This is a genomic window from Shewanella zhangzhouensis (assembly GCF_019457615.1).
GTDB lineage: Bacteria > Pseudomonadota > Gammaproteobacteria > Enterobacterales > Shewanellaceae > Shewanella > Shewanella zhangzhouensis.
In genome coordinates this window covers 3470515-3525375 of the sequence record NZ_CP080414.1, presented here as the reverse complement: position 1 = coordinate 3525375, position 54861 = coordinate 3470515, and the positions used below count along the sequence as shown (strand labels likewise).

56 protein-coding genes (2 of these 56 cut by a window edge) are annotated in these 54861 nt (G+C 55.8%); 29 read left to right on the top strand and 27 right to left on the bottom strand.

From position 1 onward, the window contains the following. Positions 1-819: the 3' portion of a D-2-hydroxyacid dehydrogenase gene (locus K0H63_RS15495; RefSeq protein WP_220065455.1), read on the top strand. It extends 135 nt beyond the left edge of the window; the window shows 819 of its 954 coding nt (coding positions 136-954); its start codon lies off the left edge, out of view; the stop codon is at positions 817-819. 27 nt (positions 820-846) lie between these two features. Here K0H63_RS15495 and K0H63_RS15490 read toward each other — a convergent pair whose 3' ends face one another. The 4 genes from K0H63_RS15490 to purT all read right to left on the bottom strand — a co-directional run bounded on the left by K0H63_RS15490 (position 847) and on the right by purT (position 4264). After that, positions 847-1659, bottom strand: coding sequence for a DUF4198 domain-containing protein (locus K0H63_RS15490; RefSeq protein WP_220065454.1), 813 nt, complete (start codon positions 1657-1659; stop codon positions 847-849). A gap of 13 nt (positions 1660-1672) precedes the next feature. Further along, entirely contained in the window at positions 1673-2170 is a 498-nt protein-coding gene (locus K0H63_RS15485; protein ID WP_220065453.1) for a DUF2271 domain-containing protein, read from the bottom strand. A 7-nt stretch (positions 2171-2177) separates the two neighbouring features. Beyond that, positions 2178-2783, bottom strand: coding sequence for a PepSY-associated TM helix domain-containing protein (locus K0H63_RS15480; protein ID WP_220065452.1), 606 nt, complete (start codon positions 2781-2783; stop codon positions 2178-2180). Positions 2784-3085: 302 nt separating this feature from the next. Then, positions 3086-4264, bottom strand: coding sequence for a formate-dependent phosphoribosylglycinamide formyltransferase (gene purT, locus K0H63_RS15475; RefSeq protein ID WP_220065451.1), 1179 nt, complete (start codon positions 4262-4264; stop codon positions 3086-3088). A gap of 198 nt (positions 4265-4462) precedes the next feature. Between purT and K0H63_RS15470 the strand changes: the two genes are divergently transcribed. The 3 genes from K0H63_RS15470 to K0H63_RS15460 all read left to right on the top strand — a co-directional run bounded on the left by K0H63_RS15470 (position 4463) and on the right by K0H63_RS15460 (position 7545). Beyond that, complete coding sequence (locus K0H63_RS15470) at positions 4463-4840, top strand: DUF3302 domain-containing protein (protein ID WP_220065450.1); 378 nt, start codon at positions 4463-4465, stop codon at positions 4838-4840. A gap of 2 nt (positions 4841-4842) precedes the next feature. Further along, positions 4843-5988 carry an HlyD family secretion protein gene (locus K0H63_RS15465; protein WP_220065449.1) on the top strand — a complete coding sequence of 382 codons (1146 nt, stop codon included), beginning with the start codon at positions 4843-4845 and terminating at the stop codon, positions 5986-5988. Positions 5989-6072: 84 nt separating this feature from the next. Continuing rightward, positions 6073-7545 carry an AAA family ATPase gene (locus K0H63_RS15460; RefSeq protein ID WP_220065448.1) on the top strand — a complete coding sequence of 491 codons (1473 nt, stop codon included), beginning with the start codon at positions 6073-6075 and terminating at the stop codon, positions 7543-7545. Between the two features lie 186 nt (positions 7546-7731). On the opposite strand, the gene K0H63_RS15455 is transcribed toward K0H63_RS15460, so the two are convergent. After that, positions 7732-8259 (bottom strand): DUF4136 domain-containing protein, encoded by a 528-nt coding sequence (locus K0H63_RS15455; RefSeq protein WP_220065447.1) that lies wholly within the window; start codon positions 8257-8259, stop codon positions 7732-7734. A 131-nt stretch (positions 8260-8390) separates the two neighbouring features. Between K0H63_RS15455 and K0H63_RS15450 the strand changes: the two genes are divergently transcribed. Continuing rightward, on the top strand, positions 8391-8711 hold the full coding sequence (locus K0H63_RS15450) for a DUF1289 domain-containing protein (protein ID WP_220065446.1): 321 nt from the start codon (positions 8391-8393) through the stop codon (positions 8709-8711). Positions 8712-8758: 47 nt separating this feature from the next. Here the strand turns inward: K0H63_RS15450 and K0H63_RS15445 are convergent, their stop codons facing one another. The 5 genes from K0H63_RS15445 to K0H63_RS15425 all read right to left on the bottom strand — a co-directional run bounded on the left by K0H63_RS15445 (position 8759) and on the right by K0H63_RS15425 (position 12976). Further along, on the bottom strand, positions 8759-10021 hold the full coding sequence (locus tag K0H63_RS15445) for a sensor histidine kinase (protein WP_220065445.1): 1263 nt from the start codon (positions 10019-10021) through the stop codon (positions 8759-8761). A gap of 3 nt (positions 10022-10024) precedes the next feature. Continuing rightward, complete coding sequence (locus K0H63_RS15440; RefSeq protein ID WP_011760908.1) at positions 10025-10735, bottom strand: winged helix-turn-helix domain-containing protein; 711 nt, start codon at positions 10733-10735, stop codon at positions 10025-10027. After that, positions 10735-11136 (bottom strand): DUF3019 domain-containing protein, encoded by a 402-nt coding sequence (locus K0H63_RS15435; protein WP_220065444.1) that lies wholly within the window; start codon positions 11134-11136, stop codon positions 10735-10737. Before K0H63_RS15435 ends, K0H63_RS15440 begins: the two co-directional genes overlap by 1 nt. Continuing rightward, entirely contained in the window at positions 11136-11996 is an 861-nt protein-coding gene (locus tag K0H63_RS15430; RefSeq protein WP_220065443.1) for a MipA/OmpV family protein, read from the bottom strand. The genes K0H63_RS15435 and K0H63_RS15430 overlap by 1 nt, the downstream gene beginning before the upstream one ends. A 143-nt stretch (positions 11997-12139) precedes the next feature. Then, on the bottom strand, positions 12140-12976 hold the full coding sequence (locus K0H63_RS15425) for a LysR family transcriptional regulator (protein WP_220065442.1): 837 nt from the start codon (positions 12974-12976) through the stop codon (positions 12140-12142). A gap of 181 nt (positions 12977-13157) precedes the next feature. Between K0H63_RS15425 and K0H63_RS15420 the strand changes: the two genes are divergently transcribed. The 3 genes from K0H63_RS15420 to K0H63_RS15410 are packed head-to-tail and all read left to right on the top strand — an operon-like array spanning position 13158 to position 17739. Further along, the gene (locus K0H63_RS15420; protein ID WP_220065441.1) at positions 13158-14333 is read left to right on the top strand and encodes an acyl-CoA dehydrogenase; all 1176 of its coding nucleotides are present in this window, start codon (positions 13158-13160) and stop codon (positions 14331-14333) included. A gap of 59 nt (positions 14334-14392) precedes the next feature. Next, the gene (locus K0H63_RS15415; RefSeq protein WP_220065440.1) at positions 14393-16684 is read left to right on the top strand and encodes a dehydrogenase E1 component subunit alpha/beta; all 2292 of its coding nucleotides are present in this window, start codon (positions 14393-14395) and stop codon (positions 16682-16684) included. Then, on the top strand, positions 16681-17739 hold the full coding sequence (locus tag K0H63_RS15410) for an ACP S-malonyltransferase (RefSeq protein WP_220065439.1): 1059 nt from the start codon (positions 16681-16683) through the stop codon (positions 17737-17739). Before K0H63_RS15415 ends, K0H63_RS15410 begins: the two co-directional genes overlap by 4 nt. 63 nt (positions 17740-17802) lie before the next feature. On the opposite strand, the gene K0H63_RS15405 is transcribed toward K0H63_RS15410, so the two are convergent. Then, positions 17803-18069 carry a hypothetical protein gene (locus K0H63_RS15405; protein ID WP_220065438.1) on the bottom strand — a complete coding sequence of 89 codons (267 nt, stop codon included), beginning with the start codon at positions 18067-18069 and terminating at the stop codon, positions 17803-17805. Positions 18070-18297: 228 nt separating this feature from the next. Between K0H63_RS15405 and K0H63_RS15400 the strand changes: the two genes are divergently transcribed. Further along, a complete protein-coding gene (locus tag K0H63_RS15400) occupies positions 18298-18834 on the top strand; it encodes a GNAT family N-acetyltransferase (RefSeq protein ID WP_011760900.1) in 537 nt (178 codons plus the stop codon). A gap of 43 nt (positions 18835-18877) precedes the next feature. Here the strand turns inward: K0H63_RS15400 and K0H63_RS15395 are convergent, their stop codons facing one another. Then, entirely contained in the window at positions 18878-19378 is a 501-nt protein-coding gene (locus K0H63_RS15395) for a YcxB family protein (protein ID WP_220065437.1), read from the bottom strand. Positions 19379-19457: 79 nt separating this feature from the next. Between K0H63_RS15395 and K0H63_RS15390 the strand changes: the two genes are divergently transcribed. Then, on the top strand, positions 19458-19880 hold the full coding sequence (locus K0H63_RS15390; RefSeq protein ID WP_220065436.1) for a TehB-like domain-containing protein: 423 nt from the start codon (positions 19458-19460) through the stop codon (positions 19878-19880). Here the strand turns inward: K0H63_RS15390 and K0H63_RS15385 are convergent. From K0H63_RS15385 to K0H63_RS15375, 3 genes are read right to left on the bottom strand one after another with little or no spacing between them, the layout of a single operon-like run. Continuing rightward, positions 19834-20262, bottom strand: coding sequence for a VOC family protein (locus tag K0H63_RS15385; RefSeq protein ID WP_220065435.1), 429 nt, complete (start codon positions 20260-20262; stop codon positions 19834-19836). The genes K0H63_RS15390 and K0H63_RS15385 overlap by 47 nt on opposite strands. Positions 20263-20302: 40 nt before the next feature. Further along, entirely contained in the window at positions 20303-20686 is a 384-nt protein-coding gene (locus K0H63_RS15380; protein ID WP_220065434.1) for a VOC family protein, read from the bottom strand. Between the two features lie 26 nt (positions 20687-20712). Beyond that, positions 20713-21297 (bottom strand): NAD(P)H-dependent oxidoreductase, encoded by a 585-nt coding sequence (locus tag K0H63_RS15375; protein ID WP_220065433.1) that lies wholly within the window; start codon positions 21295-21297, stop codon positions 20713-20715. Between the two features lie 163 nt (positions 21298-21460). Between K0H63_RS15375 and K0H63_RS15370 the strand changes: the two genes are divergently transcribed. Beyond that, a complete protein-coding gene (locus K0H63_RS15370) occupies positions 21461-22087 on the top strand; it encodes a helix-turn-helix transcriptional regulator (RefSeq protein ID WP_220065432.1) in 627 nt (208 codons plus the stop codon). A gap of 11 nt (positions 22088-22098) precedes the next feature. Then, a complete protein-coding gene (locus K0H63_RS15365) occupies positions 22099-22830 on the top strand; it encodes a pseudouridine synthase (RefSeq protein ID WP_220065431.1) in 732 nt (243 codons plus the stop codon). A gap of 81 nt (positions 22831-22911) precedes the next feature. Here the strand turns inward: K0H63_RS15365 and K0H63_RS15360 are convergent, their stop codons facing one another. Continuing rightward, complete coding sequence (locus K0H63_RS15360) at positions 22912-23418, bottom strand: hotdog fold domain-containing protein (protein WP_434086732.1); 507 nt, start codon at positions 23416-23418, stop codon at positions 22912-22914. Between the two features lie 291 nt (positions 23419-23709). On the opposite strand from K0H63_RS15360, the gene K0H63_RS15355 reads away from it, so the two are divergent. From K0H63_RS15355 to K0H63_RS15345, 3 genes are all read left to right on the top strand, one after another. Then, on the top strand, positions 23710-24597 hold the full coding sequence (locus K0H63_RS15355) for a polyprenyl-phosphate transporter (protein ID WP_434086771.1): 888 nt from the start codon (positions 23710-23712) through the stop codon (positions 24595-24597). Positions 24598-24949: 352 nt separating this feature from the next. Next, positions 24950-25840, top strand: a complete 891-nt coding sequence (locus K0H63_RS15350) for a CPBP family intramembrane glutamic endopeptidase (protein WP_220065429.1) — start codon at positions 24950-24952, stop codon at positions 25838-25840. Positions 25841-25964: 124 nt separating this feature from the next. After that, positions 25965-26258 (top strand): YciI family protein, encoded by a 294-nt coding sequence (locus tag K0H63_RS15345; RefSeq protein WP_408733354.1) that lies wholly within the window; start codon positions 25965-25967, stop codon positions 26256-26258. Positions 26259-26359: 101 nt separating this feature from the next. Here the strand turns inward: K0H63_RS15345 and K0H63_RS15340 are convergent, their stop codons facing one another. From K0H63_RS15340 to yjjX, 6 genes are all read right to left on the bottom strand, one after another. Next, positions 26360-27499, bottom strand: a complete 1140-nt coding sequence (locus tag K0H63_RS15340) for a membrane dipeptidase (RefSeq protein WP_220065428.1) — start codon at positions 27497-27499, stop codon at positions 26360-26362. After that, the gene (locus K0H63_RS15335) at positions 27496-27954 is read right to left on the bottom strand and encodes a SufE family protein (RefSeq protein ID WP_220065427.1); all 459 of its coding nucleotides are present in this window, start codon (positions 27952-27954) and stop codon (positions 27496-27498) included. Before K0H63_RS15335 ends, K0H63_RS15340 begins: the two co-directional genes overlap by 4 nt. A 17-nt stretch (positions 27955-27971) precedes the next feature. Then, positions 27972-29201, bottom strand: a complete 1230-nt coding sequence (locus K0H63_RS15330) for an aminotransferase class V-fold PLP-dependent enzyme (RefSeq protein ID WP_220065426.1) — start codon at positions 29199-29201, stop codon at positions 27972-27974. A 158-nt stretch (positions 29202-29359) separates the two neighbouring features. Continuing rightward, positions 29360-30397 (bottom strand): NADP(H)-dependent aldo-keto reductase, encoded by a 1038-nt coding sequence (locus K0H63_RS15325; protein ID WP_220065425.1) that lies wholly within the window; start codon positions 30395-30397, stop codon positions 29360-29362. A gap of 105 nt (positions 30398-30502) precedes the next feature. After that, positions 30503-31441: a bifunctional helix-turn-helix transcriptional regulator/GNAT family N-acetyltransferase gene (locus K0H63_RS15320; protein WP_220065424.1), complete on the bottom strand. Its 939-nt coding sequence runs from the start codon at positions 31439-31441 to the stop codon at positions 30503-30505. A 74-nt stretch (positions 31442-31515) separates the two neighbouring features. Beyond that, positions 31516-32058 (bottom strand): inosine/xanthosine triphosphatase, encoded by a 543-nt coding sequence (gene yjjX / locus K0H63_RS15315; protein ID WP_258405593.1) that lies wholly within the window; start codon positions 32056-32058, stop codon positions 31516-31518. Between the two features lie 217 nt (positions 32059-32275). Between yjjX and K0H63_RS15310 the strand changes: the two genes are divergently transcribed. From K0H63_RS15310 to K0H63_RS15300, 3 genes are all read left to right on the top strand, one after another. Next, on the top strand, positions 32276-34876 hold the full coding sequence (locus K0H63_RS15310; protein WP_220065422.1) for an acylase: 2601 nt from the start codon (positions 32276-32278) through the stop codon (positions 34874-34876). Between the two features lie 413 nt (positions 34877-35289). After that, on the top strand, positions 35290-36531 hold the full coding sequence (locus tag K0H63_RS15305) for a serine/threonine transporter (RefSeq protein ID WP_220067922.1): 1242 nt from the start codon (positions 35290-35292) through the stop codon (positions 36529-36531). Between the two features lie 49 nt (positions 36532-36580). Further along, a complete protein-coding gene (locus tag K0H63_RS15300) occupies positions 36581-37945 on the top strand; it encodes an L-serine ammonia-lyase (RefSeq protein ID WP_220067921.1) in 1365 nt (454 codons plus the stop codon). A 50-nt stretch (positions 37946-37995) separates the two neighbouring features. On the opposite strand, the gene K0H63_RS15295 is transcribed toward K0H63_RS15300, so the two are convergent. Next, on the bottom strand, positions 37996-38448 hold the full coding sequence (locus K0H63_RS15295) for a GNAT family N-acetyltransferase (protein WP_220065421.1): 453 nt from the start codon (positions 38446-38448) through the stop codon (positions 37996-37998). Positions 38449-38725: 277 nt separating this feature from the next. Between K0H63_RS15295 and K0H63_RS15290 the strand changes: the two genes are divergently transcribed. Both K0H63_RS15290 and K0H63_RS15285 read left to right on the top strand, forming a co-directional pair. After that, positions 38726-39031, top strand: coding sequence for a hypothetical protein (locus K0H63_RS15290; protein ID WP_220065420.1), 306 nt, complete (start codon positions 38726-38728; stop codon positions 39029-39031). A 134-nt stretch (positions 39032-39165) separates the two neighbouring features. Next, entirely contained in the window at positions 39166-40458 is a 1293-nt protein-coding gene (locus tag K0H63_RS15285) for a dicarboxylate/amino acid:cation symporter (protein ID WP_220065419.1), read from the top strand. 133 nt (positions 40459-40591) lie between these two features. Here the strand turns inward: K0H63_RS15285 and K0H63_RS15280 are convergent, their stop codons facing one another. After that, positions 40592-41002, bottom strand: a complete 411-nt coding sequence (locus K0H63_RS15280; protein ID WP_220065418.1) for an META domain-containing protein — start codon at positions 41000-41002, stop codon at positions 40592-40594. A gap of 86 nt (positions 41003-41088) precedes the next feature. Here K0H63_RS15280 and K0H63_RS15275 point away from each other — a divergent pair, with 86 nt between their 5' ends. Next, positions 41089-41289 carry a hypothetical protein gene (locus K0H63_RS15275; RefSeq protein WP_258405401.1) on the top strand — a complete coding sequence of 67 codons (201 nt, stop codon included), beginning with the start codon at positions 41089-41091 and terminating at the stop codon, positions 41287-41289. A gap of 32 nt (positions 41290-41321) precedes the next feature. On the opposite strand, the gene K0H63_RS15270 is transcribed toward K0H63_RS15275, so the two are convergent. Then, positions 41322-42236, bottom strand: a complete 915-nt coding sequence (locus K0H63_RS15270; RefSeq protein ID WP_220065416.1) for a GGDEF domain-containing protein — start codon at positions 42234-42236, stop codon at positions 41322-41324. 84 nt (positions 42237-42320) lie between these two features. After that, the gene (locus K0H63_RS15265; RefSeq protein ID WP_220067920.1) at positions 42321-43298 is read right to left on the bottom strand and encodes a nucleotidyl cyclase domain-containing protein; all 978 of its coding nucleotides are present in this window, start codon (positions 43296-43298) and stop codon (positions 42321-42323) included. A 141-nt stretch (positions 43299-43439) separates the two neighbouring features. Between K0H63_RS15265 and K0H63_RS15260 the strand changes: the two genes are divergently transcribed. From K0H63_RS15260 to K0H63_RS15250, 3 genes are all read left to right on the top strand, one after another. Beyond that, the gene (locus K0H63_RS15260) at positions 43440-43991 is read left to right on the top strand and encodes a GNAT family N-acetyltransferase (RefSeq protein ID WP_220065415.1); all 552 of its coding nucleotides are present in this window, start codon (positions 43440-43442) and stop codon (positions 43989-43991) included. Between the two features lie 79 nt (positions 43992-44070). Beyond that, positions 44071-46107 (top strand): EAL domain-containing protein, encoded by a 2037-nt coding sequence (locus K0H63_RS15255; protein WP_220065414.1) that lies wholly within the window; start codon positions 44071-44073, stop codon positions 46105-46107. A gap of 4 nt (positions 46108-46111) precedes the next feature. Continuing rightward, the gene (locus K0H63_RS15250; RefSeq protein WP_220065413.1) at positions 46112-46429 is read left to right on the top strand and encodes a hypothetical protein; all 318 of its coding nucleotides are present in this window, start codon (positions 46112-46114) and stop codon (positions 46427-46429) included. Positions 46430-46568: 139 nt separating this feature from the next. On the opposite strand, the gene metK is transcribed toward K0H63_RS15250, so the two are convergent. Continuing rightward, positions 46569-47720: a methionine adenosyltransferase gene (gene metK / locus K0H63_RS15245; RefSeq protein ID WP_203324716.1), complete on the bottom strand. Its 1152-nt coding sequence runs from the start codon at positions 47718-47720 to the stop codon at positions 46569-46571. 380 nt (positions 47721-48100) lie between these two features. Here metK and tkt point away from each other — a divergent pair, with 380 nt between their 5' ends. From tkt to K0H63_RS15220, 5 genes are all read left to right on the top strand, one after another. Next, complete coding sequence (tkt, locus tag K0H63_RS15240) at positions 48101-50092, top strand: transketolase (RefSeq protein ID WP_220065412.1); 1992 nt, start codon at positions 48101-48103, stop codon at positions 50090-50092. Between the two features lie 120 nt (positions 50093-50212). Beyond that, the gene (gene epd, locus K0H63_RS15235; RefSeq protein ID WP_220065411.1) at positions 50213-51229 is read left to right on the top strand and encodes an erythrose-4-phosphate dehydrogenase; all 1017 of its coding nucleotides are present in this window, start codon (positions 50213-50215) and stop codon (positions 51227-51229) included. An 81-nt stretch (positions 51230-51310) separates the two neighbouring features. Next, the gene (locus K0H63_RS15230; RefSeq protein WP_220065410.1) at positions 51311-52492 is read left to right on the top strand and encodes a phosphoglycerate kinase; all 1182 of its coding nucleotides are present in this window, start codon (positions 51311-51313) and stop codon (positions 52490-52492) included. A gap of 131 nt (positions 52493-52623) precedes the next feature. Further along, the gene (gene fba / locus K0H63_RS15225; RefSeq protein WP_220065409.1) at positions 52624-53691 is read left to right on the top strand and encodes a class II fructose-bisphosphate aldolase; all 1068 of its coding nucleotides are present in this window, start codon (positions 52624-52626) and stop codon (positions 53689-53691) included. A gap of 139 nt (positions 53692-53830) precedes the next feature. Beyond that, positions 53831-54861, top strand: the 5' portion of a protein-coding gene (locus K0H63_RS15220; RefSeq protein ID WP_220065408.1) for a protein adenylyltransferase SelO. Its footprint extends 463 nt past the window's final position; the window shows 1031 of its 1494 coding nt (coding positions 1-1031); the start codon lies at positions 53831-53833; the stop codon falls past the right edge of the window.

The window sequence follows — 54861 nt, the reverse complement described above, 5'->3', positions numbered from 1 at the left end:
GCCCGCTTTGTGCTGACCAATAAAACCGTGCTCGATGCTGCCACGCTCGAGGCCTTACCGGCGCTGGAATACATAGGGGTGCTGGCAACGGGTACCAATGTGGTGGACGTAGCGGCCGCTAAACGCCTTGGGATAGCGGTCACCAATGTGCCCGGTTATGGTCCGGACGCGGTAGCACAAATGGGCTTTGCCCATGTGCTGCATCACATGTCCCGGGTGAGTGCCCACCATGATGCGGTTATCCAGGGGCAATGGAGCGGCCAGGCCGACTTTTGTTTTACTCTGGGGCAGCTGGAGTCATTGTCCGGCAAGACCCTGGGTCTGGTGGGCTTTGGTGACATAGCACGGCAAATGGCGCGAATTGGTATGGCCTTTGGTATGAAGTTACTGGTGCATAGTCGCAGTAAACCCCTGGATTTACCTGAGGGAGCGCAGTTTGTTGCACTGGACACCCTGTTTGCCGAATCCGATGTGTTATCGCTCCATTGCCCGCTGACCGACGACACCCGGGACATGGTCAATCGCAAAAGCCTGGCACTGATGAAACAGGGTGCCCTGCTTATCAATACCGCCCGTGGCGGCCTGGTGGATGAAGCTGCACTGGCGGAAGCGCTCAACGTCGGGCGCGTCAGGGCTGGGGTCGATGTGCTCTCTACCGAGCCGCCGTCGCCAGATAACCCGCTGCTCCATGCCGCCAATATCAGCATCACTCCCCATAATGCCTGGGCTACCGTTAAGGCGAGGCAGAGGCTGCTGGATATTGCGATTGAAAACCTCAGGGCATTCAGCCGTGGTGAAAACGTAAACCGGGTCGATTGACCCGGTTTTTTATGTCTGCTGAGGCTGTTACTGCAGGGACGCTTCGAAGGTTAAAAAGATTTCGCTCACCGTCTTATCGGCAAGGCGGGTGTCTTTCATGGCTTCTTCGTACTCAGCGTGCAGCAAAAAGCGACCCGCCTTGGCGGGAGTAAACTGCACCAGACCATCTTTGTCGCTGACCAGGCTCATTTCTTCAATCTGATTGCGATAGCGGGTGCCATCGGCGACCACATTCACCTTCACACCTTGCGCCGGGTTTCCGTTAAACAGCAACTTGAGGCTCAAAGGCTCGCCTTCCACAAAGTCAGCCGGGTGGGTAACAGGCACCAATTCCAGATACTCGCCCTTGGGAGTAAAGGCCTTGTCCGAGGGCTTATTGAGGGTGACATAAGACTCAACCCGGGAAAAATACAGCGCACCTTCGAGCTCCACCGCATCCTTTGGCATAGCGGCGTGGGTAGCAGCCTTGTCAAGGTTACTTCTGACCGGCTTGTCCTGCCCCTTGATTTTGTAACGGGAGAAATAACGCGGCTTGGCCTCTTTCTCCAGGCGGTAGGTGCCTTCATCCGTTAACTGATAATCGAACACGCTGCGGCGACTGCCCCGGTAGCTGGAACTCGGCCTGTCGGTGTTACCCTCGGGGGTGATGATAAGCACATCTTCGGCGCCGAAGGGTTTATCGACCTCAAATACCTGATTGCTGGCGCTGACGTCGGCACTTATCCATACCCCTTTGCCGTCTTCGGCAGACACGTTGAAATGAGTAGGCAGTATCCAGCGATCATGGGCCTGGGTAAGGGGCTGAAACAGCAGTGCTGTCAGTGGAATAAGACGTTTCATAGGGCTCCTTGGCTTAGCGGGAATAGTGAATTTGGCTCTCGCCGGTTTCGCTGGTGGCGGGCAGCTTAACGTTGAAATCATTGCCGGGCAGGCTGAAGGGATGGCGGATAAGCTCACGGCCACCATGTTCCCTGACGACCTCAATAAAGAGCTGATAGTCACCCTCGGCCAGCGGTTTCCCCTCATCGTAGGACAGATCCCAGTCGAGGTGATACTTGCCTGCGGGGCGCGTGGCCGACGACACTCCATCGACCATGGCGGGATTATCCCGACCGGCCTTGCGCCACCAACGGCGAATATCTTTAAACCACTTGTGGCCATCGTGTTGTACCCACAGCGCCAGGGTCTTTACCGATTCACCGCGGCTGTTCTCAACCCACACGGCGGTATAGGGCCTGTGGTATTGGCCCGTGGTGATTTCTTTAAGGCTCAGTTCGAGCTGCATCTGGGCGAAGGTGCTGGTGCTGATGCCGCACAGGGCACTCACCAATAGCAGGGATTTCAGTTTCATCAGGCTTTCATCCGGGAATCGATAACCAATAGATGGCCACACAGGCGGCGGTAACACCGCCCATATAGCCAAGGGAACGTTTGAGTCTGCGGCTCTGGGGTAGCAGCAAAAAGGCACCGGTCAGGGAAAACAGCAGCATCAGTATGGCGCTGGCGTCGATCACCAGGCCCCAGATGCCGCCGCTGTTGCGGCCCTTGTGTAAATCGTTAAGCACGGCCACCAGGCCATAGTCCAGACTCTCCACCTGCACTTCGGCCATTTCTGTGTCCAGCAGTATGGTGCGGTAACGACCGGGCCCCTTTTGAACAAGCACCAGCTCATCGACACTCACCTCAATCTGTTGGCGCTGGCCCTGCCACTGGCTTGCCATCCAATGGGCGGCGGCCTCCTGCCAATCTTGGTCATCGGCGGCAATGGGCAGGAGGAAGTCGGGTAACGCCAAGGACTCGGTATGGCTGCTGGCGTTGGATGCACCAAACCAGTCAGGGTGATTGAGGGTGATGCCGGTAAAGGCAAAAAACAGCATCAGCAGCAAGAGTGCCATCGACACATACACATGGAGCGTTCTGGCGATGGAAAGCGCCTTTTTGGAGGGGCGCAGTGATACAGACATAGGGAAACCGTGACTCCCGACAGGGAGGTGCTCAACAACAATGGCTTAAATCTAATTGAGAGTAATTCTCACCAAAAGACTATTTACAATGTTTACAACGGCTGTGTTGCGGGAGCCTTTACCCTCAAGTCGAATGCTCCGATTAACCCCGGCAGTGAGGGAAGATGTGCACAAATGGAGGGATTTACCGACCCGTTCTCAGGCAAAACGCGACAGGGGAAATAGGCCACGCCCCGGAAGCTCGGATTTTCCGTGACGTGGCGATGGAGCCAGTTAAAGCGCTTCTCTGTTCAGCTCACTGGTCAGTTAAAGTGCACCTTGATACAGGCAGCGCTGGCAAGCGCGGTTTTCAGGGCTTCATCTATGCTGGCACCCCGGGCCAGGGCGACCCCAAGTCGGCGTCTGCCATGGATTTCCGGCTTGGCGAAGAGGCGCACCTGAGTAGTTGGCAGCGCCAAGGCATCGGCGAGGCCCGAGTAACCAATATTGCTGGATTCCCCTTCAACCAAAACCACTGCCGACGCGCTTGGGCCATGCTGGACTATAGTCCCCACCGGCAGCCCCAGAATGGCGCGTACATGCAGGGCAAACTCAGACAGGTCCTGGCTGATGAGGGTCACCATGCCGGTATCGTGTGGGCGTGGTGACACCTCGGAGAAATACACGGCATCCCCTTTGATAAAGAGCTCAACCCCAAAGAGGCCGTAGCCGCCAAGGTTTTGCACCACTTCCCTGGCGATATGCTGTGCCCGCTCCAGCGCAAGGCTGCTCATGGCCTGGGGCTGCCATGATTCGCGGTAGTCACCATCTTCCTGGCGATGGCCTATGGGGGCACAGAAATGAATGCCGTCCACCGCCGAGATGGTTAGCAGGGTAATTTCGTAATCAAAGTCGATAAAGCCTTCGACAATAATGCGCCCCTCACCGGCGCGGCCACCGCTTTGGGCATAATCCCAGGCTTTTTGAACGTCACTTAGGCTTCGAATAACGCTTTGTCCCTTACCGGAGGAGCTCATCACGGGTTTCACCACGCAGGGAATGCCTGTGACCTCGAGGGCGGCCTGCAGCTCGGCCAGGCTATCGCAAAACACATAGGGCGAGGTTGGCAGCGCCAATGTTTCGGCGGCGAGGCGGCGTATGCCTTCTCTGTCCATGGTCAGGCGGGTGGCTCGGGCTGTGGGTACGACTTTAAGCCCGTCGGCTTCCAGCTCGACCAGCGTTTGGGTGGCGATGGCTTCAATTTCCGGGATCACCAAGTGGGGCTTTTCACTGGCAATGAGTGCCTTGAGCGCCTCACCATCGAGCATATTGATGACATGGCTGCGATGGGCCACCTGCATGGCAGGGGCGTTGGGATAACGGTCAACCGCAATGACTTCAACGCCGAGACGCTGAAGTTCAATGGCCACTTCTTTGCCAAGCTCGCCTGAGCCAAGCAGCATGGCGCGGGTAGCGCCCTGGGTGTAGGGGGTGCCTATCATGGCTGTTATTCCTCGTTCTTGTTTAATGTCAAAAATCATAACCCGGAATTTGCCAGTATCAGGCAATAAAGTTGGAAAATTGTGGGCAAAATCAACAGAGGAGTTGCAAAACTCTCAAGCGGCCTCACGGTTATTTTTTTCAAAACTACGCTACTATTTGTTAACAAATTTTGTGAAGCAGGTTAAACGGAGGTATCTGTGTTTCTCGATTACTTTGCATTGGTAGTCTTAATTTTTGTGGTGGTAGTGATGTTTTACGGCATCATCGCCATCCACGACATCCCATACGAAATTGCCAAAAAGCGTAATCATCCCCAACAGGATGCGCTGCATATTGCCGGCTGGGTGAGTCTTTTTACCCTGCACGTGCTTTGGCCCTTTTTGTGGATTTGGGCCACCCTCTATCGTGAAGACCGGGGCTGGGGCTTTGGTACCGTGGTCAAGCGTGAGCTTGAACTGGAAGAAAAGGTCAAGGAGCTCAGTGCCGACCTGAAGGCGCTGGAGAGTCGGCTGCAGTTGCTGGAGTCAGGCGGCGCACAAAGCGCTGAAGTTCAATCCCGGGATGAGGAGAAATAGTCATGGATTTACTGCTTATCCTGACCTATACCGCCATCTGTGTGGTGATATTCAAAGTCTTCAAAATCCCCCTCAACAAATGGACTGTGCCCACGGCAGTATTGGGCGGCATTGTACTTTTGGGCACCTTGTTGCTACTGATGAATTACAACCATCCTTACAGCCGCTTTGCCCGCGAGTATTTTGTTACCGTACCCATTAATCCCTTGGTCACCGGCAAGGTGGTGGAAGTGGCCGTGATGCCCAACGTGCCAATTCGGGAAGGTGAGGTGCTGTTTCGGCTGGATCCCAGACCCTTTGAGTCGGCACTAATCCAGAAACAGGCGGCACTGAAAGCGGCGGAGCAGGAAGTGCCTCAGCTTGAGGCCGCGTGGGAAACCGCCAAGGCCAGCGTGGAGCGCGCCCAGGCCGACAGAGACAGAAGTAAATCTGAGTATGAACGCTATGAGGCGGGGCGTCGCAAGGGCGGTGCCAACTCGCCTTTTACCGCCCTCGAACTGGATAACAAGCGCCAGCTATACTTTGCTGCCGAGGCGCAGCTCACTGCCGCCAAGGCCGAGGAAATGCGGGTTCGCTATGCCTATGAGTCCAACATCGACGGGGTGAATACCAAGGTCGCTGCGGCCAGGGCCGAGCTTGCCAAAGCTGAGTTCGACCTTGAGCAATCTGTGGTCCGTGCACCCACCGATGGCATTGTCACTCACATGGCGCTGCGCCCCGGTATGGTGGTGGTGCCCATGCCACTCAGGCCTGTGATGAGTTTTATCCCCAACGAGCAGCGTTATTTTGTGGGCGCGTTTTGGCAAAACTCCATGTTGAGACTCAAGGCCGGTGACGAGGCCGAAGTGATACTGGATGCGGCCCCGGGGCAGGTATTTAAAGGCCGGGTTGCCAAGGTTCTGCCCGCCATGGCTGAGGGCGAAGTACAGGCCAATGGTCAGCTGCAATCCTCCGCCAGAATGTTCCAGCGGGGCAGGGTATTGGTGATGATTGAGTTTGAACGCTCTGACGAGATACAGGCCTTCCCGGCCGGGGTGGCGGGGCAGGTGGCCATCTACACAGACCACTTCTCTCATGTTGCTGTGATGCGAAAAGTACTGCTTCGGATGCAGGGCTGGCTCAACTACCTCTTCGGCGAAGGGCACTAGAGCAAGCCGCTGTCCAGATTCAGCAAATCCATGCATAATCCAGAGGCCCACCCCAGGGGCCTCTTTTGTTAGCCGGAAGACAAGATGCAGGATATCAAGGATTTAACAGCAGTACTCAGATCGAATACTCCCATAGTGGTGATTGAAACCTACGAAGAATATCGGGTTATCGAGTTGCTGAAACGGGTCGCCATGACCCTGTATCAGCCCCTGTTTACCTGGTCGGTCACCTCGGGCTTATCCCGGGTCGATAAAGACATGGGTACCCAAAAATTCAATACCGATCCCGCTGAGCTGCTCGGGCAAATCAAATCCACTCAACAACAGGGCATCTATGTGCTCTGTGATTTTCATCCCTTTGTGCAGGATGCGCCGCGCAATGTCCGGCTACTGAAAGAAATCGCACTCGAATACGATGCACTGAAGCACACCCTGGTACTGGTCAGTCATGCCTTTGAGATCCCGCCGGAAATCCGCCGCTACTGCGCCCATTTCCGCCTGTCTTTACCCAGTCGCAACCAGCTTGAAAATCTCATAGTGGATGAAATCGACAAGGTGCGCCGTCAGGGCTTGCCGCTGGTGGCTGATGAGTCTGCCATTGCCCGCCTGGCCGATAACCTGCGTGGCGTGACCTTTGATGACGCCCGCCGCCTTATTCATAAGGCCATAGTGGATGATGGCGCCATCACCCATGATGATGTGGAGCGGGTCAATCAGGCCAAGTTCCGCCTGATGGACATGGATGGGGTGCTGAGGTACGAGTACGACACCAGCAGTTTTTCCGACATTGCCGGCCTGCATAATCTTAAAGAGTGGCTCAAGGCCCGCGCCCCCGAACTCTCGCCCCAAAGCAGTGCGCCGCCCCCCAAAGGCATCATGCTGCTGGGTGTGCAGGGCAGTGGCAAGAGCCTGGCCGCCAAGGCCGTGGCCGGTGCCTGGCAGCGACCACTGCTGCGCCTCGATATGGCGGCGCTCTATAACAAATACATAGGGGAAACCGAGAAAAATCTGCGTCAGGCGCTGGAGTTGGCCGACCTGATGGCGCCCTGTGTGCTTTGGGTGGACGAAATTGAAAAGGGCATCAGCGGCAGCAGCAGTGACGAAGGCACCTCACAGCGGATTCTGGGCACCCTGTTGACCTGGATGGCAGAGCGTAAATCCGATGTGTTTTTGGTGGCCACCGCCAATGATATTCAGGCACTGCCCCCTGAGCTGATGCGAAAGGGACGCATGGATGAAATTTTCTTTGTCGACTTACCCGACGAGGAAATCCGTAAAGCCATCTTCCTTATTCACTGTAAAAAGCGGGGCGTCGATGTAACCAGCATGGATTTGGGACTCTTGTCCCGAGCCAGTCAGGGGTTCAGTGGCGCCGAAATTGAGCAGTCAGTGATTTCAGCTATCTACTCGGCGGCGAGTCGACGCCAGCCGGTGGATCAGGCCATTATCCTGGAAGAGCTGTCCCGCACCCGTCCTCTGTCTGTGGTGATGCGGGAGAAAATCGATAGCCTCAGGGCCTGGGCAAAGGGCCGCACAGTGAATGCCCATTTGGATTAGCCTGCCGGACCACCAGAGGCTGAGCATGTGAGTTGAGCATGCGAACAGTGTATGTGAACAGTGCATGTGAACAGTGCATGTGAAAAAGCCACCCATTGGGTGGCTTTTTACACAGCGGCACTTATGGCAGCGAGCCTTGCCGTATGCGCGCAGGTACTGTCAGTGGGCGTTACTTTGGCGTGGGCGTTACCTTGGCGTGGGCGGAAAGGCGGCCAGTATCTTGGCTACGGTTTTTTGGGTGGCCTCGGCTTTGTCTTCACCGCCATCGCTGAATTCAAAGTTGTCGCTGCCACGCCACAACAGGCGATCGCCGCTGGCCGTCAATATATCAATTTGAATCTGTTGATATTGTTTCTCACCACCAAGGGGCAGACCAACGCTGGTACCTACACTGACGCCCCCCGAATGCCCCCAGGAGCCGGTGCCAAGCCCAATGGACAAACCAGAGCTCGGTGGCTTGGTGCCGGTTTGAAACACCCAGGTCACTCTGAAATCCGGGGTATCGCTCTGGCTCATGCCTTTGGCCATCAGGGTTTGTGTCACCGCCATGGCGATACGCTCTGAACTCAGGGGGTCATTGGTTTGTTCCGGGGTTTGCAGGGCAAAGTGTTTCATTGCCGCAAAATTGGTGTTGGGGTCGTAATCGGTTTTCGGGCCGCTCTGGCATGCCGCAAGCGATAACAGGGCGAGTGTCAGGATAAGGGTTCTCAACATGGTTATTCTCCCGTTTTTTATCTACTTTGCGCCTTGGCGATGGTCATGGCAAGCCTGCAGGCTGTAGATTATTTCGCCTTTTTCAGGGTTTGATGTTATACCTAGCGGACAGCGTTCAGTGTCTCGAATCCATGGAACAGTTAGTCTTTTTCGAAATTCCCAGCCCCTGTATCAACGTGTGTCAGAGTGACAACCGTGGCTATTGCCTGGGCTGCTTTCGCAGTCGTGACGAACGCTTCCACTGGCAAAATTTGAATGACGCCCAAAAGACTGAAGTGATTCGCCTTTGTCGTGACCGCAAGCGCCGCCGTGCCTATGCCCTGCACAAGGCCAGGCTGGAGGCCCTGAATGCCGAGCGCGCCTCTGCCAATGGGCGTCTGGCGCTGGAAGATGAGCAGGCAAACGATAACAATGATACCGAACTGGATCTTGGCCATTTCAGTCTGGACTGAATATCAGCCGCGCTGAACTGTATCGCTAAAATAACCCTTCAGGATGACTAACTGCGTGCTCGCATATGCAGAGTAAAGCGGGTTTTCCCCGGTTCACTCTCAAGGCTTACTTTGCCCTTATGGCGCTGCATAATGCGCTTGATGATGGCCAGTCCCAACCCGTGTCCCTTGTTGCCGTTCTGGCTGCTGCTCACCCGATAAAAGGGCTCAAAAATCTTGCCCTGATCCGCAAGCGGGATCCCTTCACCATCGTCCTCTACCGACAGGCGCCATTCATTGTCGGCCCGTACCAGCTCGATACCAATGCGGGTGTGGGCAAACCGGATGGCATTGGTGATGAGATTCTGCAGGGCGCGCTCGATAAGGGAGGGGTCCGCCGGTACCTGGACATCCTTTTCCGGCAAATGCAGCTCGATGGGCACCTGACTTAAACTTTGCAGTCGCTGCGCCACCTGGCGGGTGAGGGCGCTGAGGTTGCTGGTTTCAAACTTCAGCCCTTCCTTGGGGGCTTCCAGGCTGGCATAGGTCAAGAGCTCTGAGAGCAGCTGTTCCATCTCCTTGATATCCAACTGCATATCAGCAAGAAATTGGGTGAGCTTTTCGTCGTCATTGTCTTTGCCGCAATAACCCGGCAGCAGCGCCAGGGCAAACTTGAGCCGGGCCAGCGGGGTGCGGATTTCGTGGGATACGGCATTGGTCAGGTGCTGCTGGTTTTCAATCAGGGCGCTGATATGGCGCGCCATCTCATTGAAGGTATCGGCCAGGCTTTTTACCTGAGAGCGCTTCGACAGGGCGATACGGGTATCCCATTTTGCCCGGCCAAAGGCTTCAGTGGCTTCCCGCAGTATGCGGATATCCCGCGACAGTGGCCACACCCACAGCAGGGCGACACCGGCCAGCAGTCCATAGAAAAACAGCGTAAAGAGCCCGCGCAGGTTTTCTCTGGGATCAATCTCCATGGGGCCTGCCATCAGCACCTGTTCACCCACCCGTACCAGACGCATTTCCTTATCGTCATCGAGGGCAATGGTAAACACTCGGCCGCTGCTCAGGGATTCGTTGTTGGAGAGGGCCACCTGGCTGGCACTCAGGAGTGACAGGGGCAGTGTCTTGTCTTCTTCGAATTTGGCGAGGTGTTTTGCCCGCTCGGCTTCGGGCATTTCAGACAGCAGGCTGGCCAGTGCCAGAAAGGGCGCGTCTTCTGCGGCGGAGTCGTCCACATTGTGGTACCAGAGGCTATCCAGGGTCCAGCCAATGCCCAGAATGGACAGACTCAGCAGCAGATAAAGGCTGACGAAGAGGCGTTTCACGGGTTAACTTGCCCAGGCCTCGGGTGCAAACAGATACCCCTGACCCCAGACGGTCTTAATTCGGAACGGGGTTTCCAGGTTGTCGTCGAGCTTTTTACGCAGGCGCGAGATGCGCACATCGATTTTACGGTCCTTGCCATCGAAATCGATATTGAGCAGGTACTGATAAATATACTGGCGACTCAGTACCTGACCGGCCTGAGAGGCAAGCAACCACAGCAGTTCGAATTCATGACTGGTCAGGTCCACCTGCTGGTCGTTCAGGCGTATGGTTTGGGTGTGGGGATCTATGCTGAGCTTGCCAAAATTTAGACAATGGCTTTCCTGCTTTGGCGGCGCGCTGTGGCGGCGTAACAGGTTGTTGATTCGGGCTACCAGCAGCGCCGGGTCGACCGGTTTAACCACATAGTCGTCTGCGCCAAGTTCCAGCCCCTTGATTTGATCTTCATTGGAGCCCAGTGCGCTCATCAGCAGGATAGGGCCGGCAAAGTAGTCGGGCAGCTTTTCAATCAGTGTCAGGCCGTCCATGCCGGGCAACATGATGTCCAGCAGAATGATATCGGGTTTGTAGTTGAGCAGGCGGGTCAGTACTGTATCGCCGCGGCGCTCCAGCTCCACATGCATACCGTTGGCTTTCAGGTAATCCACGATAAGGTTTGCCAGACGCACATCGTCTTCAACCAGCAATACTCGGTGTGGTACTTGAGTCGTCATCAGAAAATACTCCACGGGTTACGAAAGCGGCGCCGGGTCTGTGGCTCACTCAGGGGTTTGACCTTGAGCACCGCATCGGCCAGCGGTTGGTTACTCTTCTCATCCCGCATCACGAAATGCAGGTCCTTATCGGTACTGATATCCAGGGTCAGTGAGTCCTGGGAATCATCGCGTATACACCAACGGGGCAAGTCGGGTAAATCTACCTCAATACATATGGGGTTTTCGGCATACCAGGTTAGGGTTACCCGAATATCACAGCGGCCGTTTTCCTTGTCGCTGAGGCAAAGACTGGGGGTCACTTCGAAAGAATTGGACGTGTCGTCGGCCTTGGCCGCAGGGAGTCCCAGCAGGCTTATCAAAGGCAGCAGCAACAGTCGACGACAGGTCTTCAACGGCATCAGAACCTATAGGCAGCGCCAATGAGGTAGGCGTAGCTGTCGTCTTCGTCCAATAGAGGGCTTTGCGTTATGGTATCGGCGAGTTGGGTGTAGCGAGCCGTCATCAGGAGTTCCCATGCAGGTGTTAGGCTGTAGCGGGCAGTGAGCTCAAGCCCCCGATTCCAGCCGTTTTCTGTGCGGTAATGCTCATGCCAGTATGCACTTTCCGATGGGCGTACGCCATAGTAATAGTTAACGACTTCCTGACTTTTCCAGTCAAAGAACACCGCAAAATCAACACTTAAGTCTTTATGACCCCAATGGTAGTTCCACTTGATTTGACCTTCTGTGCCCTGGTGCACATTCAGCAGGTCATGGAGCAGCGCCAGCCTTAAGGTGCCAAAACGGTTGTAGATATAGGTCTCAATACCGCCGAGGTAGGTAAAGTTGCGGGACTCGAGTTCGCCTATGGTGTCCAGGGTTGCAAAACTGGTGATGCCGTTCAGCTCAGACTCTCTGAACCCACGGGAGGTACCGGCCAGGAAGATGTTGGACGGATCCCAGCGATAGAAAAATGCCCTGTCACTGGAAAAGCCGGTGATCAGATTGACAGTAAAGCGCTCTTGTTCCGTCAGGGTGTAACCTATGGCGCCATTATCAAAAAACCAGTTGTCGCCATAATAGGCGATGGTGGGCAGCACATAGATGGGGATGTCTTCGTAATCCTTGAGCGGATTGGTTCTTTGGCCATAGCCAAAGGCAATGCCCAGATCCCAGCTGTTTTTTTCAATGCAGTCCGTGGTGTCGTCGCACTGAGCCATCACCATGCCGGGTGACAGGAGTATGACGCTGAGTAAAAAACCAAAAAAGGATGACTTCATTTTGGTGGCGATCTGGGTTGTCCGTTAACAAAGGTTGCAACAGATTAGCATGTAAATGTCGGTGCAGCAGTGGCCAAACTTTGACTGTTGCAATTTGATACTTGTACTTTGCAAAACACAAAGCGTTGTAAGTTCTTGCGGCGCTAGTGACATTGCCGGCAAAGGGCGGCCAGTTGCCGTTGCTGAGGCGTGGGTGGGTGCCCCAGAGGCAGGGCAAGGCCCACGGTACGTTTAAGATCTATGTCTGCCAGCGGCCGGAATACTATGTCCTGCTGGTCCAGCAGTGCCGGAATGGCAGGTACCAGGGCAATGCCCAATCCAGCAGCCACCAATCCCACCGCATATTCTATGGTCTGAATACGGGCCCGTACCTGCATCTTTATTCCTTCCATATCCAAAAGTTGCTGCAAGCTGGTGAGTGCCTCACAGGGCGCCCTGTGAATAAAGGGCTGCCCCTGCAAATCTTCGAGCCGGATGCTGCTTTTCAGCGCCAGACTCAGTGCCGGGGGGATTGCCAGCAAATAGGTGTCGTGCCACATGGCCTGAAAGCTTTCATTGGGGGTCAAGTCGGCGGTGGTGATGATGCGGCCATCGCACTCTTCACTGGGTTCCACCAGGGTCAGGTCCATGTCCGGGCAGGCGGCCGTAAAGTCTTTGAGCAGCATACTCATTCGGGCCACGCCCAGGGAGCGGATGAGCCCCAGTCTGAACGGCACCTGGGTTTCAGGCTTGGAAAACAGCGACTGGATGGCTTTGGATTCGTTCAGGAGCCGCTTGGCGAGGGGGTACAAGCGCATGCCCGCCTCTGTGGCTGAAACGCCCTTACCGTGGCGGGCAAAGAGCTGCACCCCGAGCTCAGACTCCAGCGCGGCAATGGCCGCCGAAATCGAGGGTTGTGCTATGTAGCAGTGCTTGGCCGCGGCGCTGATACTGCCTCTCTCCAAGACTGCGACGAAGTAATTCAATGCCTTAAGGTTCATCTTTCCCTGTGCGTAAGATATAGAAAAATACTATGGATGTAAGAGAAAAAGAATATTTTTCCTAATGATTGATTATGCCTATGCTAGTGCAAATCACAAGTGGCGTTCTGGTCTCTGGTATTGGCCATACAAGCCGCCTGCAAACCCGTTCAAACAATAAGACTCAATAAAGGACTACCCTATGGCCCGCGTGCAATTTGACTGGCAAGACCCGCTGAACTTCAACTCCCTGCTGACCGAAGAAGAGCGGATGATCCGCGACATGGTACACGAGTACGCCCAGGATAAATTGATGGCGCGGGTGCTGATGGCGAACCGTGAAGAACACTTCGACCGCGAAATCATGAACGAGCTGGGCGAGCTGGGTCTGCTTGGTGCGACGCTTCCTGAAGAATACGGCTGCGCCAATGCCAACTACGTGAGCTACGGGCTGGTGGCCCGTGAAATCGAGCGGGTCGACAGCGGTTATCGTTCGGCCATGAGCGTGCAGTCATCCCTGGTGATGCATCCCATCTACACCTATGGCACCGAAGCACAGCGGCGCAAGTACCTGCCCAAGCTCGCCAGCGGCGAGTGGGTGGGCTGCTTTGGTCTGACCGAGCCGGATGTGGGCTCAGATCCCGCCGGCATGAAGACCCGCGCCGAGCGTATCGACGGCGGTTATCGCATTACCGGTGCCAAGATGTGGATCACCAATTCACCCATTGCCGATGTGTTTGTGGTGTGGGCCAAGCTCGATGGTGCCATTCGCGGCTTCGTGCTCGAAAAGGGCATGAAGGGCCTGTCGGCGCCCAAGATTGAAGGCAAGTTCTCCCTGCGCGCCTCCATCACAGGTGAAATCGTGATGGACAATGTGGAAGTGGGTGAAGATGCGCTGCTGCCCAATGTTGAAGGCCTCAAGGGACCATTCGGCTGCCTTAACAAGGCACGTTACGGCATAGCCTGGGGCGCACTTGGTGCCGCTGAATTCTGCTGGCATGCGGCCCGTCAGTATGGTCTGGACCGTATTCAGTTCAACCGGCCGCTGGCGGCCAATCAGCTGTATCAGAAGAAACTGGCCGATATGCAAACCGAAATTACCACGGGCCTGTTTGCCTGCCTGCAGGCTGGCCGCCTGATGGACGCCGATGCCCTGCCGGTAGAGGCTATCTCACTGATTAAACGCAACTCCTGTGGCAAGGCGCTGGACATTGCCCGCATCGCCCGCGATATGCACGGCGGCAATGGCATCAGCGACGAATTCCATGTTATCCGCCATGTGATGAACCTCGAGGCGGTGAACACCTACGAGGGTACCCACGACATCCATGCCCTGATCCTGGGCCGTGCCCAGACCTATCTGCAGGCATTTTGCTGATGGGAAAACGGGGGCCGGGTGCCTCCGTTTTTGTATCGTTCACCCAGTGAGGGATAACCATGGAAGACAGGGCTATTGCCGTTGAACGGCAGTTTATCGAAGCATTGGAGAGCGGCCGCATCGAGGCCTTTCTCGAACACACCCAGGGCTGGGATCATCGCCGCCTCGGGCTCAGTGATGCCGACTTTGTGGGGATTTTCGAGTCCCAGCTAAAGAGTCGTCTACTTGATTTGGAGTCGCGCCGTATGCGGGCGCGCAATGAAGGCTTTTATACCATCGGCTCTTCGGGCCACGAGGGTAACGCCGCCATTGCCGCTGTGCTCAATACCAGCGACATGGCATTGTTGCATTACCGCAGTGGCGCCTTTATGGTGGAGCGCAGTCGCCATAAGGCGAGTGAGACCGTGCTGTGGGACATGATGCTCTCGTTTGCGGCCTCATGCGAAGACCCCATATCCGGCGGCCGCCATAAGGTGCTGGGCAGCAAGTCACTGAATATTCCGCCGCAAACCTCCACCATTGCCTCCCATCTGCCCAAGGCAGTTGGGGTGGCCTTGAGTATTCCCCTCACCGAGCGTCTGGGTGTTGAAGGGGCTTTGCCCCCTGATGCCATCGCCATGTGTAACTTTGGCGATGCCTCGGCCAACCACGCCAGCGCCCAGACCGCCATCAATGCGGCCTGCTGGGCGGCGTTTCAGAATATTCCCATGCCGCTGATGTTTGTCTGTGAAGACAACGGCATAGGCATTTCTACCCCCACACCCAAGGGCTGGATTGGCGCCAATTTCAGCCAAAGGCCCGGGCTTAAGTATTTTTGCTGCGATGGTTTGGATTTGCTCGACACCTACAAGGTGGCCAAAGAAGCGGCCCATTGGTGTCGCAGCCATCGCCAGCCGGTGTTTTTGCATGTGCGCACAGTGCGCCTGATGGGGCATGCCGGCAGTGATGCCGAAATTGCTTACCTGCCCAAGGGGAAAATCCTTGAAAACGAAGCCCTGGACCCCTTGCTTCGCAGCGCCGCCATGCTGATAGAAGCAGGCGTACTGAGCGCAGAGCAAATCCTCGCAATGTATCAGGAGCTAAAAGACAGGATTGCTGCGATTGCCAGAGTGGCTGCCACTCGCCCCAAGCTGAAAACTGCGGTTGATGCCATGGCGAGCGTGGTACCACCGAAGCTTGCCAATCCCCGTGCAGTGAAGACGTTGGGATATGACGCTTTTGCGAGTCTCTTTGCCGCCGACAAGCAGTCGCTGGGCAAACCCGTGCACATGGGTAAGCTGATTAACCTGACCCTCACCGAGCTGATGGCGAGCAACGACAATATCGTTATCTGCGGCGAAGATGTGGGCAAAAAGGGCGGTGTGTACCATGTGACCTCGCGCCTGGTGGAGCGCTTTGGCCCCAGCCGGGTTATCAACACCCTGTTGGATGAAACCTCCATTTTGGGCCTCGCCACCGGTATGGCCCACAACGGCTTGCTGCCCATCCCCGAAATCCAGTTTCTGGCCTATGTGCATAATGCCGAAGACCAAATTCGCGGTGAGGCGGCCACCTTGCCGTTCTTCTCCAATGGCCAGTACACCAATCCCATGGTGATCCGCATTGCGGGTCTGGCTTACCAGAAGGGCTTTGGTGGTCACTTCCACAACGACAACTCCTTCACCGTGTTTCGCGATATTCCCGGGCTTATCCTCGCTTGCCCATCCAATGGTGCAGATGCCCAGGGCATGCTGCGGGAGTGTGTGCGCCTTGCACGTGAAGAGCAGCGACTGGTGATATTCCTTGAGCCCATCGCACTTTACATGACCCGCGACCTGCATGAGGCCGGCGATAGCCTGTGGGCGGCGGAATATGTGCCCGAGCGTGTTGCCAAGCCGCTGCCCTTTGGCGAGCCCGGCCGCTTCGGTGAAGGTAAGGATCTGTGCATTATTAGCTATGGCAATGGTTACTACTTAAGCCGTCAGGCCGAGAAGGAGCTTGCGAAGGCGGGCATCGATTGCACCGTGGTTGATCTTCGCTATCTCGCGCCGCTCAACGAAGCCGCCATTTGTGATATCGCCGCCAACTGCCGCCATGTACTGGTGGTGGATGAGTGTCGCCGCTCGGGCTCAGTCTCTGAGGCCATAGTCACGGCGCTGCACGAACGGCTTGGCGATGATTGCCCTCCCGTGGCACGGCTCAACGCCGAAGACTGCTTTATTCCGCTGGCGGATGCTGCCACCTTGCCGCTGCCGGGTAAAGACAGCATAGTCGATTGCGCACTCAAGTTGGTGCAGGGCAAAGATGCTGGCACTGATAATGGCACTGACAGTGATGCAGGCATGGTGATTGGACTGGAGGCATCGGCATGAGCACGACGAAAGAAAGAGTGTTAGTGATAGCCCCGGGCCGCGGCTGCTACAACAAAGAGGAGCTTGGGTATCTTCAGCGCCTCCACGCCGATAAGGGCGACTTTATCGCCGGTATCGATGCCTTCAGGCGCCACGAGGGGCAAAAATCCATTGCCGAACTCGATGCCATGGATAAGTACTCCTTCAAGCTGCATACCCCCGGTGAGAATGCGTCGGCACTCATCTACGCCTGCGCCATGGCCGACTTTATGGATATCGACCGGGAACGCTTCGAGATAGTGGCCGTGACCGGCAACTCCATGGGCTGGTATATCGCCCTTGCCTGCGCCGGGGCGCTGGATGAAGAGGGCGCCATCGGGGTGATTAACACCATGGGCTCCATGATGCAGGATGGCTTAATTGGCGGGCAGATGATTTATCCCGAGATGGATGATAACTGGCATCCGAGTTCTGCCAACACGCAAATGCTGGATGCCTTGCTCGCCGAGGCTGATGCCACCGACGGCTGCGCCCTGTATACATCGATTCGCCTCGGCGGCTTCAGGGTGCTGGCGGGCAACGAAGCGGGGCTAAAGCTGGCCGAAGAGCGACTGCCGAAAATCGATGAGCGTTACCCCATGCGGCTCTATAACCACGGCGCCTTCCACTCGCCCCTGTTAACCGAGGTGTCGACCAAGGGCAAAAGCCTGTTGCCAAAGAGCCTCTTTAGCTCGCCCAAGGTACCCATGGTGGATGGCCGCGGCGCCATCTGGACCCAGTACAGCACAGACACTGAAAAACTCTGGGATTACACCCTGGGACATCAGGTCACCGAGCCCTATGATTTCACCACCGCAGTGCAGGTGGCGGTAAAAGAATTTGCCCCGGACAGGGTGATGATACTGGGGCCTGGCACCACCCTTGGCGGCGCTGTGGCCCAGAGTCTCATTGGTTGCCATTGGTTTGGCTGGCAACAAAAGTCGGATTTCAGTGAGGGGCAAAAAGTCGACACCAGACTTATTGCCATGGGGATGGACGCCCAGCGGCCATTGGCACTGAAGCCCGGCAGTAAATAGTCACTACCTCGAGAAAAACAAAACGGCCCTTGGGCCGTTTTGTTTTTTCGACTTCAGACTGGTTCAGTCGAGATCTTGTTGCACCACCGCCAAATAGCCCATCTCGAACAACTGATCGTTTACGCAAGTGAGCAAATAGCTTTCCTGCTCTTCGAGTGGGATTTCCTGCTCTGTGATGAGCTCCAGACAGACTTCTTTGATTTGTTTGACATCTTCACTGGGGGCCGGAGGAAGGTCGAGAGTCGGTTCTTCTTCGGCGGGTACGGCAAAGCTAACCACAAGCGCCATTGCCAGGGCGACTTTGGTGAGGATAGCTGAGGGGGTGCGCATTTTGGGTTCCTTCAAGGGGTTAGAACAACCGGGACCAAGGTACCGCTCGGCATCCTTACAATGCCCCGGAGGCGGCGCTATTGTGACAGTAAGTTTAGTCTTTGGATATCGCGAGATTTTAGTGGTGTCGGAAAGATTTTTTTTCCTTGGTGCTGTAACGCTTCCCCTTGTGATGTGTTCACCTGGGATGGCATAGTAATCTCTTTAACTTACATGGAATTAGAAGCAATGAGTGCGCAATCGCCCAGCATCTACCGAACGACTGATGGCCGCATTCAGGTGCGCCACAGCGACGCCAATGACATAGGTGCCATTCGCGCCATTTACAGTCAGCCCAGTTGTTTTGCCAATACGCTGCAGCATCCCTTTCCATCACTGGAGAAATGGCAGCGCCGTTTGGGGGATTTACCGGACAATTGCTACAGCCTGGTGGCCGAAATCGATGGTGAAATAGTGGGGCAGGCCGGCATGGAAGTCTTCGCTAATCCAAGACGAAAACATGTTGCCAATCTGGGTATGGCCGTGAGTGAAGACTATCAGGGAATAGGTGTAGGCTCGGCGCTCCTGGCCGCCATGATGGAACTGGCCCATAACTGGCTGGCGGTAAGGCGCATCGAGCTTGAGGTGTACACAGACAACCACGCCGCCATCAAACTCTACAAGCGTCACGGCTTTGTGATTGAAGGTGAGGCTATAGGCTATGCGTTTCGGGGCGGTGAATACGTGGATGCCTTTTTGATGGCCAGCTGCCGCGACTTCGGCTGAAACTTGTGCCGATAAGGCCGGTGCTCATTCGGCCAGGCGCGTGCTATTGCTCGGTCTGCTCCGCGTCATTGGCACTGTTAAAGTTTGTCAGGAAAGCCAGCGCTTCCGGCGATAACCCGGAGGCAGACAAATACTGGCGGGCGCGGCCCCGCTGCAATAAAAAGCCTCTTGCCGTTGGGGTAATCGCATCCAGGCTGCCCCAGGCCAGCTCGCGCTTTTGCCCCAGTGATTCTGTTATCAGCAGGGTGTCGGTCATAGTGAGGGTGACTTCATTGCCGGCGGCGCGGCTCATGAGTTGTCGCCACAGCCACCAGGTGCGCTGATACCGCACGCTTAAAAATTCCAGTACCGTTAATCCGAGGAAAAACCATCCCACGTAGGATGGCAGCGGGCTTGCCAGCAGTGCAAAGGTCATCAGGCCAAATCCAAGGGTTTTGATATGGCGTTTGGGGCCTGTCAATGGAGTGACTGATTCATCGAAGCACTCTTCAAAATGGGCGCGATTCAGGATAAAACTGTGCTGGTGGTTTAAACTTGTCGGCATTGCGATGCTCAAGAGTTTGGTGGCTGGGGATATGTTCCCAAAGCAGCCTTAAATTCAGGTGAAACCGGAGACAGCGCCAATGGCATTGATACCGAAAAATTATGTTCCAGTGGGTTCCACCCGGATATTCGGCGGTAATGATATACCTGAGCTGCTGTTGTCGCAGCATCGTACCCGAAATGGCTTCTACAGCCAAATCGAGGTGGTTGAAGGCGAGCTGCTGTGGCAGGGCTTTGGCGACACAGATGGCAAGCCCGGTATTGAGGTGCATCTGCGCGCCAACGACAGGGCCATGACTCACCCGGGCAAGTGTTACTGCGTTAAGCTGCTTACCGATGATACCCGTTTCAGACTCAATGTGTTTGCCCATGAAAGCCTGCAGGAAAGCAACGTCGATGTCAGCAGTACAGTGGGGCTCTTTCTCGAACCCCTGGATCCCGAACCGACACCTGTGACTAAACAGACTGAGGATACTGATTGCGAACTTCAGGCAGATCGCTGAGGTATTCCACAAACTCCACTTCCATGCCATCGGGGTCGATAAAGTACACGTTGCGTCGGCCCGAATCAGGGGCACCGTCTTTGGCAATGGCAAAACCGGCGGCTTCGAGGCGGGCAATCAGGGCATCCAGCGACGACACCACAAAGGCAAAGTGGGCCAGACCCGGCTGATGACCGGTGAGATCCCGGCTCTCCCCATCTCCATCATTATTTAACGCAATGTATTGATAATCATCGCCAAAGTGCAGCCATTGGCGCGGTTTGCCATACCAGCTGCCATCCCCGCCACCCCGAACCTGCCAATGGGGAAAGGCGGCTTTGTAAAAGTTCAGGCTCTTTTCCAGGTCATGCACGACCAGATTAATGTGTTCCAGATGTACCATGATTGCGTTCCTTGTCGTGGTTAGTTGCGAATATTTGGTTTCAGTATTTACGTTTTTCCACCCGCCAGGGGGGATTCAGGCGATTTTCGGCGGCATAAAACAACTTAATGGTATTGCCGCTGGGGTCGGTCAGCTCGGCCTCACGCCACAGCCAGGGTTTATCTTCCGGGTCTGCTTTAAAAGATATGCCCTTGGTTTTCAGTTCTGCCACCCACTCGTCCAGTCGCTCACTCTCAAAGTAGAGGCAGTGACCCGGGGAGGGCGGCTCCTTGCGCAGGTGCAGGGAAAAACTCTCGTCACCTTCCGGCAGGGCGAAGCGGGCATAGTGCGGTGTATCCACTATCTGTATCGCGCCCAGAGTCAGGTAAAACTCCACCGCGGCAGCCATATCGGTCACGCTCAGGGTGATTTGATTCAGTCTCATCTTGCCTCCTGTGTCTGTCGGTGTGGTTACATGCCGTATTGAAAGGGATCCCGGTACTGACGCATCGGTAACAGCAGCTCGGTGTAGTGGCCGAGCAAGGCCACAGACTCGGCAATGCGCCCGCGGATGGCCTTATCGCGACTGCTTTGTTCGGCTTCTGCCACCGGGTGGAGCACCTCTTCTACATTGCGCACTATGACGTTGGCGGGAATAAACACCATCTTGTTGTTTTTATTGCCGCTTACCATGAGTTCACTCAGTGGGAACACCCCGTTGAGGCTGGATGAAACCGACACCAGCAGCGCGGGTTTATGGCCGGTCACAGGCGCGCTGGCATTCATCAACAGTTGCTTCAGCACCGGTGTGGCCATGCCGCTCCACTCCGGGGTAATGAGCACGTAAGCATCGCTGGCAATGAGTTTGGCCTCGATAACAGCCCAGTCTTCGCCCTTGCTTTCGCGGCTGTCACCGTCCCAGAAAGGCAGTGAATACTCAGCCAATTCAATCACTTCTACGTCGCTGAAGCTGTGGCTTTGCGCCTTGATGAATTCGGCTACCCTGCCGCTTTGTGAACTCTGGCGCTGGCTGCCGTTGATGATGCTGAGTTTCATGGTGGCTTTCCTTATTAGTAAAGTTTTTTGTTTCTAAATTAATTTGTAAGGTAAATGCTTTACTTAATTATGTAAAGCTAAAAATAAACAAAAAAGTTTACTTAATACTTTTGTTATCCATAATAGAGCCCAGAACAGCCGCGTTTATGTATTGGATGAAACCATGAAAACCTGCCAAAAAATCCTCGATTTGCTGAAACAGCAAGGGCCCATGACCGCCGCCGGTCTGGCCGAATCGCTGGGGCTGACTTCCATGGGAGTGAGGCAACATCTGCAGGCCATGGAAGCCGAAGGTAATCTCGCCTATGAAGACATCAGCGAGGGCCGCGGCCGCCCGGCACGCTACTGGACACTTACCGATGCGGCGCAAAAGCACTTTGGCGATCGCCACAGCGAACTGACTTTAAGGCTGATTGATTCGGTTAAGGTGATTTTTGGCGATGCGGGTATGGATGCCCTGATAAGTCACCGCGAAGCGGCCTCTGAGCAGGCGTACCTCGAGCGTATGGCCAGCGAAAACACCCTTGCCGGGCGCATTGCGCAACTGGCGGCCATTCGCAGCGAAGAAGGCTATATGGCGACCGTGGCAAATGAGGGCGAAGTCTGGTGGCTGTACGAGAATCACTGCCCCATTTGCGCCGCCGCAACCAGCTGCCAGAGCTTTTGCCGCTCGGAGCTCATGCTGTTTCGCCGTTTGCTGGGTGAAGGTGTCTCAGTGGAGCGCAGCGAGCACATCATTGAAGGGGCGCGCCGCTGCGCCTATCGTATCACTGCGGCCATTGCCGAATAAGGCGCAGAACCATGATTTCCCCCCGGGGTAGGCTTGACAGCTTTCTGGCCAAAACCCTCAATATCCCCAAAAAAGCGGTGCGCGAACTGCTCAAAGCCGAGCGGGTGACTGTGGATGGCAAGGCAGCGCTGGAGATGGCGCTGCACATCGGGCCCTTCAGACAGATTTATTTAGACGAAACCGCCCTTCGCGCTGAAACACCGCGCTACCTGATGCTGCATAAACCCGTGGGCGTGGTATCGGCCACCAAAGACAAAGAGCATAAAACCGTGCTCGACCTTATCCCTGAGGCGCTCAGAACAGGCTTACATATAGTCGGCAGGCTGGATTTGAATACCTCGGGGCTGGTGCTCTTGTCCAACGACAGCCGCTGGTCCGAGTCCATGATGCAGCCCGGTGCCCATGTGCCCAAGGAATACCGGGTGACTCTGGCAAATGAGCTCACAGAAGATTATGTCGCCGCTTTTGAGCGCGGCTTTTACTTTGAGACCGAAAACATCACCACCCTGCCTGCCAGGCTTGTCATTCTTGGTGAGCGCGAGGCGAGGGTGGAGCTGTGTGAAGGTAAGTACCACCAAATCAAGCGCATGTTTGGCCGTTTTCAAAATCCGGTTGTTGGACTGCACCGAAACCGCATCGGTGCCCTGAGGCTGGACCCAGAGCTTGCCCCCGGGCAATGGCGACCACTGACTGAAGATGAAAAGCTGGCCTGCCTGCAAGGCGTCGAGTCGCCAAACGAATGAAGGCAGACGCCTCTGAAAAGATAAAGAAAAAGACTGAAATATCAGTCTTTTTCTTTTTAACGCCCGGATAGGGGAATCGGTTCAGGCCCTGGGCGGTTTAAGGGAGATCCAAAGCTTGATATGGCCCTTTACCACCACCACGCCGTCTTTGTCGTAGGCGGTCACGGGCACCAGCAAATCGCCTTCCTGCCAGTCTTCCGGTTTTACTTCAGCCACACAGCGGATATCGCTACCGGCCTTGGCGGTGTAATCCAGGCTCATACCCTTGGGGATCCAGCGCAGATGTGGCGGAATTGAGGCTTCGGCCATCACGCCCATGGCCATTTCCAGGCCGTTACAGATGGCTATCACGTGCACCGTTTTGATGTGGTTATGCACGGCATTGCGCTTCTTGATAAAGCATTCGCAGTAGTTGGGTCGAAGTTCGGTAATGAGTGGTTTAATGGTGCCAAAGTAGGGCGCCATGCGGGCCACCATTTTGGAAAAAATAACTCTGCCAAAGGGATAGGGAATGAGCTTCTGGTAAAGGGCCATTACCTTGTTGGGTTTGCCTGCCATGGTTTTGCTTCCTGTCTGTGGGTGCTGCATCTTGTTATCCGGGCGCAGTGGTTGCGTTGCTGTAAATTTTCAACTGGTCTGGCCTGTTTGTTTTGTCGCAGTGTAACATGGCATTAACCATCTGCAAGAGGGCTTCGCTTTGTGATGGCGTTGTGGGGGGGAGCCCGGTGGCTTTCGAGCCCGTCTAACACAAAGTTCATTTTCAGCCGCTGCCAAGCCGACATATAATCGGCGGCAACAATAAGGACAGTGTCGGCCAAGTGCCGGTATTTTTTGGGGAATTGGGTGAACAACTTACTGACTTACTTTAAAGGGCTCGCCATGGGCGCGGCCGATGTGGTGCCCGGTGTATCTGGCGGTACCATCGCCTTTATTACCGGCATTCTGGACAAACTGCTGGACAGTGTCCGCGCCATAAATCCCTCACTCATCAAGGTGATACGGGAGGAGGGCGGCAAGGCCGCCTGGGCGCGTATCAATGGCACCTTTCTGGTGTGTCTGCTTGGCGGAATTCTTACCAGTATCTTCAGCCTCGCCAAGCTGATTTCATTCCTCTTGGCGCATCACCCCATTCCGGTTTGGTCCTTCTTCTTCGGCCTGATTTTGGTGTCGGTGTGGCATATGCTGCGGCAGGTAAAGGGCTTCGATGCCGGGCGGATTGCGCTCTTTATCCTGGGCGCTGTGGTGGCCTGGGGTATCACTGTACTCACCCCCACCGAAATACCCGCCACCTATCTTAATGTGTTCCTCGGCGGCGCCATCGCCATCTGCGCCATGATTTTGCCGGGCATTTCCGGCAGTTTTATCCTGCTCTTGCTTGGCCTCTACCCAGCAGTGCTCGCCGCCGCCAAGGGCCTGCAGCTGGATATCCTTGCCTGTTTTGCGGCTGGTGCTGTCTGCGGCATCCTGAGTTTCAGCCACCTGCTGTCGATGCTGTTGCGCAAATTTCACGACGCCACCATTTTCTTCCTCACCGGCTTGATGCTGGGAACCCTGGGTAAAATCTGGCCCTGGAAAGAAACCTTAAGCTGGCGCACCAACTCCCACGGCGAGCAGGTACCTCTGGCGCAGCAAAACCTCACGCCATGGGGTTTCGAGCAGCTCACCGGCGAGTCATCCCAGCTGGGTTTCGCCATCGTCTGCGCCTTGGTGGGTATTGTTCTGGTGCTGATTATCGAGAAACTGGGCGAAGGTAAACCGAGCCACTGATTCGGTTTGTGATAAACATCGGCAACGAATACCAAAAAGCCCGCGAGAGCGGGCTTTTTGCTTTTTCTGGCTGGTTTGCACGGGTTTCACGGCTGCTGTCGCCTTACTTTGATGGCGGGGTAGGTAACTGAGTGAAAGTCTGAGTCGGGGTTTTAACTGATGTCAGTGCCGGCATCCATCCGTACAGGCCACAGACTTCCATCAGTTATTGCTTAACTTTAACTCGCCAAACGATGTGGCTGTAAGTTACTGTAGATAATCAATTAATTTTGAGGTTGTATCGCATAGCGTGCGCTATTTATTGCCTTGGTGTCAGCGATGCGGACCGGGAATTGGCTAACAGGATGTACTTATGGATGAGAAAACACGGACGCTGACTTTACATGTACGACAGTTAAGGGGCGTGCTGCTAAAGCTTTTCATCGCAGCGCTCTTTATCGGTGGTGCCATAGCGCTTTTTCGATTTGGACTGCTCCCGCTTCTGGGCAAGCTCTTGTCCCTCGGTGAGAGTGAGCTTGCCGCTGTGCGCCGGGGCGGTATTCTGTTGTGTCTGCTGCTGGGTTATTGGGGCTATGTGCACTTTGCTGAAAAGCGCCATCCCACAGAGCTTGGGATAAAGCCCGGCAGCATAGCCCTGAGTGCCTTGCTGGGTGTTGCCATGATTGCCCTGGCATCGGCGGTGCTCTTTGCCTGTGGTGTGTATCAGCTCAATGAATATCGGGGCTTTAACAGCGCACTTTTTGGGGTGGCAGGCGTCATCCTGGTGGCGGCCACACTGGAAGAGGTGGTGTTTCGCGGCGTGATGTTTCAGGCATTGGAAAGCGCCTGGGGTACAGTGCCTGCCCTCTGGCTGCAATCGCTGATTTTCTCGGTGCTGCATATTGCCAACCTGGACAGCAATTTAGGCACGCCAGAACTGGTGGTCACCGTGATTTCGGGCACCTTGATAGGAGCATTCTGGACAGTGCTTTTTGTGCAGAGTCGTAATATCTGGGTGGTGGCCGCCCATCATGCAGCCTGGAACTTTGCCGTGCTGCTGACCGGCTTGCCGCTGTCCGGGCTCGATGATTGGCGTGCGGTAGCCCCCCTTGAGAGCAGTTACCATGGCCCCAATTGGCTCAGTGGCGGCACAGTTGGGCCGGAAGACTCGATACTGACCGTCGTGCTGGTGGCGGCTGTGTTCACGGTAATCCTGTTGTGGGCCCGTAAGAGCAGGCGCTTGCTGCCTTCAGCCGAGCAGTGATGGGGAGGCATTGCTTTTTCGAATGTTGCTGGATGCATGATGTTGCCTGCTTTCAGCCGTCGCAGACTATACTAATCTGGTTTCTCAGGCGTTGCCGTACATGGAATCTCTTACAGGAAGTTGAATGATGTTTATTGTCTCTCTGACCTATTTGGTTGAGCTTGCCGAAGTCGAAAAACACCTGCAGGCCCATCTGGAATATCTGGATAAGCACTACGCCCTCGGGCACTTTTTGGCATCCGGCCCCAAGTCACCGCGTACCGGTGGCGTTATTCTGTCGCACCTCGACAGCCGCGAGCAACTGGATGCCATTCTCAATGAAGACCCCTTCTTTCGTTACGGTATTGCCAATATGGAAATAACCCGGTTTATGCCATCCAAGGCGGCGCCGGGGTTTGAAGCCCTGCTGAGCCTCTGATGCCAATGGCTTGAAAAAGCGGTATTGCTGAACACAACAGGACCGCCGGTGCGGTCCTGTTGTCGTTTGAGCGGGTGTGGGCAATCCCTGAAATTCAGCGCTTAGCCGAGCACGGCGCCAAGCACCCGCTGCCAGTTGCCACCCATGATTTTATCGGTGTCCGCGGCGCTGAAACCTGCGCCCTTGAGGGCATTGTGGATACGGCTCATGCGTTCTATGTGATTGAGTTCGGGGATCACCACGTGCACCGGCTCATGGTCGAAGCCGAGTACCTTTTTGGCCCGCAGGCTGTGCCACCAGTCCAGATACTCCTTCACCCCTTCGGCGTTGTCATTGTTGAGTTTGAGCAGATTTTCCTGGCCCCGCAGCGGATAGTCGTTGGCAATGGCCACTGCGTCTACGCCACCTACTTTGGCCACGTGTTTCAGCTGTGCTAGATAGTGCTCAACCGAGGGTGTGCTGTTGGTCGTCAGCCAAAAGCTCATCATAAAGGTGCCGAATACACCGCCGCTGTCTGCAATAGCGCGGATCACCTGATCCGGTGAGCAGCGCGCGTGGTTGACGATGGCGCGGGCTGCGCCGTGGCTTTGCACCACCGGCATGCGGGAGGCCGCTAGGGTGTCCAGTGCGGTTTGGGGGCTGGAGTGACTCAGGTCGATGAGAATGCCGCTGTCGTTGAGTTTATCCACCAGGGCATAGCCCTTGGGACTGAGGGGGAGATTCAGGCCGCCGCGCTCATCGCTGTCCAGCGCGCCACCGGCAAAGCTGTTGCCATAGTGATGGGTGAGCTGCAGTACCCTGAGGCCCTTTTGGTAGAACTCATCCACCTGGGACAGGCGCTCTTCCACACAGTCTGCCCCCTGAATCTGGAAAAACACCGCAGTGCGCCCCGACTCACGGGCGCTTTGTATGTCTTTGGCTGAAAGCCCCTGCAGCAGCTGCTTGGGGTTATCGCTTACGCGCTTTCCGGCTTCGGTAATTGATTTGATGCAGGCGTTGTAGGTGCGCTTGTAGTTGAGGGTGCCGTCTTCCTGTTTTACTTCTTCAATGGCGGAGATATCACACAGGTAAGCCGAGAGGCCGGAGGCGGCGAGGTCGTCCAGGGAGTCAGGTAAAAACGACAGGCCATCTATATAAAGAGGTCGCAGTGACTTGGCACCAAGCACTCCAGTGGGCAGGGCCGACAGTAGGGCGCTGGCGCCGAGGGCTTTTATCAGGCTGCGCCGGTGAAGATTGGTCATGGGGTATCCTCGTGGCTTAATTCTTTGATGCGGTTTGCCAGGGCATACACGCCGTTGGTGCGTGATGGGCTGAGCTGCCCCTCCAGACCCAGGGCGCTGAAATAGGCCGCCGCATCGAAGGCAGCCAGCTCTTCACTGGTTTTACCGGAGCAGGCGCCCAGCAGCAGGGCTATCAGGCCGGTGACAATGCGCGCCTCGGAGCCGGCAATAAAATAGTGTTTTCCCTGCTCGCCATGATGATACAGCCAGGCGGCGCTCTCGCAGCCGCGCACCCTGGCATCCTCGGTTTGCCACTCAGGCGCCAGGGGCGCCAGGGCTTTACCGCCCAGCATCAGGGCGCGGTACTTTTCCTGCCAGTTGGGGGCTTGTTGCACCTGACTAACCAGCTGCGCGAGCGGGGCACTGCTGTCTTGATGGCGGCTTAAAAACTCGGTGGGGGTGGGACGTAGTTCCATGGTTTCCTCGCAGCAGATCATGGGCATAAGAGTTCGGCCGCTTCTTTGATGGCAGCGAGAAAACGGTCAATGTCATTCGGGGTGGTGTAAAGGCCTATGGAGGCACGGCAGCAGCCTTTTACGCCCATCAGGCTCATCAGCGGCATGGCGCAATGATGGCCGCAGCGAACTGCAATTCCCTGCTGATCCAATAAGATACCCACATCCTGATGATGTTGATCCCCCAGGTTGAAGGCAATGGCGCCGCTGTTGGGGGCATAAGCCGTGTCATCGTGGGGGCTGTGAATGCGGATTTGCGGCACCGTCTCAAGCCCGGCGCGAAGCCTGGCCATGAGTTCCCTCTCGTGGGCCTGCAGCGCAAGCCTGTCGAGGCTATTGATAAAGTCGATTGCGGCTCCAAGTCCGATAACAGAGACGATGGGCGGCGTACCGGCCTCGAGCCGGTTTGGCAGCTCGCCAAATTGGGTGTCGGCAAAGCTTACCGTTTTTATCATCTCGCCGCCGGTGAGCAGCGGCGTGAGGCTATCGAGCGCCTCGAAGCGACCGTAGAGCACGCCCACGCCATCGGGTGCATACATCTTGTGGCCGGAAAACACGTAAAAGTCGCAGCCGATATCGGCCACATCCACGGCCTGGTGTGCCACTGCCTGGGCGCCATCCACCAGGGTGAGGGCACCCTTGGCGCGGGCTTTGGCGCAGAGGGTTTTTACGTCATTCACAGTGCCCAGCACGTTGGATACATGACCGAGCGCCACCACAGCGGCGCCTGCTTCAAGCAGAGCTTCGAATGCAGCTATATCCAAACGCAGCTCTGCCGTCAGGGGAATGGCTTCCACCCTGGCACCGGTTTGCGCAGCAAGCTGCTGCCAGGGCACCAGATTGGCATGGTGGGCGGCGCTGTCAACCAGGATGACATCGCCGGGATTGAGACGGTGTTTAAGCCCATTGGCCACCAGATTGATGGCCTCTGTGGTGCCGTGGGTGAAGATAATTTCTTCCCGGCGTACGGCATGGATAAAGGCTTTGAGCTTATCCCGCACGGCTTCGTAGCTTGCGGTGGCACGACCCGACAGGGTATGGGCTGCACGGTGCACGTTGGCGTTGTCTGTGGTCAGAAAGTTCGCCATGGCATCCAGTACCTGCCGGGGCTTTTGACTGGTGGCGGCCGTGTCCAGATACACCAGCGGATAATCGCCAATGTGTTGGTCAAGTGCAGGGAACTGGTTACGAAGGCTGGGAATGTTCATTAAAACGCTGTCAAAGCAGTAGCCGAAAAGGGATTGAGTTGATCTTTAAGGATTTGCGCGGCCATTGCAAGGCCGCGCCGGGATTGAAACAGGAATTGAAGCAATAATTGATCTGGATTGGCAGCCCGTCACTGCAGCCCGTAACTATAGCCCGTAACTTAAGGGCAGGGTAAACGGTAGATTTCCCCAAGGGCGTTGATGCGCTCAAAAAGCGCGTCGGGCATGCTGACATCCAGGCTGTCGATGTTCTCTTTCAGCTGCTCCACCGAAGTGGCACCTATGATGTTGCTGCCCACAAAGCTGCGACTGTTCACAAAGGCCAGTGCCATTTGCGCCGGGCTCAAGCTGAACTCCCGCGCCAGATTGACATAGGCCTCGGTGGCCGCTTTGGCATGGTCGCTGCTGTAGCGGGCAAAACGCTTGAACAGGGTCAGACGTGCCTGCTCCGGCCATTCGCCATTGAGGTATTTGCCGCTTAAAGTGCCAAAGGCCAGTGGCGAGTAGGCCAGCAGCGGTAACTCCTCCCTGTGGCTGATTTCGCTCATGCCCACTTCAAAGCTGCGGTTAAGCAGGTTGTAGGGGTTTTGAATCGATACGATGCGTGGCAGACCATGTTTTTCGGCCAGATGCAGATACTTCATGATGCCCCAGGGGGTTTCGTTGGAAACTCCGATGTAGCGGATTTTTCCTACCCTAATCAGCTCGGCCAGGGCCTCGAGGGTTTCAATAATGGGGGTTTGGTGCTCGGCATCGTCACGCTTGTACATCAGCTCGCCGAAGAAATTGGTGTTTCTGTCGGGCCAGTGCAGCTGATACAGGTCGATGGTGTCTATGCCCAGGCGGGTTAAGGACGCATCCACGGCCTCGTGGATGTTGTTCCAGTCCAGTGCCATCTTGGGGCGGATATAGTCGCCCTTGCCACCGTGGGCACAAATCTTGGTGGCGATCACCAGTTCATCGCGATTGCCACGGGCCTTGAGGTAGTTGCCGAGGATCTCTTCTGTGGCCCCCTGGGTCTCGGGGCGGGGCGGCACAGGATACATTTCGGCAGCGTCGATAAAGTTGATGCCCCGGCCAATGGCGCAGTCCAGCTGGGCAAAGGCGTCGGCCTGGGTATTCTGTTCGCCCCAAGTCATGGTGCCAAGGCACAGAGAGCTGACCTCCAGATTGGAGTGGGGCAGGCGGCGGTATTCCATCAAAACATCCTCAGCATGATAGGCGTTATGAGTTTGAAGCTATCAAGTCTGGCTGATAAAGCAAGGCAGCACAGGGCCTTGTCTTATCGCTTGCACAAAATTGCGTCAGAGGGTGAGGCGCTTGAGCATGGGGATTTCGCAGGCATCGTGGCCTGTGTTGCCCATGGGGGCCGTAAGGTGTTCAAAGCCCAATGATTCATAGAGCTTTACGGCTTCGTGAAGCACGGCCGTGGTTTCCAGGTAGCACTCCCTGTAGCCTTCCTGGCGGGCGAAGGCGAGGCTGTGGTTGGCAAGGCGCCTGGCAAGGCCCTTGCCACGGATCACCGGCAAAAAGTACATTTTTTGCAGCTCGCACACCCCGGGTTCACTGGCGAGTGGGGCAATGCCGCCGCCCCCCAGCACCTGGCCATCCTGACAAATCACCCAGTAGGCGGCGCCGGGTACACTGTAGACCTCACTGAGGCAATCCAGGGTCTTGTCGGCCACGCCGTAACCCTTGTCCGGCGTGAGTCCGTATTCCGCTGATACTTCGCGGATCACTGCGGCAATGGCGGCATCGTCCTCGGGAGTGAGTGGGCGGATTTCAATGCCGTCCTGGGCCTTGGCCTGCACTATGGCTCGCTGAAAACGCCCCAATGCCAGGGCGATTTGTCCTGCTTCTTCGTCAGTCAGCTGGGCCAATACCTGTAGAAAATAGTTGTCCTGCTGCTCGTCGAGACGCTCGAGCATAGTTCGGCCCCTGGCAGTCAAACTGGCTTGCAGGCTGCGGCTGTCCCGCTGATGTACCCGGGTTTCCACCAACTTTTTTTCCACCAGATGAGTCACGGCACGGCTGGCGTTGGATTTGTCGATATTCAGCAGTTGGGCGAGCTGTTTGATGGACAGGCTTTGCTGCCCCAGTTCAATGAGGGCGTGGGCCTGAACGGGGCTTAGGGGCAGTTTGCCAACGGCGCCCGCCAACATACCGAGTTGACGTATCAGTTGCCGTGAAAGCTGGCGGACTTCACGGGCCTGGGATTCCTGAACTTGGGTGCTTCTGACCATGTTGTGGTTTGTTTGGTTGCGAATTACAACCAATCTAACAGTTTTTTAACCTTAGGCAAGAGGTGCGGTTGTTATTATCGATACAGCTCAGGGTGCAACAGTGGCGCCATGGCGAGGATCAGGGCCTGGCGATAGCTGCTGCCACGACTCTCGGCGTTGTGGGTCAGTAAGCCGATGGCGCCCACATCCTGCTTGATGTTCACAGTATTGAACATTCTATCCATCACATGGCCCAGTTCTTCACCGGCCTGAAGGGCGGCATAAATCTGCCTTGGCAAGGGTAACTGGCTGCTTCTGCCCACCGACATCTCACCCGAGTCTGTCACTATGGCCACGTAGGCAAAGGTGGCAGGGCCATCTTCCAGTTCGTCGACGCCACCTTCCATGGCTATGTAAAAGTGGGCGTTGCCCAGTTCGTGACATGCCTTGGCACGGTTGATGGCGCCAAGGCGGGTATCAGCGGTATTCATGGGCTGGTCCGGTACGCCGGATGGCACGGATACACCGTGACATTCGACTTCGGCCTGTGGGTACAGGGCTTCGATGGCGCCTTTGGCGGCGGCAACCTTGATGGGGTTTTTGGAGCCGACCAGCACCTTGATGTTTGTTAATGTCATTGTGTTAATTATTTCCAACATGTAGACGTTTGTTTAAATGACTGTTTAAATGGTCCGAGGTGTTTTTGCTCGAAACGGACCGCTATTTTGGCGTCAGCGGCGAGTCAGGGCAAGCACCCTTCGGGATACGACATATGCTCCTCTTTTTTGCGTTCCTTTTTACAGGGATACAGGGGTTCCTGTCGCAGGGAAGGGGATTCTAACGAGACTAATAATTATGACATTCAACAAACTCTTTATCGCCATGGGACTGGGCAGCATGATTTTGCTGACCGGCTGTAACGACAGCGACAACGACGCTGTGACGACACCTCCTTCCGACACGTCGCTGCAGGCCTTCGCGCCAGATGGAAAACTCTCAGTTAATATCCGCCGCACCTCTTACGGGGTTCCCCATATCAAAGCCGACAACCTCGAGAGCCTGGGCTTCGGTAATGGCTATGTGCAGGCACAGGATAACCTCTGCATTCTGGCGGATGGCTTTATCAAGGCCAACTCAGAGCGCTCGCTGTATTTTGGCCCACATGCCAGCCTGGACTTCACCACGGGGATGCCGAAATCTGAAGATAATGGCAATCTTATCAGTGACTTTGCCTATAAGGCATTGAAGATAAGGGCGCTGGCGGAGGCCAAGTGGCCCAGTTTCAGCGACAATTCCCGCGCCCTGATCTCGGGTTTTGTTGCCGGTTATAACCAGTACCTCAGTGACGTTGAAGCAGGTAAAGAGCAGGCCGAACCTTTCTGTGCAGGTCAGCCCTGGGTGAAGCCCATAGTACCGGAAGATGTGGTGACTTATCTCTTCTCCATTGCCCTCTTGCCCGGTGCCGCCAACTTCCTCGACCTGATTTTTTACGCTAACCCCGGCGATGGCACCGAATACCTGCCGCGTATCGTGGGGCCGGCCGCTGTTACCGCGTCTGCCAAGTCGGCGCCTGCTTCGGCCGCCACCAAGGCGTTTGCGGATGATGTAAACCAGCGCCTCATTGCCCGCGCCGCGCGCATTCAAACGCCGGACACCAACCCAAGGGATCTGGGGTCCAATGGCTGGGGCCTTGGCAAGGATAAAACCGAAAACGGCCGTGGCATGGTGCTTGGCAACCCCCACTTCCCCCACACGGGTAACCTGAGATTCTGGCAATCACATGCCACCATCCCCGGTCATCTGGATGTGATGGGCGGCTCTTTGGTGGGCATGCCGGGTCCCATCAACATTGGCTTTAACGAAAACCTTGCCTGGACGCACACCTTCTCCACTGCCGAGCATTTTATTGTGTATCAGTTGGAGCTTAAGTCAGGTGACCGGATGCAATATCTGGTGGACGGTGAAGCCAAAGATGTTCACGAGGAAACCGTGCAGGTGCTGGTGAATGCCGGACCTGCGGGCATTCTGGTGGCGGAAAAAGAGGTGTACTACACAGATGATGCCGTGATGATAGAGGCCCCTGCCAATCTCGCGCCCTTTGGCTGGGATGATGGCCAGGCCTTTATGCTCAAGGATGCCAACATGGCCAATATGGATCCGCTGGATCACTGGCTGGCCATGAACCTGGCTACCAACAAGGATGAGTTCCAGCAGGCATTCAAAGACCACGATGGTGTCATCTTCAACAACACCATGTACGCCGATAAAGAGGGTAACGCCTTCTACATCGACGACTCCACTGTGCCCGGCTTGTCCGATGCTGCAGTGATGTTGCTGCGCACCGAGCAGGCCATTCGTGATGCCCGCGCTCAGGCCGGTTTTACCATATTGCCGGGGAACACTTCGCTGTTTGCCTTCGATGGTCCCATGCCATACAACAGGGCACCCAAGCTGGAGCGCAGCGACTTTGTGCAAAACTCCAACAACTCCTTCTGGTCAACCAACCTTGCGTCACCACTGGAGTTCTTCTCGCCCATGTATGGTCCGGAGCGTGGCCGCTTAACCCTGCGTACCCGCATGGGGCTTAAGCTGATGGCTGAGGCCGGTGGCAGCGATGGCAAGTTCAACCTCGACGAGCTGGAAGCCGCGGTGCTGGGTAACCACAGCTACCTGGCCGAGATGGTGTTGCCGGAATTGCTGGCCCAGTGTGATGCCCAGGGTTCCACCCCAGTGATGCTGGCAGAGGGCGTGTCCAAAGACATCAGCGCTGCCTGCGATGCGTTGACGCGCTGGAACGGCAAACAGGATAACGACAGCATTGGTGGGGCGCTCCTGCGTGAGTTTGCCCATAACTTCAGTGAAGATACCATGCTGACCGTCCCCTTTGATTTCACGGCTGCGGCATCTACGCCTAATACCCTGGCCACCGATGGCAGTGCCCTCAGGGCGCTGGCGCTGGCGGCACTGAACCTGGAGAACGCCGGTTTTGCCGTGGATGCCCCTCTGGGCAATGTGCAATTTGTGGAGCGCTCGCTGCCCAACGGTTTGCCAAGCGGACAGCGTTTGCCATGGCCCGGCAGTCACAACGCCGAGGGCGGTTTTAACGTGTTTTCCACCAGCACCAGCGGTGATGACACCCTTATCCCACAGCACAGCTATGCGCCATCCCTGGATGTGCTCAGCGGCAAGCCACTGCGCTCAGGGCTCACCGACAAGGGGTATCAAATTCGTTATGGCTCCAGTTGGATGATGGCGGTGAACTTTACCGATACCGGCGTGGATGCCCGTGGCATTCTGACTTACTCGGAAACCAGCAATATCCTGAGGCCTGAATTTGCCGACCAGACGCTGCTGTATTCTACCCAGAAGCGCTTCCGTCCGTTCCTGTTTGCTGAAGCCGATATTGCGGCGGATGTAAAAGAGACGCTGGAACTTTCGGGCGACAGCATTCGTTAACATTTGCAGTAAACTGCACAGAAAAAAACCGGCCCCAAGGGCCGGTTTTTGTTTGCCAGGCCCTGCTCACAGGCGCCCTTGTATCGGCTTGGTTGCCAGCGGTTAAGTGCGGGTTAAGAGATGGCAACTTAACTGAAAATAAATTACGCAATATGCGGGATCGCGATCCCAGTATCAGCTCTTGGTGAAATTTAATTACGAAAAATGGCCGTCGATCAAAGGCGGGCTCTTGCCTTTTGACTATCCTTGCCGCGAATTTTGAGTCGCACTCATACACCAGCGTCTATCACGACTCAGACCCCAACGTTTATCGCACCCCTGGTGCCAAGGTTGAGCCCATGTCCAACGAAACCATCACTGCCCCTGCTACGCAGGCAAGCATCTCTTCCACAGTTTCACAGCCCAACAAAGCCATGCCCGGCAATGCCATGCCCTGGACGGCGCAGGATACCACCTGGATGCTGAGCCTGTTTGGCACCGCCGTGGGCGCAGGCATTTTGTTTTTGCCCATTAATGCCGGTATGGGCGGCTTCTGGCCGCTGGTGATGATGGCGCTCCTGATTGGCCCCATGACGTACCTCGCCCACCGGGGGCTGTCGCGTTTTGTGTGCTCTTCATCCATTGCCGGAAGCGATATCACCCAGGTGGTGGAAGAGCATTTTGGCAAGGGCGCCGGTAAAGCCATTACTGTGCTGTATTTCTTCGCGATTTATCCCATAGTGCTTATCTATGGCGTGGGTATTACCAACGTGGTCGACAGCTTTATGGTGAACCAGCTGGGCATGGAGTCGCTGCCGCGCTGGTTGCTCTCAGGCGTGCTTATCCTCGGCATGATGTCGGTGATGGTGGCCGGTGAAAAAATAATGCTCAAGGTGACCCAGTTTTTGGTGTACCCGCTGGTGGCGATTCTCGCCTTTATGTCGCTGTACCTCATGCCCAACTGGAACCTGGCCGCCGTCAGCGAAGTGCCTGCCGCCGGAGACTTCCTCGGTACCATCTGGCTGACCATTCCCGTGCTGATTTTCGCCTTTAACCACTCGCCCGCCATCAGTCAGTTCGCGGTGTCGCTTAAGCGAGACCATGGCAGCAATGCTTCCCGCAAGGCCGATATCATACTTCGCAACACCGCCATGATGCTGGTGGGCTTTGTGATGTTGTTTGTGTTTTCCTGCGTGCTGTCCTTAAGCCCGGCGCAGCTGGCCGAGGCCAAGAGCCAGAACCTGCCGATTCTGTCGTACCTTGCCAACGTGTTCGACAGTGGTTTCGTCAGCTACTTTGGCCCCTTCATCGCCTTTGTGGCCATAGTGTCCTCTTTCTTCGGCCACTACATGGGTGCCAGCGAAGGCATGAGTGGCATTATCAAGAAGCAGCTCGAAGGCAAGGGCAAGCCGGTCAACGAAGCCAAACTGAACCGCTTTATCCTGGGCTTTATGTTCCTGACCATCTGGGCGGTTGCCGTGATTAACCCCAGTATCCTCGGCATGATTGAAGCCCTCGGTGGCCCCATTATTGCCGCCATCCTGTACCTGATGCCCATGTACGCCGTGTATCGGGTGCCGGCGCTCAAGGCCTACCGTGGCCGTATCAGCAACATCTTCGTGATAGTTGCCGGTTTGCTGTCGATGACTGCCATCCTCTACGGTCTGGCGGCCTGAGTTGATTCAAGGGCGGCCCATGGCGTCGCCTCTGCGTTTGGAGCCTTCCATGTTCAGTACCTTTGATATTTACAAGATTGGTATCGGGCCTTCGAGTTCCCATACAGTCGGGCCCATGAAGGCTGCAAAAGCCTTTGTGGATATGCTTGAGAATCTTAATCTTTCAGGCCGGGTCGATAGCCTGAAAGCCGATGTGTACGGGTCGCTGTCGCTCACCGGCAAGGGCCACCACACCGACATCGCCATTTTGTTGGGGGTGATGGGCAACAGCCCTGAAAGCGTGGATATCGATGCGATTGCTGCCACCATAGCCGCCGTGAATGAGACCGAAACCCTGTGGCTTGAAAGTGGCAGACCAGTGCGCTTTGCCCGTGATGCCATGGTGTTCCATCCCCATGCTTTGCCACTGCATGAAAACGCCATGACCTTAAGCGCTTTTGCAGGGGATGAGCTGCTGGCAGCCAACACCTACTACTCCATCGGTGGTGGCTTTGTGGTGGAAGAGGCCGACTTTGGCAAGGCTCAGGTCGGTGGGACCTTGTTTCCGTATCCTTTCGAGGATGCCGAGCGGCTGGTACAGCTTTGCCGCGCCGAAGGGGTAAGCATTTCTACCCTGATGTTGGCCAACGAAAAGGCCTGCCACAGTGAAGAGTACATTTACCGCGGATTTCGCGATATCTGGCTGACCATGAAGCAGGCAATCGACCGAGGCTGCCATACCGAAGGTGTGCTTGCCGGGCCGCTGCGGGTACCTCGCCGGGCCCCGGCGCTGCTTAAGCAGCTGGAAACCAGCGGCCGTATCAGCGCCGATCCCATGGAAATTGTGGATTGGGTGAATCTGTTTGCCCTGGCCGTGAGTGAAGAAAACGCCGCCGGTGGCCGGGTGGTGACGGCGCCCACCAATGGCGCGGCTGGGATTATTCCGGCGGTGATGGCCTACTTTGACCGCTTTATTCAGCCCCTTGGGCAAAAGGAATACAGCCGCTTTTTGCTGGCATCTGCTGCCATCGGCAGTCTGTATAAGCGCAATGCCTCTATCTCTGGCGCCGAGGTGGGCTGTCAGGGTGAAGTGGGTGTCGCCTGCTCCATGGCGGCGGCGGGCCTGGCTGAACTCATGGGCGCCAGCCCGGCGCAGGTGTGTATGGCGGCCGAAATCGCCATGGAACATAACCTGGGACTGACGTGCGACCCGGTGGCCGGTCAGGTACAGGTGCCCTGTATCGAGCGCAATGCCATTGCGGCGGTGAAAGCCGTGAATGCGGCGCGGATGGCGCTGCGGCGCACATCAGACCCGCGGGTGAGCCTCGATAAGGTGATTGCCACCATGTACGAAACCGGTAAGGATATGCACGCCAAGTACCGTGAAACCAGCCTGGGCGGCCTTGCCATCAAGGTCACCAGCATTTGTGACTAAACTGAAAAGGCCATCAACGATGGCCTTTTTTATATAAAATTAACCGGTTATCAGCTCTTTGGCTTTTCTTCGTACATCAGGTAATAGCTCTTTTCCATGCCAAGGGCCTCGTAGGTGCGCTGGGCATTGGCATTTTCCTGCTCCACATAGAGACGGAAACTGGCGGCGCCGCCTTCGGCTGCGGCCATGTCTTTAACCGCCTGATAAAGACGGCTGTAGATGCCTTTGCGTCTGTGCTCAGGGCGAATGTAGACGCTTTGGATCCAGTAGTAATCTTTGGCGCGCCAGTCACTCCACTCGAAGGTCACCATCAGGGAGCCGGCAATCTCACCATCGATATCGGCCACCAGATAAAAGCCCTTGGCCGGGTTTTCCAGCAGGGTGGAGACGCCCTTGGTGAGGGTGGCTGTATCGAGCTGCAATCCTTCGGTTTCCATGGCCATGGCCTGGTTAAAGTTGACGATATCGGTTAAGTCGGCCGCCACAGCCTTGCGTATGTTCATCGGTCATTCCTGTTATTGTTTTAGAGCCGCTAATCTAGCACAGGGACACCCGCTTATGCAGCCTGCGGGAGAAGGAACGGACACTTCGGCTTGATAACGGAGAGCTCCGCCTGATAACGGAGAGTTATGTCTGATAACCAAGAGTTCCGCCTGATGTAATCGAAAACGGTGAGCTGGGCCATGAAGGTAAAAATGTCGGCTGCCCTGCATTCGACTAAAGTCGAATGCGACTACACTTAGCTAAGGTCTGAGACAGGTGTGAATTTCGGGGGATCCTATGGCCAAGCGTACCCGTGTTGCGCGTCCCAAGTTTTTTTCTAAGTCACATCAAATAGATAATTCGTTATACCACCAAGAAGAGCCGGGTGTTCAGCACCCTCTGCATTTTTGCCTGACGCTGGCGACCTTCGGATTGTGGGGCCTGGTGTGGTGGTATCTTATCCTTAAACAACAGGGCAAACGCGACATACTCACGGGCTTCGATGATGATTATTGGAGTTATCTGATTGAGCGTGAGCAGCCGCCGGCGGCCCTGTATCCTCAAAGATTCAATGCCGGGCAGCGCGGGACTTTTGATGCCTGAGGCCTGCTAACTTGTGAGGCCGATCCTCACGCCTTGCCACAGCAAATGTTAATATTCGCGTTCGGCTATCTGATGCCGAGCGCGCCGGGAAGGATGCTTAGCGTGCCCCTTTGGCAAGTTACATAAGGTTCTGTATGTCTGCTACTCCACCCGCTAATTTGTGGCGCCGCTGGTGCGCCGTGCCCCTGTGGCTGCAAATCCTCACCGGTATGTTGCTCGGTATTGGTGTTGGCCTTGTCCTTGGACCCGACGCCAGTGCCCTGAAACCCATAGGCACCCTGTTTGTAAACACCATCAAAATGCTGATAGTGCCCTTGGTATTTTGCTCGTTGATTGTGGGTGTTACCTCGATGCAGGATACCGCCCGCATGGGGCGCATCGGTTTCAAGTCCTTTGCCTTTTATCTGGCCACGACCGCCATTGCCATCTCGGTGGGCCTTATGGTGGGTTGGCTGCTTGAGCCTGGCGCGGGTCTGAGCCTTGAAGGTCATGACCTGAGTGCGGAAGTGAAAACGGCCCCCTCAGTGATGGACACTCTTATCAACATAGTGCCCACCAACCCGGTGGCGGCCCTTGCCAGTGGTCAGATTTTACAGGTGATTGTTTTCGCCGTGGCCTTGGGGGTGGCGCTGGTGCTGATTGGTGACCATGGTAAGCCAGCCATCAAGGTGTTCGAGAGCCTTGCCGAAGCCATGTATAAACTCACCGACATGGTGATGAAGCTTGCCCCCTATGGTGTATTCGGTCTGATGGCCTGGGTTGCAGGCGAGTACGGCATAGATATGTTGCTGCCGCTGATTAAGGTGATTGTTGCCGTGTATCTGGGCTGTGCCCTGCATATTCTGGGCTTCTACTCCTTGGTGCTGAAGCTGGTTGCTGGACTCAATCCTATCCAGTTTTTCAAAGGGATCAGTAACGCCATGGCGGTGGCTTTTACCACCTCCAGCAGCGCTGGCACCCTGCCTGCCAGCATGAAGTGCGCCAGCGAGTATCTTGGCGTAAACAAGAAGATTTCCAGCTTTGTGCTGCCCCTTGGCACCACCATCAATATGGACGGCACGGCCCTGTATCAGGGGGTGACAGCGCTCTTTGTGGCGCAGGCCTTTGGTGTGGACTTAACCTGGGTGGACTACCTCACCATAGTGCTGACTGCCACCCTGGCATCCATTGGCACTGCCGGGGTACCGGGAGCCGGGCTTGTGATGCTGACTCTGGTGCTGACCACGGTGGGCTTGCCCCTTGAAGGGGTGGCCATTATCGCCGGTATCGACCGGATTCTGGACATGGCCCGCACCGTGGTGAATGTGTCCGGCGACCTGGTGGCCACCACTGTGATTGCCCGCTCAGAAGGGGAAATTGATATCGCTCACTATAATGCCGACATGGAAACCAGCGCCGAAATGGCACAGGCACGGGAAGAAGCCTGATTGACTGAGCAGAGTTGATGCATAACAAAAGCCCCGCTTGAGCGGGGCTTTTTGCTGTGAGCGCTGAGGCGTACATTCGTCTGGCAGACTTTGTTAATTGGGCCTGGTCAATGACGTTTGGCCAGCAGGGCGCTCAGAGGCGGCTTAAAATCAGCAGCACTTTTCCTTCGCTGTCGAACAGGCGTAACTTACCTTCGGCTTCGTCCAGCTTTCTGACCCTGGGCAGGGCGTCGGCGACTCTGGCTTCCTGATCCATCAGGGCATCGACACAGGCCTTGCGGGTGGTGCCCGAAGGGGTCAGCAGCAACTGATTGCCTTGCAGTTCAAAACTGCCAAAAAAGTTATTGCAGCTGTTGTTGCCAAGGAGTTTATTGCCCTCTTCAAATACCAGTTTTGCGGGGCTGTAGTCGATGACAGGGCGATCCTTCACCTGTTCTATGTGCCAGCTTCCGAGCAAATTGAATTCAACAGCGTCAGAATAAGGGGATGATTGGCAGCCCACCAGCGCCAGTGCGCCGGCCATCAGGGCAAATTTCTTGATCATGCGGGTTTCCATACTGTACTTTGACGGGCGACGTCGGCATGCCGCCATTCAGGGGCGATTATGTGGTGGAACAGATGAAAAGTGTAATGAAATTTCTGAAAATCCTGCATTGGCTTGGTCTGACCATGGTACTTGGCGGAGTTTGGCTCTATCTGGGTACAGAGCTGACAGCGCAGGTCACTGGTATGCTGTGGGCGTCAGTTCTGTTGGGGCTGGGGTTGGTGTTGATGTCCCCTTTTCCGGTTGTGCTCGTAATCGAGTGGGCCAGGGGACAATCAAGCAGCTGAGGTGCGAAAGCTCTTTCGCTTTCCTCAGGAGACTAAGCGTCGGGAGGTGTGGTGTCTTCGCTACTTTGGGGTTTGGGATACAGGCGACTGCGGACTTTTTCCAGTTCGTCCCTGGCTTCTGCGAGCATGGGCGCCAGCTCAAGATGCGAATCCGGGGTAAAAAATTTGTGCCCCGTCATCACCCGCTGATCTTCCAGTTTGCGGCCGAATTGTTTGTGCAGCCGGGTCACCAGAGAGTCCAGGTTGGCTTCACTGTCGACAAAGGCCAGCAGGATGATTTGTTCCCCGATTCGGGCCGCAACGTCCGCTTCCCTGAGGTTTTCAAATACCACCTGTGCCAGGGCACGCAGTTTTTCCTGTGATTCTTCGGCCTCGTACTGAGTGCCATTTTCCATGACCACCAGCCCGGCATGGGAGCCCAAACGCCGGCTCAAATTGAGCTGTCTGGGGGCCATCAAATTAAAGCCGTTGTCATTGAGCATCTGCGTGGATTCATCCTGCAGCGACATATGTTCAAGGCGACTCATCTGGCGCAACACATTCAATTCACTCTCGAGCAGCGACAGCATGGGCTCTGCCAGCGTCCGGCCGCTGTCGATGTTGGGGGGTAATTTGTCACACACCAGCAGCACTGCGCCAAAGGGGCTGCCACCGGGCCAGCTCAGGGAAAACTCAATCAGTCCGTGATGCCAAATGCCTTCATCGGGCAGCTCAGTATTGGACAGTCGCTGTTTGAGGTTGTCTATGGGTTCAATGGCGCCCAGGGTCAGGCCGAGGTTTTTATGTTGTTTCAGAGTAAGGATTTTGGCGTCGCCAGCTTGGTACTGCACTATGGCGCAGGCACTGGCTTTAAACAGCTGACACAACAGCTGCGTCAAGTGCTGCCATCGGGATTCATCGATGGCAGTGTTGGGAGAATCAAATAACCAGGTTACAGGTTCAGACATAGGGTATTCAAATGTGTAATTGTTGTTATTCCGTAATACGTTAGTCGCGAATCGCTTAAAAAGCCAGTCTGGCCGCAAAGCTGGTTATTGGGTGAGGGTCGCCAATTGAATTTCTGCGGCCTTTGCCTTTTGCTCTCGTTGCCAGGATTGCAGGTTTTCTTTGGCCAACATCAGCATAGGGCCGAGCTTGCTGCCTGAATCCGGCGAGAAAAATCGAAAACTGTAATCCAGTTTAAGAGTCGGCTCCTGCTGGGCCAGTTGGCGTTCAACCCGCTGCACTATATGGTTGAGATCCCGTTCATTGTCCAAAAACGCCAGCACCACAAACAGGGTATCGCTGTAATGGGCTGCAATGTCGGCGGTGCGGATGGTGTGCTGTATGATGCCGCCGAGCAGGCGGTGATGTTTTTCGTTGAGATCGGCGTCGGGGCTTTGTTGCTGCAACTCAAAAAACAATATGCCTGCATGAGCCCCGAAACGGCGGCCAAGATTCAATTGTCTTGGCGCCATCATGATAAAACCGTAGTGGTTTAACATGCCGGTTTCCCTGTCCCGCATTGAAAGGGATTCCACCCTGTGACTTTGGCACAGCAACGCCAGGTCTTGCTGTAACAGGATTTGAAACGGCTCCAACATCAGACTGTTAATGGTCTGGTTTTCGACCCGCTTGTGGGAGAGCACGCACAAACAGCCAAAGATTGAGCCATCGGGCCAGAGAATGGGGCGGGCAAGCAGTCCCAGACAGCTGTCAAAATCGGTGGGTAAGTCACCTGCATGGTATTTGGACAAATCCAGTGATACACCATCGGGCATGGCATTGACCAAATCCAGAAACAGCGGCGTGTCCCGGTCAAACATCTGCCCTGATGTAAAGTGGGGCAGGCTGGCGATGGCACTGACGAGTACTTCAAAACCGAGCGACACCCTCTGCACCACAAACACATAGTCTGCTTCGTAATAGCGTTTGATGAGCTCACACTGATGCATCCAACGAACCAGATTGACCTGGGGGCTGTCGGACTCCAGCAGGCTGGCATGGGGATTGATGGTTTCAGGCAACATAAAGGCAGTACCTTTCACAGGGAACTGTCATACAGTGTGGTCGCGAACCGCAGGAACCGCAAATTAAAGGTCGATATTGATTGTTGGCTTTCTTAGGGCTAACTCCCTGTATAATGACTGCTTTCCAAAGGAGAACCAGAGATGCAGATACGGCAGGCAACCCCGGGTGATATTGACCAGCTGGTTCGGCTTGAACAGCGTTATGGCCGGGATGAACTGGGTGATAATGATGCCCGTCTGGAGGCGCAGCTCAATGGTCGTCGGGAGTTTACCCTTCTGATTGCAGAGCATTTGGTCGTCGTGGCAGAAGATGCGGGGCAAATCATGGCCTATGCCATCGTTGCCGACGAAGGCTTTTATCTGGGGCAGATTTTTTATCGCAAGCTTTTTCAGCGGCTTGGAAGTTATCAGCAGTCAAACCCTGGGCAACGAGGCGGCGCGGGACAACACTCAGCCGCAGGCTGCTATGGCCCTGTGTGGGTGGACAGTCGCTATCGCGGCAAGGGCGTCTTCGGTGCCCTGTTTGACAAGGTGCTGGAACTATCCAACGGGCGTTACTCGCCTCTGTTTACCTTTATTGCTGAAGAGAATCAGCACTCGCTGAACGTCCATGTGAAGCGCGCCGGGATGGAGGTCCTGGACTTTTTTGAGGATGGGGGAAGAGGCTTTTATCTACTGAAGTGCCCCGAATGAGCGTTCACTCCACGGACTGTCGCAGCCGCAATTTATAGGTTAAGTTTAGGTTACGAGCAGCCATACTGTACGACGGCCTATGCAGGTAAATTTCCAGTTGTTTGATCGCAGCTTTCTGTTGGCAGTGCGCGAGTCCTTTATTGCGCTGTTACCGTTTCTGCTTATTAATGCGCTGCTGGCGCTTTTTCCTGTACTTGCCACAGCGCTGGCTCCTGAACTGTCGGTATATGATGCCTTTCATTGGTTTGAAGGCATAAGCGATACGCTCGGGCGGCTTTTTCCGCTGCTGGCGATGTTGTCGCTGTCGTACCACTTTGCCAAGTATCTGGATATTTCGGCGGTGGCCTCGGCCACCCTGTCCCTTTGCATCATCTTTTCGCTGCATGTGCACACCAGTGGTGGGCTGGTGTTCAGCGATTATTTGCTGGAGGTACTGGGTGACCCGCGCATGGTGATTACCCCCATATTGGCCGCCTACATCATGCGGCACTTCTTAAAGTTCCCCCAGTTACATATGGTGCGAAGTGCCGAAATCAGCGCGTATTTGAGTCAGCACCTGAACCTGATTATTCCCATGGTGCTGACTTATACGCTGGTGGTTCTCATCCTTAAGGCCATGAGCATGCTGTTGGTGCTGGGTATTTCTCCCATGGTGGATGCGGTGGGTGAGTTCGGCCCCATGGGACAGATTATTTTCAGGGTGCTGCTGACACACATACTCTGGTGTTTTGGGGTACATGGCGATAATGCCTTTCTGCTGCTGATTGGCGATGACAATGGTCTGCAATACCTGGCACCCAACCTGACCTTCAGCGAGTTTATGGATCTTTTTGTGCTGCTGGGCGGCAGTGGTGCCACCATTCCATTGCTGATAGCCATCTTTTTGGAAAGCCGCGACGAGCAGAGCCGGCATCTGGCCAAAATTGCCGTGCCTTTCTCCGTGGTAAACATCAATGAAATTTTGATTTACGGCTTGCCCATCGTTTTTAACCTGCGCCTCGCGATTCCCTTTGTGCTGCTGCCCTGCCTGAATGTGCTCATTGCCTGGATGGCGATTTCCGCAGGCTTTTTGAGTTTTGATGGCAAACCCTTCCCCTGGGTGACGCCACTGTTTTTGAATGGCTGGATTGCGTCGGGCGGTTTTGCCGTGGTGGCGCTGCAGCTCTTTTTGGTCACGGTTGGTGTATTCATTTACCGGCCATTTATTCGTAAGTACAGCACCTTCACCGATGCCAATCAGTACGATAGAGAGCTCATTAAACGTACCGAGTTACAAAAGGATATTGAGCGCATGTCCGAGCGGCAGTATAGCCGTAATCAGTCAGAAACCCTTGCTGCCAGTCGCAATCTGGAGCGGACGGTTCGCGAAGTACTGAGCGGTGAGCTGCTGGTGCACTACCAGCCAAAACTCAAGCTGCCTGGCAGGGAGGTGGTTGGTTTCGAGGCGCTTTTGAGGCTTAAGGATGCCGACGGCAATATAAAGGGCCCCTGGTTTATTGATCATTTTCAGCGTGCCGGGTACTCCCACGTGATAGACCGTTTTGTGATTAGTACGGTGGCGGAGGATTTGAGACGCTGGCAGGCAGCGGGCTTTTCGCCCAAGGTCAGTATCAATCTCGATCCCAACAACTTAAACGATGTGCTGATGCTCGACAGGCTGCGCACTACGTTGGGGGAATTTGCCCATCAGGTTGAAGTGGAAATCCTCGAACGGGCATTTATGCGGGATCTGCAAGGCATCAACCGCGCCATCGCCCAGTTGCAGGCGTTGGGGTTTCGATTCTTGCTGGATGACTTCGGCACGGGATTTTCCAGTCTTAGTCTGTTGACTCAGATTTCGGTAGATGGCATCAAGCTTGACCGGAGTATCCTTGGCAAAACCGATACCGATCAGGGCAGGGTGCTTTACCGGCAAATTTGCCAGCTGTGTAAGTCGTTAGGGTTCCAGTTGGTGGCCGAGGGCGTCGAAACCCCATCGGAGGCGAGCTTCGTCGGTGATGCCGGTGTGGATTATGTCCAGGGTTGGTTGTTTGCCAAGGCATTGCCTCAAGCCCAGGCAATGGAATATGCGCTCAATCATGGCAAAATAACCCCTAACGATTTGGACATCATCTGACACTATGCAACATATTCAACAGCTGTTAATGCCTTACCAACAACATGCGCTTGGCGCCTGGGACAGATTGCGCCTCGGGTACAGCCTCTGCGTGCATGGGGGCGTCGAAGTTAAGGCCTTTCGAGGCGGTGAGCCTCAGGCTTATTGGCTGCAAGTGCCCGAAGGCTATGTGCATTGCGGCACTGTTCATTCGGTGGATACGGCTTGGCAGTGGGACATTTCGCCGGGTGGCACTCTGGAGCCTCTGAAGTTGGAAGCAGTGCCCGAAAGCCAGTTAGGGTTTTTATTGGTGCAGGCGGCGCACTTCGACCACTGCTATTAGTTGACCTCGGCCACCAACAGACCGTTGCTTCGGTCTGACCACAGCCACTGACTGAGTTGTGTCGGTGTGAGGTACCTACGGGGTGAGCCAGAAACAAAAAAACCGCCGAAAGGCGGTTTTTTTATGGGCGAGCGTCTGATTACAGACCCGCGTCCGCGCGCAGCGCTTCTGCCTTGTTGGTTTGTTCCCAAGGGAACTCGTTACGGCCAAAGTGACCGTAAGCGGCAGTGGCCTGATAGATAGGACGTGCCAGGTTCAGCATTTCGGTCAGGCCGTATGGGCGCAGGTCGAAGTGCTGGCGTACCAGGGCGATGAGCTTATCTTCTGGCAGCTTACCGGTACCGAAGGTCTCGATGCTGATAGACGTTGGCTCGGCCACACCGATGGCGTAGGACACCTGGATTTCACAGCGGTCAGCGAGACCTGCGGCCACGATGTTTTTGGCAACATAGCGGGCGGCGTAGGCAGCTGAGCGGTCAACCTTGGATGGGTCTTTACCGGAGAAAGCGCCACCACCGTGACGGGCCATGCCGCCGTAGGTGTCAACGATGATCTTACGACCAGTCAGACCACAGTCGCCCATTGGGCCACCGATAACGAAACGACCGGTTGGGTTGATAAAGAACTTGGTGTCTTTGTTCAGCCACTGGGCAGGTACCACAGGCTTGATGATGGTTTCCATCACACCTTCCACCAGATCAGACTGAGACACAGAGTCGCAGTGCTGGGTAGAGAGTACGATGGCATCGATACCCACAATCTTGCCTTCGTCATAGGCGAAGGTCACCTGAGACTTGGCGTCGGGGCGCAGCCAGGACAGGGTGCCGTCTTTACGGACTTCTGACTGACGCTTCACCAGTGCGTGAGCGTAAGTGATTGGGGCTGGCATCAGCACGTCGGTTTCGTTGCTGGCGTAGCCGAACATCAGGCCCTGGTCACCGGCGCCCTGTTCACGTGGGTCAGCACGGTCAACACCCTGGTTGATGTCAGGAGACTGCTTACCAATGGCGCTCAGTACCGCGCAGGAATCGGCATCGAAGCCCATGTCTGAATGCACATAGCCGATTTCACGTACGGTTTTACGGGTCAGTTCTTCGATATCGACCCAGGCAGAGGTAGTGATTTCGCCACCGACCATCACCATACCGGTTTTCACGTAGGTTTCGCACGCTACGCGGGCCTTGGGATCCTGCTCCAGGATTGCGTCCAGCACAGCATCGGAAATCTGGTCTGCAATTTTATCGGGATGACCTTCTGAGACCGACTCAGAGGTAAACAAGTGTTTTGCCATGTTTGGAAAATCTCGACTTTTTAAGCGTTAAACGTGTAGAAGCATCTACATCTAGACGGCCATTTTAGTTGAAATTACGTTCACGATCATCCCCCGGATCAGAAAATTTAGTGCCAATTGTGACCAAGATAGGACTGGGGAAGGGGGCTGTTTTATAGAGAAAATCAATTACTTTAACAAATTCAGGGTGATAAAGGCCTGATGTGCTGTGGTTTATTCCATGCGTTTTTGTATGCGACCAGCGAAACAACCCCCTGATAGCGCCTCACTGGTTTTGCCAGCCGTCAATATGGAAATTTAAATTTGCGTCCACAAGCCCTGTTAAGGGAAAATATGTGCCCACAATTGCCCGAAAAGCCTCAATACAAGCAGGAGAGAGCATGTCTCGTAAAGAACTCGCCAACGCTATCCGCGCACTCAGCATGGACGCCGTTCAAAAGGCCAACTCCGGTCACCCCGGTGCCCCCATGGGGATGGCAGATATTGCCGAAGTCCTTTGGCGCGGTCATCTGAAGCATAACCCCACCAATCCACAGTGGGCCGATCGCGATCGTTTCATCCTCTCCAATGGCCACGGCTCCATGCTGCACTACTCGCTGCTGCACCTGGCCGGTTATGACCTGTCTATTGAAGACCTCAAGCAATTCCGTCAGTTGCACTCACGCACTCCAGGCCACCCTGAGTACGGTTATGCCCCAGGCATTGAAACTACCACAGGTCCTCTGGGTCAGGGCATCACCAACGGCGTGGGTATGGCCATTGCTGAGAAAGTGCTGGCTGCCCAGTTCAACCGTGACGGTCACGACATCGTTGACCACTTCACTTACGTGTTCATGGGTGACGGCTGCTTGATGGAAGGTATCTCCCACGAGGCTTGCTCCCTGGCGGGCACCCTGGGTCTGGGCAAACTGATTGCTTTCTGGGATGACAACGGCATCTCCATCGACGGTCACGTTGAAGGCTGGTTTACCGACGACACGCCAAAGCGTTTCGAATCTTACGGCTGGCACGTGATTGCCGGTGTTGACGGTCACGACAGCGACGCCATCGATGCAGCCATCAAGGCGGCCAAGGCTGATCCACGTCCAACCCTCATCTGCTGCAAAACCATCATTGGTTACGGCTCGCCAAACAAATCCGGTTCACACGACTGTCACGGCGCGCCACTGGGCGATGCTGAAATCGCAGCTGCCCGTGAATTCCTCGGCTGGAAGCACGACCCATTCGTTATCCCTGCTGACATTTATGCCCAGTGGGATGCCAAAGAAGCCGGTATCGCCTCTGAAAAAGCCTGGGATGCCAAGTTTGCCGCTTACGCCGCTGCTTACCCAGAGCTGGCCGCAGAATACCAGCGCCGCGTGAACGGCGAACTGCCTGCCAACTTCGGCGCAGAAGCCCAGGCCTATATCGAGAAGCTGCAGAACAACCCTGCCAACATTGCTTCCCGTAAAGCCTCGCAAAACGCCCTGGAAGCCTTTGGCGCCATGCTGCCTGAATTCCTTGGCGGCAGTGCCGACCTGGCCCCATCCAACCTGACCATGTACTCGGCTTCCAAGTCCATCACAGGTGATGACGCCAGCGGTAACTACCTGCACTACGGTGTGCGTGAGTTCGGTATGACCGCCATCATCAACGGTATCGCCCTGCACGGCGGCTTTGTGCCATACGGCGCTACCTTCCTGATGTTTATGGAATATGCCCGTAACGCCATGCGTATGGCTGCGCTGATGAAGGTGCAGAACATTCAGGTTTACACCCACGACTCTATCGGTCTGGGTGAAGACGGCCCGACTCACCAGCCAGTAGAGCAAATCGCTTCTCTGCGTGTGACCCCGAACATGAGCACCTGGCGCCCATGTGACCAGGTTGAGTCTGCCGTGGCCTGGAAATACGCCATCGAGCGCAAAGACGGCCCAACCTCGCTGATCTTCTCCCGTCAGAACCTGGCACAAATGCCACGCAGCGCCGAGCAGCTGGCCAATGTCGCCAAGGGCGGCTACGTGCTGGTAGACAGCGCTGCGGCGCCTGAGCTCATCATCATCGCCACCGGCTCTGAAGTTGAGCTGGCTGTGAAGGCCCAGGCCGAACTGACCGCCAAGGGCAAGCAGGTACGTGTGGTGTCCATGCCATCCACCGACGTGTTCGATAAGCAGGATGCTGCGTATAAAGAAGCGGTACTGCCTGCCAGCGTCACAAAACGCGTGGCCGTGGAAGCGGGTATTGCCGATTACTGGTATAAGTATGTGGGCCTGAACGGCCGCATCATAGGCATGACCAGCTTCGGCGAGTCAGCGCCAGCCAATCAGCTGTTCGAAATGTTCGGCTTCACCGTCGACAAGGTGGTTGCCGCCGCCGAAGAGCTGCTGGGTTAATACTGACGCGAGCAAGGTGGCAGCCTGGCTGCCACCGGTCTGACCGGCGTTGCCGGTCAGCCTCTGTCGGCAGGGGAGCCGACAGGGTTTTCACCCTCCCCAGAGGATTTGCTCACCACTATGATCCGTGTTGCTATCAATGGTTATGGCCGCATCGGCCGCTCCGTACTGAGGGCGCTTTATGAGTCCGGAAAACGGGGCCAGATGCAGCTGGTCGCCATTAATGAACTGGCCAAGCCCGAGGCCATAGTTCACCTGACCAATTACGACACCACCCACGGCCGTTTCCATACCCGTGCCAGCCTCAATGAAGGCATGATGCACCTTGGAGATGACGCCATCCGCTTGCTGGCCGTTGAAGATGCCGCCGCGCTGCCCTGGCAGGAGCTGGATGTGGATTTGGTGTTTGAGTGCACAGGCGCCCTCAATGACAGGCAAAGCGCCGAAGCCCATATTCATGCCGGTGCCCGCAAGGTACTGATAAGCCACCCGTCTTCTGCCGATGTCGATGCCACCATCGTTTATGGTGTCAACGATGCCAGCCTTAAAGCCACAGATACCGTTGTCTCCAATGCCTCCTGCACCACCAACTGTCTGGTGCCGGTCATCGACGTGCTCGACCGTCACTTCGGTGTGAAAAGCGGCGCCATCACCACCATTCACTCGGCCATGAACGATCAGCAGGTGATTGATGCTTACCATGACGACCTGCGCCGCACCCGCGCTGCCAGTCAGTCGATTATCCCGGTGGACACCAAGCTTGCCCGCGGGATTGAGCGCATTCTGCCGCAGATGAAAGACAAGTTTGAGGCGATTTCGGTACGGGTGCCTACCATTAATGTCACCGCTATCGACCTTTCGGTGACCCTGGATACCCGGGTAGACATCGACACCGTCAACGCCGCACTCAAGGCCGCCGCCGATGGCAGCGCCAGTGGCATACTGGGCTATACCGACGAGCCTCTGGTATCATGTGACTTTAACCATGATCCGCGCTCCAGCGTGGTGGATGGCACCCAGACCCGTGTCAGCGCCGGGCATCTGGTGAAAATGCTGTTGTGGTGCGACAACGAGTGGGGTTTTGCCAACCGCATGCTCGATACTGCCCTGGCCATGGCCGCCACACAGGCTGATTGACCCTACAGGATAATGAAGAAGAGCAGGGACAAGCTTTTCTCACAAGAATTTGTTTTTGATTAAAAATAAGGAAGCAATACCATGACAATTATCAAAATGTCAGACCTGGATCTTAACGGCAAGCGCGTGCTTATCCGTGAAGATCTGAACGTGCCTGTGGCCGACGGCGTGGTCACCAGTGACGCCCGTCTGCGCGCCTCTTTGCCCACCATTAAGCTGGCGCTGGAAAAAGGCGCTGCGGTAATGGTGATGTCTCACCTGGGCCGTCCGACCGAAGGCGAGTACAACGAAGAGTTCTCCATGAAGCCTGTGGTGAACTACCTGACTGCCGCGCTGGATTGCCCCGTGCGTCTGGTCAGCGACTACCTCGATGGCGTTGATGTGGCCGTTGGTGAAGTGGTTGTGTTCGAAAACGTGCGCTTCAACAAGGGCGAGAAGAAGAACGACGAGGCGCTGTCGAAGAAGATGGCAGCCCTGTGTGACGTCTACGTGATGGACGCCTTCGGAACCGCGCACCGCGCCGAAGCCTCCACCAACGGCGTGGGTCTCTATGCCCCTGTCGCCTGCGCCGGTCCCTTGCTTGCTGCTGAGCTAGATGCTCTTGGCAAGGCGCTGGACAACCCAGCCCGCCCGCTGGTGGCCATTGTGGGTGGCTCCAAGGTATCAACCAAGCTGACCGTGCTCGAGTCACTCTCCGGCATCGTTGATCAGCTGGTTGTCGGCGGCGGTATCGCCAACACCTTTATTGCCGCAGCCGGTAATCAGGTGGGCAAGTCGCTGTATGAAGCCGACCTGATTGATGAAGCCAAGCGTCTGGTAGCCAATGCCCAGAGCCGCGGCGGCGATATCCCTGTGCCGACCGATGTGGTGGTGGGTAAAGAGTTCAGCCCAACAGCCGCTGCTACCCTGAAAGATGTGAGCGATGTTGCCGCAGACGATATGATTTTTGATATCGGTCCAGACAGCGCCGAGGCCCTGGCCGCCATCCTCAAGAACGCCGGTACCATCGTATGGAATGGCCCTGTGGGTGTGTTCGAATTCGACCAGTTCGGTGAAGGCACCAAGCGCATCGCCCAGGCGATTGCCGAGTCTTCTGCTTTCTCTATCGCCGGTGGCGGCGATACTCTGGCGGCCGTAGATAAATACGGTATCGCCGACAAGGTGTCTTACATCTCTACCGGTGGCGGCGCCTTCCTTGAGTTCCTCGAAGGCAAGGAGCTGCCAGCCGTAGCCATGCTCACCGCCCGTGGTGCCAAGGCGTAACACTGCAACAAATTACTATTATTAAAAAAACCGCCTCCCGGGAGACCGGGAGGTATAAAAATCAGTCCAAACGATAGCGACCTCGGTGACCCAAGTTCAGCATGGATGTCACCCTATTAATGGAGTAAAAAATGGCCCTTATTTCCCTACGTCAACTGCTGGACCACGCTGCAGAGCATGGTTACGGTGTGCCTGCGTTCAACGTGAACAACCTTGAGCAAATGCGCGCCATCATGCAGGCGGCCGAAGCCACCGACAGCCCTGTGATTGTTCAGGCCTCTGCCGGTGCCCGCAAGTACGCCCGTCCTCAGTTCCTCAAGTACCTGATGAACGCCGCCCTCGAGCAGTATCCCGATATCCCTGTGTGTATCCACCAGGACCACGGCACCCACCCCGACGTGTGCCAGCGTTCTATCCAGCTGGGTATGAGCTCGGTGATGATGGATGGCTCTTTGATGTCCGACGGTAAAACCCCGGCTTCTTACGATTACAACGTAGACGTGACCCGCAAGACTGTGGCATTTGCCCACGCCTGTGGTGTGTCTGTTGAAGGTGAAATCGGCTGTCTGGGTAGCCTGGAAACCGGTACTGCCGGTGAAGAAGATGGTATCGGCGCCGTTGGTGTACTGAGCCACGACCAGCTGCTGACCACCGCCGAAGAAGCCGCACGCTTTGTGGCCGACACCCACGTGGATGCCCTGGCCATTGCCATCGGTACCAGCCACGGTGCCTACAAGTTCAGCCGCAAGCCTACCGGTGACGTGCTGCGTATCGACCGCATCAAAGAAATCCACGCCCGTATCCCCAACACTCACCTGGTGATGCACGGCTCTTCTTCTGTGCCCCAGTACTGGCTGGAAATCATCAACCAATACGGTGGTGACATCCCTGAGACCTATGGTGTGCCGCTGGAAGAAATCGTTGAAGGCATCAAGCACGGCGTGCGTAAGGTGAACATCGACACCGACCTGCGTCTGGCCTCCACCGGCGCGGTACGTAAGTTCCTGGCCGAGAACCCAAGTGAGTTCGACCCACGTAAGTTCCTCAAGGCCTCCATGGAAGCCATGGCCGATATCTGTACCGAGCGCTACGAAGCCTTTGGCTGTGCCGGTATGGCTTCGAAAATCAAGCCGCTGTCACTGCAGGCCATGTACAAGCGTTATCAGACCGGCGAGCTGGACCCGAAGATCAATCTCTAATCTCGCTGAACTGAAAAAGCCCGCAATCGCGGGCTTTTTATTTGGCTGGCTCCTGTAAGCGGGTAAATGTGCGCTTTTGCTTATGCTCGCCGGACAAACGGGTTAGCATTAGCCCATTGCCGTTATGTCGGAGCAGAGGATGTCCAAGGTGTTTTCCCCGTTTCAGTTCGATAACAGTTTTGTCCGGCACATGGAGGGCTTTTTTGAGCCCTGGCAAGGGGCGAGGGTACCAGCGCCGGCCATGGTGTGCTTTAACCAACAGCTCGCCGACGAGCTGGGGATGGATGCAGATGCCATGGAAGACAGCCGTCTTGCGGCTTTCTTTTGTGGCATGCTGACCGCCGAAGGCAGCGAGCCCGTTGCCATGGCCTATGCGGGCCACCAGTTTGGCGGCTTCTCACCGAGGCTGGGGGATGGTCGCGCCTTATTGCTTGGAGAAATCACGGATATTCATGGAAGGCGCCGCGACCTGCACCTTAAAGGGTCGGGGCGCACCCAGTTTTCCCGCGGCGGTGACGGCAAGGCGGTGCTTGGGCCCGTGCTTCGCGAATATCTGATGGGCGAGGCCATGTATGCCCTGGGTGTTCCCACTTCCAGAGCGCTGGCGGCCGTGACCACCGGCGAAGACATTTACCGTGATGGCATCAAGCCCGGCGCTGTGCTGGCACGGGTGGCATCGAGCCATATCCGGGTGGGCACCTTTGAGTACGCTGCATCGCGCGGCGACCATGAAGGGCTGCGTGAACTGGTTTATTACAGTCTGAAGCGCCACTATCCCGAGCTTATGAGCGATGAAGCGCCAGCGCTTGCGCTGCTCAATGCGGTGTCCCGGGCACAGGCAAAGCTGGTGGCAAGGTGGATGGGCATAGGCTTTATTCATGGGGTCATGAATACCGATAACGTCACTATCTCCGGTGAAACCATCGACTACGGGCCCTGCGCCTTTATGGACAGCTACGATGCCCGCACCGTGTTCAGCTCCATCGATCACGATGGCCGCTACGCCTATGGCAATCAACCCGGCATTGCCCGCTGGAATCTGGCCCGCTTTGCCGAAGCCCTGTTGCCGCTGCTGGCTGAGGATGAATCCGAGGCGCTGGCCCATGCCCAGTCGGTGCTCGATGGCTTTGCCGAGGTTTATACCAACGAATGGTTGGCTGTGTTTGCCGC

What these genes read in the sequence shown, in the direction of transcription:
- tkt (WP_220065412.1), top strand. Translation starts at nt 48,101, where the DNA reads ATGTCTCGTAAAGAACTCGCCAACGCTATCCGCGCACTCAGCATGGAC.
- K0H63_RS15285 (WP_220065419.1), top strand. Translation starts at nt 39,166, where the DNA reads ATGTCTGCTACTCCACCCGCTAATTTGTGGCGCCGCTGGTGCGCCGTG.
- K0H63_RS15375 (WP_220065433.1), bottom strand. Translation starts at nt 21,297, where the DNA reads ATGAAACTCAGCATCATCAACGGCAGCCAGCGCCAGAGTTCACAAAGC.
- K0H63_RS15465 (WP_220065449.1), top strand. Translation starts at nt 4,843, where the DNA reads ATGGATTTACTGCTTATCCTGACCTATACCGCCATCTGTGTGGTGATA.
- epd (WP_220065411.1), top strand. Translation starts at nt 50,213, where the DNA reads ATGATCCGTGTTGCTATCAATGGTTATGGCCGCATCGGCCGCTCCGTA.
- K0H63_RS15365 (WP_220065431.1), top strand. Translation starts at nt 22,099, where the DNA reads ATGATTTCCCCCCGGGGTAGGCTTGACAGCTTTCTGGCCAAAACCCTC.
- K0H63_RS15260 (WP_220065415.1), top strand. Translation starts at nt 43,440, where the DNA reads ATGCAGATACGGCAGGCAACCCCGGGTGATATTGACCAGCTGGTTCGG.
- K0H63_RS15425 (WP_220065442.1), bottom strand. Translation starts at nt 12,976, where the DNA reads ATGAACCTTAAGGCATTGAATTACTTCGTCGCAGTCTTGGAGAGAGGC.
- K0H63_RS15325 (WP_220065425.1), bottom strand. Translation starts at nt 30,397, where the DNA reads ATGGAATACCGCCGCCTGCCCCACTCCAATCTGGAGGTCAGCTCTCTG.
- K0H63_RS15290 (WP_220065420.1), top strand. Translation starts at nt 38,726, where the DNA reads ATGGCCAAGCGTACCCGTGTTGCGCGTCCCAAGTTTTTTTCTAAGTCA.
- K0H63_RS15310 (WP_220065422.1), top strand. Translation starts at nt 32,276, where the DNA reads ATGACATTCAACAAACTCTTTATCGCCATGGGACTGGGCAGCATGATT.
- K0H63_RS15340 (WP_220065428.1), bottom strand. Translation starts at nt 27,499, where the DNA reads ATGACCAATCTTCACCGGCGCAGCCTGATAAAAGCCCTCGGCGCCAGC.
- K0H63_RS15300 (WP_220067921.1), top strand. Translation starts at nt 36,581, where the DNA reads ATGTTCAGTACCTTTGATATTTACAAGATTGGTATCGGGCCTTCGAGT.
- K0H63_RS15490 (WP_220065454.1), bottom strand. Translation starts at nt 1,659, where the DNA reads ATGAAACGTCTTATTCCACTGACAGCACTGCTGTTTCAGCCCCTTACC.
- K0H63_RS15455 (WP_220065447.1), bottom strand. Translation starts at nt 8,259, where the DNA reads ATGTTGAGAACCCTTATCCTGACACTCGCCCTGTTATCGCTTGCGGCA.
- K0H63_RS15280 (WP_220065418.1), bottom strand. Translation starts at nt 41,002, where the DNA reads ATGATCAAGAAATTTGCCCTGATGGCCGGCGCACTGGCGCTGGTGGGC.
- K0H63_RS15360 (WP_434086732.1), bottom strand. Translation starts at nt 23,418, where the DNA reads ATGCAGCACCCACAGACAGGAAGCAAAACCATGGCAGGCAAACCCAAC.
- K0H63_RS15420 (WP_220065441.1), top strand. Translation starts at nt 13,158, where the DNA reads ATGGCCCGCGTGCAATTTGACTGGCAAGACCCGCTGAACTTCAACTCC.
- K0H63_RS15320 (WP_220065424.1), bottom strand. Translation starts at nt 31,441, where the DNA reads ATGGTCAGAAGCACCCAAGTTCAGGAATCCCAGGCCCGTGAAGTCCGC.
- K0H63_RS15405 (WP_220065438.1), bottom strand. Translation starts at nt 18,069, where the DNA reads ATGCGCACCCCCTCAGCTATCCTCACCAAAGTCGCCCTGGCAATGGCG.
- K0H63_RS15335 (WP_220065427.1), bottom strand. Translation starts at nt 27,954, where the DNA reads ATGGAACTACGTCCCACCCCCACCGAGTTTTTAAGCCGCCATCAAGAC.
- K0H63_RS15395 (WP_220065437.1), bottom strand. Translation starts at nt 19,378, where the DNA reads ATGCCGACAAGTTTAAACCACCAGCACAGTTTTATCCTGAATCGCGCC.
- K0H63_RS15305 (WP_220067922.1), top strand. Translation starts at nt 35,290, where the DNA reads ATGCCCGGCAATGCCATGCCCTGGACGGCGCAGGATACCACCTGGATG.
- K0H63_RS15380 (WP_220065434.1), bottom strand. Translation starts at nt 20,686, where the DNA reads ATGAGACTGAATCAAATCACCCTGAGCGTGACCGATATGGCTGCCGCG.
- K0H63_RS15415 (WP_220065440.1), top strand. Translation starts at nt 14,393, where the DNA reads ATGGAAGACAGGGCTATTGCCGTTGAACGGCAGTTTATCGAAGCATTG.
- K0H63_RS15230 (WP_220065410.1), top strand. Translation starts at nt 51,311, where the DNA reads ATGACAATTATCAAAATGTCAGACCTGGATCTTAACGGCAAGCGCGTG.
- K0H63_RS15355 (WP_434086771.1), top strand. Translation starts at nt 23,710, where the DNA reads ATGGGCGCGGCCGATGTGGTGCCCGGTGTATCTGGCGGTACCATCGCC.
- fba (WP_220065409.1), top strand. Translation starts at nt 52,624, where the DNA reads ATGGCCCTTATTTCCCTACGTCAACTGCTGGACCACGCTGCAGAGCAT.
- K0H63_RS15450 (WP_220065446.1), top strand. Translation starts at nt 8,391, where the DNA reads ATGGAACAGTTAGTCTTTTTCGAAATTCCCAGCCCCTGTATCAACGTG.
- K0H63_RS15440 (WP_011760908.1), bottom strand. Translation starts at nt 10,735, where the DNA reads ATGACGACTCAAGTACCACACCGAGTATTGCTGGTTGAAGACGATGTG.
- K0H63_RS15460 (WP_220065448.1), top strand. Translation starts at nt 6,073, where the DNA reads ATGCAGGATATCAAGGATTTAACAGCAGTACTCAGATCGAATACTCCC.
- K0H63_RS15255 (WP_220065414.1), top strand. Translation starts at nt 44,071, where the DNA reads ATGCAGGTAAATTTCCAGTTGTTTGATCGCAGCTTTCTGTTGGCAGTG.
- K0H63_RS15370 (WP_220065432.1), top strand. Translation starts at nt 21,461, where the DNA reads ATGAAAACCTGCCAAAAAATCCTCGATTTGCTGAAACAGCAAGGGCCC.
- K0H63_RS15270 (WP_220065416.1), bottom strand. Translation starts at nt 42,236, where the DNA reads ATGTCTGAACCTGTAACCTGGTTATTTGATTCTCCCAACACTGCCATC.
- K0H63_RS15350 (WP_220065429.1), top strand. Translation starts at nt 24,950, where the DNA reads ATGGATGAGAAAACACGGACGCTGACTTTACATGTACGACAGTTAAGG.
- K0H63_RS15430 (WP_220065443.1), bottom strand. Translation starts at nt 11,996, where the DNA reads ATGAAGTCATCCTTTTTTGGTTTTTTACTCAGCGTCATACTCCTGTCA.
- K0H63_RS15480 (WP_220065452.1), bottom strand. Translation starts at nt 2,783, where the DNA reads ATGTCTGTATCACTGCGCCCCTCCAAAAAGGCGCTTTCCATCGCCAGA.
- K0H63_RS15345 (WP_408733354.1), top strand. Translation starts at nt 25,965, where the DNA reads ATGATGTTTATTGTCTCTCTGACCTATTTGGTTGAGCTTGCCGAAGTC.
- metK (WP_203324716.1), bottom strand. Translation starts at nt 47,720, where the DNA reads ATGGCAAAACACTTGTTTACCTCTGAGTCGGTCTCAGAAGGTCATCCC.
- K0H63_RS15265 (WP_220067920.1), bottom strand. Translation starts at nt 43,298, where the DNA reads ATGTTGCCTGAAACCATCAATCCCCATGCCAGCCTGCTGGAGTCCGAC.
- K0H63_RS15385 (WP_220065435.1), bottom strand. Translation starts at nt 20,262, where the DNA reads ATGGTACATCTGGAACACATTAATCTGGTCGTGCATGACCTGGAAAAG.
- purT (WP_220065451.1), bottom strand. Translation starts at nt 4,264, where the DNA reads ATGATAGGCACCCCCTACACCCAGGGCGCTACCCGCGCCATGCTGCTT.
- K0H63_RS15485 (WP_220065453.1), bottom strand. Translation starts at nt 2,170, where the DNA reads ATGAAACTGAAATCCCTGCTATTGGTGAGTGCCCTGTGCGGCATCAGC.
- K0H63_RS15295 (WP_220065421.1), bottom strand. Translation starts at nt 38,448, where the DNA reads ATGAACATACGCAAGGCTGTGGCGGCCGACTTAACCGATATCGTCAAC.
- K0H63_RS15330 (WP_220065426.1), bottom strand. Translation starts at nt 29,201, where the DNA reads ATGAACATTCCCAGCCTTCGTAACCAGTTCCCTGCACTTGACCAACAC.
- K0H63_RS15435 (WP_220065444.1), bottom strand. Translation starts at nt 11,136, where the DNA reads ATGCCGTTGAAGACCTGTCGTCGACTGTTGCTGCTGCCTTTGATAAGC.
- K0H63_RS15275 (WP_258405401.1), top strand. Translation starts at nt 41,089, where the DNA reads ATGAAATTTCTGAAAATCCTGCATTGGCTTGGTCTGACCATGGTACTT.
- K0H63_RS15390 (WP_220065436.1), top strand. Translation starts at nt 19,458, where the DNA reads ATGGCATTGATACCGAAAAATTATGTTCCAGTGGGTTCCACCCGGATA.
- K0H63_RS15410 (WP_220065439.1), top strand. Translation starts at nt 16,681, where the DNA reads ATGAGCACGACGAAAGAAAGAGTGTTAGTGATAGCCCCGGGCCGCGGC.
- K0H63_RS15400 (WP_011760900.1), top strand. Translation starts at nt 18,298, where the DNA reads ATGAGTGCGCAATCGCCCAGCATCTACCGAACGACTGATGGCCGCATT.
- yjjX (WP_258405593.1), bottom strand. Translation starts at nt 32,058, where the DNA reads ATGACATTAACAAACATCAAGGTGCTGGTCGGCTCCAAAAACCCCATC.
- K0H63_RS15250 (WP_220065413.1), top strand. Translation starts at nt 46,112, where the DNA reads ATGCAACATATTCAACAGCTGTTAATGCCTTACCAACAACATGCGCTT.